Below are 57,671 nucleotides of genomic sequence, written 5' to 3' on the forward strand. Positions count from 1 at the left end.
TCCCTGCTCACCCGCCCGTGCGGCTTCTATCGCAGCGTTTAACGCGAGAAGATTCGTTTGTTCGGCAATATTTCTAATTACTTCCATTACACCGCTAATTTCTTCGCTTGCCTGCGCTAACTCGGCTATCACCTGCACAGAAGCGTCTACATCATTCGCTTGCGATTGAATATCATTAATGGTTTCAGCCAACACGCTCACGCTATTTCTTGTATCTTGATCGGCCGCGTGCGCAGCTTCACTTGAACTGCGTATTGTCGAAGACACGGTTCTTGCGTTTTCTTGCATTAACGAAATAGCATTGTCTATTGAGTCAGATTCCTGACTAAGCTGAGAGACAGACTCTTGTGAACGCATGGCGGTAATATTGAGAGCTTCAGACTTAGCCAGCATATGGTCAGTGGCCACATCGACACTTTGTAGCGTGTCTTGCAGTTGACTTAAAAGGCCATTAAATGCGCGGGCCATGATGCCAAATTCATCACTCCGGGAGGCTTGGAAACGAAAGGTTAAATCCCCTTCGCCTGAAGAAAGGTTATTCACTACACCAATAAACTCATCTAGAGGCCGTCCGACAATATATTTCACTAAAAGCCAAATGGTAATAAGCACACCAGCACTGGCTAGTACTATCTTAAAAACCACGCTAAGAACGGCATTTCTTACCATTGCAGATTTTTCCGCGGTAGAAGCGGCGAGAATGATGTCATAGCCCCATGGAGAAAAAGGAACTTCTGTCACCATCCAGTTGTCATTGCTCGCTAGCGCGTTAGCAACCTCTTTACTATCCACGTGGGATGAATGCATTCGAATATTACCCTTGGCATCGCGTAGCGCTACAAACCCCTCTTTTAATACATGACTTTGCTTTATTGCTTGCTCGAGCACCTGCAAATCGGCGGAATACCCGACGTACCAAATACCAATAACCTCACCGGCGTCATTAAACATGGGCTCATAACCGGTAAGATAGGGACTGCCAAGTATATCTACTGCACCGTAGTAAGCCTGTTGTTGGTTTATTTTCTTAATGGCTTTGCCGTTTGGCGCTAACTTTGTGCCTATGGCACGCTCGCCATTTTTTATCACGTTAGTGCTAATGCGAATATAATCGTCACCAGTCTTACTAAAAATGGTAGCCGTGCCACCCATAACCTCGGTTAAGCTATCCACTAAATCGAAAGAGTTGGCCTGAGGGGCCGAACCTAATCGCACCTGGCGCGCCTGTGTATTCTTCACGCTTACATAGTCACCTTGATTTGGCACGCCAAGCGCGTCTGCGCGCAGTTTAAGCAGCGACATACTGCTTTTTACACGCTCTAGCATTATGGCATCGGTGATCGTGAGAATATTTACCAGCCTATCTGCAGTATTGGATTTTTGTTCTTGGACCTGATCAGATATAGTTGACGACGTTGTTATGACCGTCGCCGTAGCGACTATTAACGCGAGTAAAGCAATGACAGCAGAGATAGAAAATAAAAACTTTCTTTGAATAGACATGTATGTTCTCAGTTTAACAAGGTTTAAAACTCCTCACTCCTTTGAGTAGCACTAAATCCAACGACCTAATAAAAAGCCAGTATTACAACGCAAAATTGCCTTTATTGAATTTAGGCTATTTTGACATTAAGGCAAATTATCCAATCGTTTATAATTTCATGAAAAATTGAGAATTTGACAGCCTATTAAGGTCTACAACTACTTCATGTGAACTTTCCCACCCACGATTTTAAATGCCGGCGCGCCCCGAATCATTGCGTTTCTAGCAAACTGCCCTTTGCAGGACGGGCAAATACCCTCTTTTTCGGTGTAATCCTCAACAATGCGCTCTTTGAAACATTTAACTAAGGCCCCCTTGCCGCCTTTACGATACTTAAACAACTGAAACTTACACTTAGCGCAATAAATTTGTACGGTTCTTACGGGACCTTTTGGATTGGGTTTTGCCATAGCTAATTTAGTTGCTCCATTTTTAAATTTCATCTTTTGTCGAAGTGCGACAAATTACTAATCTTGGTTATACTCTATATTGGGCAGTCCGCCCTAGTGTAACAACGACTCCTCAACACAGCATCCGTTGTCGAGTAGCGAATGAAGGTAATATCAATGAAGATAATTGCAGCCCTGTGTTTTTTGTTGTCAGCCCCACTTTATGCCGGCACCGCAGTAATTGTTAACGCTAACAATAATTCTGGAATAGACATCGATACGGTAAAGAAAATCTATTTAGGTAAGGTAAAAGCATTTCCTGACGGCAGCCGTGCTATTCCGCTTACATTTGAACAAGGCAACAACACAAGAAACGCATTCAATAATAATGTGCTGGGTAAATCTGAGTCTCAATACTCTGCATTTTGGTCAAAGCTTGTTTTTACGGGTAGGGGTACACCACCAGAGATGATAGCGACCGAAGATGAAATGCTTAACCTTGTTGCTACTAACCCAAATACCATCGGCTTTATTGACGAAAGTAAAGTGGACAGTAACGTCAAAGTAGTGGGTACATTTTAGGTAGTTTCACATTTGCAGTAAAAGCGACGCCACATTATTTATTGGCGTCGCTTCGATTCTGCTTATTCAATCGGGGTAGTTAGCGAAATGATTGATGTTGGCAAATGCCATAATCACGTCTTTAGCAAAATCTACCCTAGGATTGCCTAACGCCCCTTTCTTCCAAACAAGATAAATTTCATTTTCAGGCCCGCTTTTACCAAGCGGTATTAACTCGCCTTTCGCTATCCCTTCTTTACACAGATAGCCTGGTAACACTGAGTAACCAATACCGGCTTTTACAATGCTGCTTATTGCACGAATATCTGGGCATACAGCAGCAACCGGCGACTCGCATGGCGCGTTAAAAACCTCTGAAAAATAACGGCGAATCAGTGGAAGTTGCTCGTCGTAGGTTACCAGTTTATGCTGATTTAATAGCGCTGCGGTTATTTCTTCATCTTTGAGAAGCTTTCCTTGAACTCGATTCATAACCAGAATTAAACGCTCTTTGTCTAACATTTGGTATTCATACATTGCATCCGTCGGTTCTGATGCGGTGATAGCAAGTTCGGCAACATCATTTTCCAGCAACGCATAGGTGTTATTTTTATTGCCTGTATGAATAACTAAGTTCACCTTATCGGCTTGCAGTAGGTTAGCAAGCGCTGGCCCCGCTACCGAACTAAGGTATTCTGCCGGCCCGGCGAGATGTAACGTGCCGTGGTCGGTGGATGCTCTACTGCGTATAGACGCGACCTTTTGCTCTAACGTATCAATATGGCTGGCCACCTGAAGGGCTAAATCGTCGGCAATTGGTGTAGGCTCCACTCCCCGCGCTTTTCTCACAAACAGCTCTTTGCCAACAATATTCTCCATGGCTTGGATGTGTGATGTCACTGCCGGCTGTGACATATGCAGGCGCGATGCAGCACGTGTAATATTCCCACTTCGATATACTTCTACGAAGGTTTTAAGCTGAGTTAAATAAGACATTAATCATTACCCATCAGATTTTTGATGACTCATACTAATTTATCTGACTTCTGCATTTAAGCCAATCACTCTAAGATGCCATCAAATTCTATACACAGCGAAATTCGCTAAATAATTAAGGACAGGCAACATATGCTTAATTTTACATTTAAAAATCAAACCGAAATTTTATTCGGCAAAGGCCAGCTTAGTGAAGTGTCTTTGCGCCTGCCGGCAAAAGCAAAAGTTCTGTTTTTATACGGCGGTGGCTCTATAAAAAAGAATGGTATTTACGACAAAGTTAATACCGCACTGGAAGGTGCCGACGTTATAGAGTTTCAAGGCGTTGAGCCCAATCCTGAGTTCGAAACCCTTATGAAAGCGGTTCAGGTTGCTCGCGAAAACGACGTAAACTTTATCTTAGCGGTTGGCGGCGGTAGCGTTATTGACGGCGCTAAATTCATTGCCGCGGCGGTAAATTTTGAAGGCGATCCGTGGGACATATTGATAAAAGGCGCGGCATTTGAAAACCCATTACCAGTGGGTGCAGTATTAACACTTCCTGCAACGGGCTCAGAGAGCAACGGCAATTCGGTGGTAAACCGTAAAGAAACCTCGCAAAAACGCGCTTTTTCTTCAGAAACAGTACAACCTGTTTTTGCGGTTCTTGACCCAGAATTCACGTATTCACTGCCACCGCGCCAGGTATCGAACGGTGTGGTTGATGCCTTCGTTCACGTAATTGAGCAGTACCTTACATACCCTGTGAATGCGCCGCTTCAGGACCGTTTTGCTGAAGGTATTTTACAAACACTGGTTCAGGAAGGGCCTAAAGCGCTGGCTACGCCAGAAGATTACGATGTACGTGCAAACGTAATGTGGTCAGCCACAATGGCGCTTAACGGGCTAATTGGCAAGGGCGTACCACAAGATTGGGGCACGCACATGATTGGTCACGAACTTACTGCGCTGCATGGTCTTGATCACGCGGTAACCCTAGCAATTGTCTTGCCTTCACTGATGTTCGTGCAGCGCGACAAGAAACAAGAAAAAATCTTGCAGTTAGGTGAGCGCGTATTTGGTATTAAAGAAGATGACAAAGACAAAGCTATCGACCTAACCATAAAAGCCGTACAGGACTTCTTCGAATCTATGCAGATTAAAACTCGTCTATCAGACTACGACATTGAAAAGTCTGCCATTGATGGGCTTGTTGAAAATCTAGAGCGCAATGGTTTGACTGCCCTTGGTGAACACGGCGACATTGACCTGGTAAAAGCCCGTGAAATCCTAACACTAGCCGCCTAAATACCGAGTTAAGTTGTAGTAGCGTGTGAAACTACGCACCTCGTTAAGACAGCAAAGCCTACGAGCTTTGCTGTCTTTTTTTTTAACCTTGCATTTAGGTGTTTTTAATTGCCCTGCTGTCGCCCCCAGCCTGCTTCGATACTTGCTTTTTTGTAAGTTACGATTACAGTTGGTTAGAGCCTAGTTTACAAATAGAAGAATGCAGGTTATTAACTTATTCCCCTCCACAGTGAATATCACTGATCTACTCTCAATTCGCAGACAACGTGTTATTCAGATAAGCGTTGTAACCGGCTGTGGGCTATTTGCGTCACTACTTGCAGCGAGAGGGATAACCTTCGACATCTTTCTTGTGGGTATATTATCTTTATTACTTAGTGCAGTTCTCGCTTACAAGCGTTATGTGGCCACCAGCAGTTACCTTCTTCTAAGCGCCATGTCATCAATGTTGTTCGCGCTTTCAGCAACGGGAGCCGGCGTGTTTGATATAGCCATGCTTGGCTACCCTGGCGTAATTATTTTTGCGGCATTGTTAGGCGGCGTCGCGCTATTTGGCACAGTTCTCTCGCTGGTCCTGCTGCAATGTATCGGGCTTACTTGGCTAATTATGCACGGTGTAGTGGCCCCCCATCCTCCTGTACTCTCGTGGTCTCATCTGCTTTTCGTCATCGTTATCTTTGTTGTAACGGGCTTTAGCGTATTTGTTTTAGTTCAGGATATACGACGGCTAATGGCTTCGCTGCATCGGGAGTACACAAAAGTCGAGCAGAATAGAGCCCATATTCAACACCTTGCGCACCACGACCCACTAACCAATTTACCAAATAGGGTTATGGGGGAACGTTTGTTTAACGAAAAACTGCGCGAGAGCGAAGAAAGTGGTTTGCAGCTTGCGGTATTGTTTATCGATTTAGATAATTTTAAGCCCGTCAACGACGCATTAGGCCATGCCGCCGGAGACCGTTTTTTACAAAAAATATCTCAAACTATTACCGACAACCTGTCAGCGAACGAATGCCTTATTCGGTTTGGTGGTGACGAATTTATTGTTCTCGCGGCACAGATAAAGACGCGCTCTCAAATTGAAAATTTGTGTCAGAACTTAATTCAATGGTGTTCGTCGGAATTTGAAGTACTACAAACAAAAATCGTTGTATCGGGCTCTATAGGCGTAGCGCAAGCGCCTTACGATGGCGTCAAGTTTAAGCAGTTATGCCGAAAGGCCGATATCGCCATGTATGAGGCTAAACGCAATGGCAGAAATCGCTTTGAGTTTTACGATGTGCGTTTTGACGAAGAAAGTGATGAAAAGTTTTCGCTAATTCAACGATTGCGCCCTGCAGTTCAAGCAAATGCGTTAGCGGTGTATTACCAGCCCCTCATCGATTTAAAGACGGGTAACATATGTGCACTTGAAGCCTTGCTGCGCTGGCCTCAAGAAGATGGCTCTATGATCTTCCCCGATAGATTTATCCCGCTAGCTGAAAGCAGCGGTCTCATAGACACGCTAGGTGCATGGGTTTTAAACCAAGCCTGTATGTTTTGCGCTAAGCAACAACAAAATGGTAATAGCGAGTTATCCATTGCGGTGAATTTATCATTTGCACAGTTCAAAGACGGTAATCTGCCACAAATCGTAAAGGGTGCGTTAGAAACTTCCCAGCTAGCTCCAGAACATTTAGAGCTTGAGCTAACAGAATCTATTTTGGCCGACGACAATGGCAATGTTATTCAACAGCTTGAGCAAATAAAAAGCCTTGGCGTTACGTTCGCAATTGATGATTTTGGTACTGGGTATTCCAATCTTAATTACCTTCGTACATTCAGTGCCCAAAAATTAAAAATAGATCGTATTTTTATCAATACATTGGGCTTTGACGAAAAAGATGTGCCCTTAGTCACAGCAATAATAAGTATCGCTGAAAGTTTAGGTATGGCAACCGTGGCAGAGGGTATTGAGAATGAAGCTGCGCTAAAAAAGATTACTGAAATGGGCTGTGACATTGGTCAAGGATACTATTGGAGTAAGCCTGTACCAGCGGAACAAATTGAAAGGCTAATTGAAGCGCAATCCCCCACTAACCAGCGGTAAAAAGTTATTAGGCTACGCCGGCTAGTGATATTGGAGCGTTGCTTTTACTGCCTATTTAAAAGCCATGATAAGTTACAAACTCTTCGTTATCGGCGCGGGTAGAGCGCACGTCATTAGCAGGAAAATCAGGGTCGGGATAGCCTAAAGCAATACAAATCATAATGGCTTCATCATCTGGAATGTTAGCGCACTGGTGTACCACTTCAGACTGCATGATACCCTGACCGTTTATCACACAACCTAACCCTAAATCCCACGCTGCTAGAACAATGCCATACGCTAGTGACCCTAGGCCAAATTGGGTTATTCCAGCGGGCTCTAGAGACCTATCATATGTGAGAACCAGCGAAACGGGTGCATCAAACTGCCTGAAGCCTCGCATCATCCAATCCATACGCTTTTCTTTGTCTTCACGCGATATTCCCATCACGTCGAACAATTGAATAGCCACATCAATTTGGCGCTGACGATGAATACCTTCGTAGTCTTCCTTATAAGGAAAGTCACGAACGTGCGGCTTACCTTCAAGCGTATTTTTGGTGTTGCCTTCGCGAATTCTATCGAGGACATCGCCAGTTACCGCATGAATTTTCCATGTTTGTGTGTTGTAAGATGACGGCGCCCACTTTGCGGCGTTGATAATTGCGTCTACCGTTTCTTTTGTAACGGGCTGTTTTGTGAACCCTCGTACACTTTTTCTCGATGCTGCAAATTCCGCAAAATTCATGAACGTCCTTAAACCCTATGTTTTTCAAGCCAAATTGTTAAAATAGAGTAAACAGTAGGACTTGAGTGTTCAATAGCGTCAGCACCTTATTAAGATTGTTTGTTTTTATAGATGTATATTCAACAACTCAAATTAAGGTGGCTTTCCCTTTTTAACGCATTGAAGAATCTACAACTGTCTTCGACATTCTATTTGCTTCCCTCGATTAACGCTCTCGGACGACAGAGAAAAGTTAAACTTTCGATTAAATCGGGCTTTGGCAATTTGCGATAATCGCATTCGTAGCATACGTTTAAACTAAAAATAAGCCTTGTTGTTTACGTATGTCCCTATTTAAGAAATCAAAAACTGAACAATCCGCTCCGCGTCTAGCCCCTTGGAAAATAGCGATTATCGACGATGAAGAGGGAATACATGAAGTTACCAAGTTAACGCTGCGCAAATTTACTTTTGAAAAGCGTGGCGTAGAGTTTTTATCTGCCCACAGTGGAGAAGAAGGTTTAGCCCTCTTCAAAGCACACCCCGACATCGCGCTGGCGTTTGTAGATGTAGTGATGGAAACCGACGATGCTGGGTTAAAACTGGTAGACGCCATTCGAAACGAGCTTAATAACCATGTTAGCCGCCTTATATTACGAACTGGTCAGCCCGGCCAAGCCCCAGAAGAAGATGTTATCCGTCGGTACGATATTAATGATTACAAAGCAAAGACTGAGCTTTCTTCTTTAAAACTGAAATCCTGTGTTTACACCGCCATTCGCTCTTATCGTGATATCCAGACCATAGAGCAAGGTAAACGTGGAATGGAGGACGTGCTTAAATCCTCTTCATCTGTATTGGCCAGCCAGTCTTTGGCCCAATTTGGGACAGCGGTGCTTAAACAAACGCTGACCCTTTTAAATTTAAATAATTCAGTGCTCTACCTGTCTACCCAGCACACTGACCTCTATGGTGATACCACTATGACGGTGTTAGGGGCCAGTGGCGATTTAATTGGGCTGTGTGAGCCCGGCATCTCAAAGCAAATTCCAGAAAGCATTGCTGATGAAGTCAACCAAGTTCTGTTAAGCAAAACGCACCTTCAAACGAAAGACCGTTTTATTGGTTATTACCCTACAGGGGAAGACAGCCACAACATTTTGTATGTGAAGCTTAATGAACCGTTAGACGCCCTTCAACGCAAAACCTTGGAAATGTTTGCATCTAACGTGGCTATCATTTTTCAAAATCTCACACAAAAAGAAGATATCCAGCAAACCCAGAAAGAGCTAATCATGGTGCTTAGCGACGCCATTGAAATGCGAAGCAAAGAAACCGGCGGCCACGTTAGGCGGGTTATTTTAATGACTGAGTTTTTGTCAGAAAAACTCCACATGAGTAGAGAGTTTATTGACACCATTCGATACTCAGCGGCGCTTCACGACGTGGGTAAAATCAGTATTCCTGAAACCATTTTGCACAAGCCGGGCAAGCTTGACCCAGAAGAATGGGAGATTATGAAAACCCATGCGCAAAAAGGCTATGATTTGCTTGCCGACTCGGATCGCATTGTTGCAAAAATGGGGGCCATCATTGCCAAGACTCACCACGAACGATGGGACGGCAATGGCTATCCCGAAGGTTTATCGGGCGATGATATTCCCATTGAGGGCCGAATTATGGCCATTGTTGATGTGGTTGACGCCCTACTATCTAAGCGCTGTTACAAGCCCGCCTGGAGCGAGGAAGACGTAAAAGCTTACCTTGAGGAAAACGCAGGCAAACAGTTTGACCCACTAATTACCCATATCATGCTTGAACATTTCGACAGAATACTAGAAATACGCGCGCTAGAACCGGACGAAGATGAATGAAAGAAGCATTAGAGTTAATTTTACTACGTGTTAGCCAAAGCGAAGATATTGATAAAGGTGAATTGAATGTTGCGTCACGGCTTATTATCAACTCGGTCTGCGAAGGGTTGAAAATTACGCGAGCAGGTATTTGGCTATACGACCAACTGCAAACACTTGTTCAGTGTACCTTATTAATCGATAAAGGGAACGACCTAGATAGCGAAAGCTTGGTGCTCACCCGTAAAGATTTCCCACACTATTTCGAAGCCCTAGATTCAGGGAGAACCATAGCCGCTCACAACGCGCTAACAGATGTTGCCACGTTTGAGTTTGCTGACGTCTACCTCGGCCCTTTAAATATTAGCTCAATGCTTGATGTTCCTATTCGACACAGAGGTAAAATGATAGGAATAATTTGCTGTGAGCATCAAGGTGAAGCGCGACACTGGGAGGCTGATGAGATGGTATTTGCCGCCTCTTTGGCCGACTTATATGGCCGCGCGGTAAGCGCTAATGAACGCGCTGATTATGAAGCGCAACTACTCGAAGCGAATCAAACGTTAGAACAAAAAGTAAAAGATCGCACAGCAGAGCTCGAGGCCGCCCAAGAAAAACTTATCGAGTCAGAAAAAATGGCCGCCTTAGGTAACCTTGTAGCTGGCATCGCTCACGAAGTTAACACACCTTTAGGTATCGCACTCACCTCTGTCAGTAACTGCAAAGAAGAGCTAAAAGACATTTATCGAGACTTTGAAAATGATGAATTGACTGAACAAGGCTTTAAAGATTTTGAAGCAATATGCTCTGAAGGATTAACTCTAGCGGAAACAAGCCTGGTGCGGGCCGCGCACTTAGTTCAAGACTTTAAGCGAACCTCTGCCGATCAAACCTCGCTGGAAATTGAGGAAATTGCGCTGGATGAATATATTCCACGGGTTTGTAATCCATTAAAACCCATGCTTCGCAAGGAGCAAATCGAGCTTTCTATAGACGTCACGCCCAAATTAGTAATTACCACTTGTCCGGGCATTATTGCCCAGCTATTAACGAACTTAATATCGAACGCGCAGCGTCACGCCTTTGGTCCGTCAGTAGACAACGATATAAACAAAGTTGCTGTAAGCTGTAGCCAAAATGACAAAGGTGTTGTAATAAGCGTTCAAGACAATGGAAAAGGCATTCCTGAAGAGCTTCATACAAAAGTGTTCGAGCCGTTTTATACAACTGCACGCGATAAAGGTGGCACGGGTTTAGGCTTGAATATTTTATACAATCTTGTTCGACAGAAGTTTAACGGAGAAATTGACTTAATCTCAGCCCCAGGGGAAGGAACTACGTTGACGGTTTGTATACCTGTTGAAAGTTAGTGCTATTTTACTTTATAAACCATTTGCGTTGATTGAACCAAAACAAGAAGCGCGGCATAGTTTAAATGTCGTGCTTACGACAGACCTATGGCCACCAATACATGTAGTTGCTTTTGGGCTATATGAAACAAAGAAAACAATACCGAGAGCATTGGGTAGTTGCACTTCAAAATGCCGACGTTCCGGTTCGACTAACTGCTGGCATGATAGATCCTATTTCTGGCGCACACATGATGGCCAGATACAAAGCACTTATTCCAAACGCTGACGTGGTTGAGGTTACTGATATTGGGCATTACCCGCAGATTGAAAGTGCTGAGTTGGTTTTAGAATCAATTTTTGGATTTATTGAAGATTAGGTGCGTGGGTGTCGCTTCTTAGAGAGAGAAGTTGGTCGGTGTGAGAGGATTTGAACCTCCGACCCCTGACACCCCATGCCCACCCGCGCGATAACGCTGCGAACTCTACGCGCACCTCCCAAAGTCAATACTGGCAAGGGCTCAAGAATTTCACTTCCATTAACCTTTAAGTATTTTGGAGTGAACGAAGTGGCAACTATCCGTCAATTAAAATCAGGCAACTGGAACGTACAGATTCGTGAGCAAGGTAAGCGAATCTCTAAGACTTTTCCAACTCAACAAGAAGCAGAACGTTTCGCCTTAATGGGCTCAAATGAATTGTCTTTTCACGAGGTCTGCGACAAATATCTTGAGCACATGGGCGATTCTGTGCGTTACCGTGTGCGATGCTTGAAGAAAAACTTTAAGTCGCCTCCTACCCTAGCAGAAATCGAAGCATTTAAGCGTCAGAGACTCAAAGAAGTAAAGAGCAGTACCGCGAGATTAGACTTACAGATGCTGTCTCGCATCGTTAAGTTTGGCATTAAACACTTCGAGTTAGATTGGCCATTTCCTTTCAACGACTTCAAATATCCTCCTGAATGCCAACCACGAGACAGAGTAGTAACACAGAAAGAGTTAAAGCTATTGCTTGAAGATTTACCTCCATTAGTTGCATCTGCTGCTGAACTCTCTTACGAGACTGCTATGCGTAGAGGAGAAATTGTAAAGATACAAAAGCAACATATAGAGTTTCACCAAAACAGACTTTATGTTCCTGAAGCCAAGAATGGCTATTCACGCTACGTTCCGTTAAACGCAAAGGCAACTCAGATTTTAAAAGACAGGCTTGTGTCATGTAATAATCATCAAATCCTCTACAACGTTACAGCAGAAAGTCTCTCGAAGGCTTTTAGACGAGCATGTAAACGCCTAGAAATAACCGGACTATCGTTTCATTCAATGAGGCATTCAGCTATCACTAAGTACGCTCAAAGAGGCCTTTCGGTTAACCAATTAAAAGTTATTTCAGGGCACCGTTCAACTGAGATGCTGGAGCGATACACACACCTTGGGGTTAAGGACGTGGTTTCTCTGATGGACTGAGTAGTGAAAGTGGCAAAGTTCTATTCATTGTCACTCATTCTGGGAAATAACCACAACTAACCATTACTCACAAACGACCATTAAGTTGCTGATTTTATTACAATAAATTACCATTCAGATGAATAACTGGAGCGTGTAATGAGTAAAACAGTAGAAAAGAGAGTTTCCTTAACCCAAGGACAACTAAATAAACTCGGCAACTTAAAAATCAAGAGCGGTGACACTATTAATTCTATTGTCGGAAAAGCAATTGATGAATACCGCTTCACACCCGATGACGCAGAAGTAAGTAAACACGTCAGAGTGGTGTTGTCAGTCCTTAATAGTTTGGAGATCGAATCTCACCTGAAGGCGAAGGTTATTAAAAGCCTTATGAGTGAGTTGGCATGGATGATTTAGAGCCTCTTATTATTCTGTATGAAGAACATGAGCTTTGTAGAAAAAGCAACGTCTTGCAGTATCTCATGCGCTCCAACGGAATCGAGTACCTTAAAATAACTGTAGGAAATAATTGGGTGAGCAAAAACCAACGCAAATACAAACTACCGACAATGTTCATGGGTAAGGTGCATTTTGGCTCGCTACAACAATTTAAGGACTTTTTGAATCGTTAGCTACTGCAAACCCTCTTTACGAGACTTTAACAGCGATTATAACTTTTACAAAATAAACGAGAAGCTTAATTGTACCACCTAAGAGTACTACCTTATCAAGATGTCTTGCCCTCAAGATTGAGCATTGTAAACTGAACAGAATACTTAGACAGGAAGCCTGATGACAACAAGAGTACTTGTAGATAACTGTATTTTCAGTGATGCGAACATGCTTCAAGGAGCAAAGCTAACTACATATAAGGATAGAGAACAAACCGAAGTCTCTTCGTTTATCGTGGGTTATATAAGAAAACCTCCTTTACCGGAAAAACAAGCTCGACGTCAAAATGAAATTGATTGGTTTCCTACTATTGCTCAGCTCTCTGAATATGAACATATAAAGCTTTTTACTTATGATGAGCTTAATTTTGAGAGTTGGTTCAGGTCTGTAGATTCAAAGATTGGTAACGTTTTCAGCGAGAGTAGTGTGACGTTTGTAGAACCCGCAATATCAAGAAGCCACTTTCGCCAAGGAGATTTGCTGGAGCAAATTCGTTCTGAAAATAAAGTAGATTTTTTCGAAAGCCTCCTAAAGTGGACGCCAGACCTTTTTCAGTCAACTGAGTTTGAAAGTTATTTACCGAAATTGACTCTAGATTCCATTAAAAATATAGACCGCTTTAAAAAAATAGCTGAAGCCCTGACTGCTGAACAATTGCAAGATGCTTTTCATCTATGGACAGCTGAAGTGAATGATATTCCCTACTTTCTAACCATTGACTTCAAGTTTATTAATGCAATTCGTAATAAAGCCAAATCAAAGAAGAAGCCATTCGATATGGTTTGTGAACCCATCACACCACAGGAATTAAGCAAGAAACTAGGCATAAAAACTCCTTATGCTTACAAGTATTCCCATGACGAATTTATCGGTTATGGCGGTGGCACTTTTAAAATTGAAGACTACGGCAAGCCTCGCCGTAAAGAAAATGGACTGCATCGGTTATTTAAATGGGTGCGGCAAAGAGTTTTCACTACAAAACTCTGAAAGGACAAATCGTCAGTGACGAAGTCCCTACTCCCCCTAGGGCGTTTCTGCACATTGCGGAAAACCGGATATACAACCTTCAAACCAGTCGTAACGTTCATTTGAACAAACACGAAGATAATGCAAGGTCGTCAAAGTCTACAAGACATGCTTACTCTCGTTTAGAGGTCACTTTGCGACAGCACTAGAACAAATTGGTAGTCCTGAAGACATCGCTACGAAACTAGCAGGACACAAGCAGTTGTCCTTGACGTATAACTTGTATAGTAAGTATAAGAACAAGGACGAACTGTGGCAGTATGTCGAGAGGATTCACGAGGCTGACTGCTTGAGATTGCTCAGTTAGAAACGTAATTACAATCAAGCTATGCACTTGACTAATTCTTTACTCACACAGAAACTACCAAGCCACTGTATCCGATGGAAGGTTTAATAACAGGATGAAATTTAGTCAGCGAATAGGTATTACCCCAGTTGAGACAGCACTTCAAACTGATGGTATGACACCAGAACTCAGAAATACGCTGTGGAATATACTCGATTTACATGTCTGGTCATCTGTCGGATTTATGCGCTCAAATAGTGGACATCCAAAAATTATGAGTTTGGGGAAGGTGCTATGGTTTGCCTACTTCAAAATGCCCATAGACAATATGCCGAACAACCCGCACGCAACTCTCGCTTATATCAGAAAGCAGTTCTTTGGCTGCCTGTGGTACCAAGTATATGACATGCTGGAGTTTTTATTCAGTGCGCTCAAGACACTAGTCTCTGAAAGGATAAATAATGAGCTGGTGAGTAATTTGAATACAGTGCTCGAAAAAGAACTTTCAGGGTTTCGAGTCATAAATTTAAAATTTGTGCAAGTCACTGATGAAGTAGAGTTGGAGTCCTTGCGGTATGCATTATCGGAGAGTCCGTTCAAAGGCGTTGAAGTTCACATGAAAAGCGCACTAGAGCATTTGTCTAGAAGAGGGAACCCTGATTATCGCAATTCTATTAAAGAATCAATTTCAGCCGTAGAGAGCATTGCAAAAGAAATTACAGATAATCCTAAAGCAACATTAGGTGCTGCCCTCAGTAAATTAGAGCGCGACCAAAAATTGCATCCAGCTTTAAAACAAGGATTTTCAAATATATACGGTTACACTAATGATGAGGGTGGAATTAGGCATGCCATGCTAGAGGAGCCCAACTTGACCGCTTCAGACGCCAAGTTCTTTCTTGTCTCCTGCGCCTCTTTCATTAACTATCTCAAGTCAAAGGTAATACAAGGTACAAACGTCGATTAAACAGTTGCCTTACTTCAGGTGTTGGCTCATCGAACATCACGAATTAAGATAAGTTTTCACTACATACAAAAATCTGAGAGGCCAAATCGACTATGATGAAGCCTCAACTCCCCCCCATAGGGTGCCTCTACGCACCACAGGAACACCGCTAAGACAATCTTCAACCCAGTCGCAACGTTCATCTTGACCAAACACGAAGACAACGCACAGGCTCTGCTGGTGGCTCAATGTCCTCACTCCGGAAATTTGCGGACTGACTACGAGACCGGAAATATCAGGTTTCGTAACCGTCCACCAAAGTAAACTTTTTTGAACTTACCTATTGACCGTTCACTTACCGTTCATTATCTTATTGGTCACTTAACCTTTAGACTTTATTGAACAGGATGGATTTAATCATGACAGGTCAACTTATCGGTTACGCACGAGTATCAACCACGGGTCAGAAGCTAGACGTACAGCTAGACGCATTGAAGGCGAAAGGCTGCGCTAAGATTTACCAAGAGAAGCGCTCAGGTAAGACAGCAGACCGCCCAGAGCTAGAGAAGATGCTTGATTACGTGCGTGAAGGTGAAGCCATTGTTGTGACCAAGTTAGACCGTTTAGGTCGTTCTGTGGCTGACCTAGCGAACATCTCGAAGTTACTCGATGATAAAGGCGTAGGTCTCATTGTGATTGACCAAGGCATCGACACGACAACGCCACACGGTAAGCTAATGTTCCACATGATTGCTGCTGTAGCTGAGTTCGAGTTGTCTCTACGTTACGAAAGACAGATGGAAGGTATTGCTAAGGCGCAAGAGAAAGGCGTTAAGTTCGGGCGTAAGAAGTCTGTAGACCGTGAGAGAGTCCACCAGCTACGAGAGGAAGGCTTGAGCATGGCTAAGATTGCTGAAGAATTAAGCTGTAGTAAGGGAGCGGTGCATAAGATAATCAATGAGTTCATTAAGCAAAATAATAAACCGAGTAAATTCGAATTATAAAGCCAAGGATTCATGTGGTCTACTACTCCTCTGTTAGACATCTTCAGCACTATCACATCGGAGTCTCACGCTTAACTGTTTGAGGCTCTGTAAAGCTTTCTCAGATCGAGTTAACTTACCCAATGCAATCGTATTAATTGTACCCAGAAAAGCTCATAGAAAGCCGTTGTCGATCTGTAATGATGCTTTGTATCCGCACTTCTCGCTTATCAGTTGTCTAGAGCTAACAACCTTAAAGCTCTTCAGATTTTTTAGATTTACCTAATATTCACTAAAGCCAATAAAATCAAGGGATACACGACTCCCTGACATAAGGGAGAAGCCATATAGAAACTGAAATAGTTTGTCTATCCGTTTCTCATACCCTGTTTTTATCAAATTAAAGCAGACAGTAGTCGACTAACACGTAGTTGCTACATTTCATTCAATTTACTTCCCTTCTTAAACTGTGCCACCTTGAAGATTCGATTCAGACGCACTCAATTGTATTTACTCACTAGCTAACCAGTAATGATAACTTGGTTGGTTATTGGTAAATGGACATTAGAGAACGACTTAGCGACAGACGAGGAGACCACCAGCAGCACTATAGGGGGNANTANGACANGGAGANCACTTATGAACCAACTTATGGTNACACCGCAAGAAANCTTCCAGTGGACACAAACCCTCAAGGGGAAGTCCAATACGCCAAATGCAAACCCAATATTCACCTTCCCACTGAGAACCCATAAGGGAGTAGATTCAAAGTTTACCGACTGGCTCACCGAACAGCTGACACAAGGGCGACAACGTATTACCAAGCCAACCATCCAAGCGGTTAAGTGTATAGCTGTCAATCTTGCCTGTGCGATGAACTTAGGCACCGATACAGGTTTCGTATACTCGCTAGGTAAGCGCCTAAAAGCTATCCCGAAGAGATTTCGTAGGGAGCCGTACAGCAGAGACACGATGAACACCTTGCTGGCGCAAGGAGAACAGCTAGGCTTGATTAAGATTGAGCGAGGATTCAAAAGCGAGAACTACACGTCTGGCATTCCGTCACTTATTCTTCCGACTGAGACCTGTATCAATCAAGCTCGCCTTCTGGAAGCAATTGAGGTAACTGACATCTCTGTTCCTATTGACCCGCTCATTCTTCGCAACAATCCTTATGATTACGTTAACTACAGCGACGAACCAAGCACTCTTCGCATGAGAAAGTCGATAATGGAACATAATGAGGTACGCACAAGTTACAACTGGGTATATACATCTGAAGACAACAGAACCATTCAACTATCGCAGTCTGACCTCTCATGCAGACGGATATTCAAAGGGCAATGGTGCATTGGTGGCAGGTTTTACTGTGATGCGCAGAACCTACCTCAAGTTGTCAGAAGCAACATTACGATTAATGGAGAGCCTTGTGTTGAACTTGACTACAAGTCGATGCACCCTCGCCTTCTGTATCATTTATCAGGCGCAGAAGCTCCGAGTGATTGCTACGACATCGAAGGAGTAACAAGAGACAAAGTTAAAAAGATAGCCTTGATTGCGACCAGTACCAGCAGCAAAAACCAAGCAGTCAGAGCGGTATCTTTCCATCTTAAAGTCAACGCTAAAAAGGCGGGTAGCCTTCTAGGGATGTTTGAAGCCAGACATAAGGCTATTTCAGACTTACTTTACCGCAATGCTTGGCAAACACTTCAAAATATCGATAGCAAGATTGCAAATGATGTTATGGATTCATTAACGCAAGAAGCTATTCCTGTGATACCTGTTCATGACAGCTTTATAGTTCCTGAGTCAAAAGCTCATCAGTTACGACAAGCTATGCACGAACAGTATGAAATAAATACGGGGATGGAGGCATCTATAGCCTGATAACACCAAAGGGAAAGGACTCCCAATAATGACTTGATTTTGTATTGAATGAGCACTTGTTATAATGTTGTCAGAAGGATTAGCAGACACGGATTACAGTTATGGGCTCGATTGAAGCTCTTCCAAGTGATTATGGACATATCATTACCTACGCTTTGATTTTCGCAGTCATATCGTTGCTAGTGTTTTCACTATTAAAATCTCGCGAGCTAAAGTCAGAGCTCAACAAAGTCAAATCTCACCTTCAAGACTCGAAGCAAAGAACGACAGAGCTGCTTGAGAAGTACCAACCGATAAGCTCTATTGAAGCTCGTGTGACGGAGCTTAACGCCGAGTCAGAAGCAATCACATCAAACATCCAGACGCTTCGGGCGTCTTATGCGACTAAACGAAAGCTATTTGATGAACTTGAAAGAGAGCTGGCTGTATTTGATGAAAAAATTGAGTTGTCTACATTGGGGTACTATGAACCTCACTTCGACTTTGGAACGTCAGATAGATTCAAAGCTGAAATCACTGCTGTGCGAGAGCAGCAGAAAGATATGCTGAAAGCCAAACAAGCGGCCGTTTGCCATACTGAGTGGAAAGTTAATAACAGTGCCAGAGAAGGTCAGACGATGACAAACCGAGCACTTAAACTAACGCTGAGAGCTTTCAATAACGAATGTGATGCAGCAGTATCAAACGTAAGATGGAATAATATCCGCAGAATGGAAGAGCGCTTATCTAAAGCGAGAGATGCAATAGACAAGCTCAATAAGTCTAACAACATCCAAATCACAGAACCCTATTTCCAACTCAAGTTGCAAGAGCTCAGGCTAACTTATGAATATGCTGAGAAGCTCAGACAAGAGAAGGAAGAACGAGCAGAAGCGAAGCGCCAACTCAGAGAAGAACAACAGCTAATAAAGGAACAAGAGGCAGCGGCAAGAGAACAGCATAAATACGAAGAGCTTGTTGCTAAGGCCAATGCTAAAGCCAATAAAGCTACTGGTGACGAGCTGGAGCGCTTAAAGTCTGAACTTGAAGAACTTGAGGCACAACTAAACGAGGCCAGAGCAAAATCAGAACGGGCTCTATCGATGGCACAACAAACCAAATCTGGTTACGTCTATATCATCAGTAACATCGGTTCATTTGGTGATGGGGTATTCAAAATTGGGATGACCAGAAGGCTGGAGCCCCTAGACCGTGTGCGTGAGCTTGGGGATGCCAGTGTACCATTCACATTTGACGTCCATGCTCTTATTTACTCCGAGGATGCGCCTGCACTTGAAGCTGAACTGCATCGTCATTTCAATGAACATCGACTCAACTTAGTCAACAACCGTAAGGAATTTTTCAGAGTAGATTTAGCTGAACTGAAGGGCAAGCTTGAGGAGTTAAAGCCTGATGTAGATTTTCTGACTGATGCTGAAGCTCAGGACTATCATCAAAGTCTATTAATCACTCAAGACAAAATCAAAGAAGACAACACTGTCAACCGAAAGCTACCTGAAGAAATTTGAAGGAACTCCCGAAGTCAGCAATCGGGCAACTTCACGATTACTTGATACTCTGAACGTATTTAGCAAGTGTGAACAAGATTGTGAACGTTCACAAATTTGACTATCATTGAGCCGAAAGTGAAGTTTGTGTGCAGTCTTGAAGATTGATTTTAAGAAATGCTGTAGAGTACGCCAGATAAGGCTTTAGGGTGTCGCTTCGAAGAGAGAAGTTGGTCGGTGTGAGAGGATTTGAACCTCCGACCCCTGACACCCCATGACAGTGCGCTACCAGGCTGCGCTACACACCGACCGAAAGAGCGAGTAAGTCTACTCAATTTTACTCACAATGCAACGAGAATTAGCAATTAGACGGTTCAAGCGCTCAATTGCTAACCACCTTGTTAAATATCCCCGTAAAACACAGCGTTACAAATGCCGCTAATAGGTGCTAAGCCAATGTCACGTAGCACACTGCGGTAACAACCAAGGCCACCAACACGTTCAGCATCACACCTTCTCTCGCCATGGTTTTTATATCGAACTTTTCGGTTGAATAAGCAATGGCGTTTGGCGCTGTGGCTACGGGTAGCATAAACGCACAGCTTGCGCTTATGGCTGCGGGTATCATTAGCAATTTCGGGTCAACCCCAACCGCCATTCCTGCTGCAGCTAAAATAGGCATAAGCAATGTGGATGTTGCCGTGTTAGACGTGATTTCCGTTAAAAACGTAACGAACAAGCAAATACCAAGCACTATTAAGATAACAGGTAACGTAGCTAGCCCCGTTAGCCAAGACCCCATTAGAACGCTTAGCCCCGATGCCATAAACGCCTTAGCAATACAAATACCGCCAGCAAACAGTAACAACATGCCCCACGGTATATCGTTAGCTGTTTTCCAATCCAGTAACTTGTCGTTATTACCCTTGGCATCAACGTGGCCATTGTCGTTACCACTATTGGTAAAAAACATAGCCGCAACGCCCGCTACGGCAATAGTGCTATCGCTAATTGTGCTTACGCCTATCCACGCTGTCCAAAAGGGCCTGAAGATCCACGCCAGCACTACAGTTCCGAATATCGCCAGCACTCGCTTTTCTGCCCTACTCCACGTGCTTGGCACTGGCAAATCTATATGACCAACTTCTTTGATTCCCCTTGCCAGCCACAACGCCATAATGGGAACGCCAAGAATCACAATAGGTACGCCTGTTTTCATCCAATCGATAAAGCTGTACTCAATGCCTTGCGTTTCCTCATATACACTCATGAAAATAATATTAGGCGGTGTACCGATAGGTGTTCCCACACCCCCAAGGCTTGCCGAATAAGCTATACCAAGAATAAGCGCCACACCAAAGCGTGGGTTATCTACCGCATTGATAATGGCGATAGCCATGGGCAACATCATTAAAACGGTGGCGGTATTACTGATCCACATACTCAGTACGGCAGTGGTTAGCATAAACCCCAGGACCAGCTTTAACGGGCTTCCGCTGCCGGTTAACCGCAGCATATAAATTGCGAAACGCTTATGGAGGTTAGCGCGCTCTAACCCTTTAGACAGCATAAATGCAGCCATTAAAAGAATAATAACGTGGCTGCCAAGCGAAGACGCAGCCTCGCTGTGAGAAAGCACACCAAACAAGGGGAATAACGCGAAGGGTAATAACGATGTGGCCGGAATGGGTAGCGCCTCTGTAACCCAAAGAATGGCGACAAATAGGGTAATGGCTGCGGTAAAGATGATCTCGTTTGGCTGGCCGGCCGTCCACAAGCCAAGGCCGCTAATTACAGACACAATTAGCGCAATCAAGATAATGGTGTTCTTGCGCGTGGGTGTGCGTTGTGTTTTTTCTGACGTAGGTTGAGGGTTTGAGTGCATTGCGCTTCCCTTTACTGATAGCTTTCTTATAAGTGCTAGGGATTGTTGACTTTTTACTGTAACGCAAAGGTCAACAGGCCCTTATTATTTGCTCTTATAATATCTATCAGTAATTCGAGTAACGCACTAGGCTTTTTTTAAAAACGGCGCTTTTATTGTGCAAGTGAGCCTATTTACTTTGGTCATCCGAAGAAATTCGGCTAGCTACAGCACCGGCTTGGCCCTTGTATTTAGCATCAACCCTTGCGTTGTAAGGCTTCTCAGCGGGCGCTGATAACACCTCAAAGCTAAGCGCGCCAATTTTCATTTTTGGTCGAAGCGCTAGGGGCAGTTTACCGCTGTTGTAAAACTCAAGCACGATATTACCCGACCAACCCGGGTCAATACGATGAGCCGTGACGTGCACCATTAGGCCTAAGCGCGCAAGCGATGAACGCCCGTCTAGCCATCCTACGATGTTATCTGGCAAGGTTACCGACTCGTGCGTAATTGCCAGCGCAAGTTCTCCAGGATGCAAGAAAAAGGCTTTACCTTCTTCTAGTTCAATTTCGTCGCTCATTACGTGGTCGAGGGCTTCTTGAACCTGCGCTTTAGGGCCGCTTAAATCAATAAACGGCGCTTGGTGATCTTCAAACACGCGAAATTTATTGCCTAAACGGATATCTACCGTTACACCACTAATCTGATCGTAGTCTGGTGTTGGGTCAATTTTGATTTTTCCATCTTGAAGATGTTGATAGATATCGCGGTCGCACAAGCGCATGGTGTATTCCTCATTTCAGTAGGCCGCTATTATGCGTATGTCACCGCATGCATTCAACTGCTCAAAGGCTTGTTTTCTCTGCTTTTGCGCAATTTTTTAAAAGGTTTTACCAAATTTAAGCTAAAGCCGTGAGAACGTACATCACGTTAGCAACTCGCTAGGCTTTGCCTACTATACCAATGGGGTCGCCTTTTATGTGTTTTTCAGCCCCTTCGCGGGGCTTAACGGTTAAGGCTAATTGCATAGAGAGTGCGCGTGCCGCCTCGCGATAGCTCTCGCTTAAGGGGCTGTCTGGAGAGGTTATCAAAAGCGGCGTGCCGGCATCGCCGTGTTCACGAATGTGGATATCAAGCGGCAATTGACCTAAGAGGGGCAATCCGTGACGTTCTGCCAATGCCTCTCCACCATCTTTAGCAAACACGTAATCTTTGGTGCCGCAAGCCCTGCACTGGTAATAACTCATGTTTTCGATAAGCCCTAACACCGGCACGTTAACCTTCTCAAACATGCTTATACCTTTTTGGGCATCGGCCAGCGCTAAATCTTGCGGTGTTGTTACCACCACAGAAGCCGTTAGCGGCACCTGTTGGGCCATGGTCAGCTGGATATCGCCAGTGCCTGGTGGCATGTCAACAATTAAGTAATCCAGCACAGGCCACAATGTTTCATCTAATAACTGTTTAAGTGCCCTACTTGCCATTGGTCCTCGCCACACCGCCGCGTCTTCCTGCGGTACTAGGTAGCCTATCGAGTTAGCCAACAGCCCATGTGCCGATAGCGGCTGCATGTGCTTATTATCTTCGCTTTCAGGGTGCGCCTCTGGGTTGCCAAGCATAATAGGAATAGACGGGCCGTAAATATCAGCATCTAGAATGCCCACTTTCGCACCTTCCTGCATAAGCGCAAACGCAAGATTAATACTGGTTGTAGACTTCCCTACCCCACCCTTGCCGGAGGCAACCGCTATAATGTTTTTAATATTGGTAACCGGCGCAACTTCAGTTTCCCCACTAGCAACCTTGTGTTTAAACGTGAGCTTGCTTGCATCAAACTTACCTTCAAGCTGCTCAAGCACGGTTTGTTTAAGCGCGTCTAGCTGCGTAGCAATGCAAAACGGTAGAGTAACGGTAATGCCCGCGCTTTCATTGTCGGGGTGAGTGAATGCACACCACGGCAAGGTATCTTCTACGTCTACGCTAAAATACGTGGCCAAAATAGCAGCAACTTTTTGTGTTGCGGGCTTTGCTTTACGAGAAAAGAACATAAAATGCCTTACTAGTAGTAGAATTGTGTGAATTACGTAATGCAAAAAACGCGGTTTTCCGCTAGTATTTGCAGCCATTTTGAAACGCAAAGAATCAATAACGTCATTATGTCAGAAAAACGCCGAATTCTGGTAACCAGTGCGTTGCCATACGCAAATGGCTCTATTCACTTAGGTCATTTGCTAGAACACATTCAAACCGACATCTGGACTCGTTTTCAGCGCCTTCGCGGAAACGAATGTTACAGTGTTTGCGCCGACGATGCACACGGTACGCCGGTTATGCTTAAAGCCCAAGAGCTTGGCATTACGCCAGAAGAAATGGTGGCTAGAACCCGTGCTGAACACCATCAAGACCTTGTTGATTTTCATGTTAACTACGACAATTACTATGTAACTCATTCGCCAGAAAACAAGGCGTTCTGTGAAGAAATTTACACTCGTTTGGATAACGCAGGTTACATCAGCAAGCGAACTATTAACCAATTGTTCGACCCTGAAAAAGAAATGTTCTTACCGGATCGTTTCGTTAAGGGCACATGCCCAAGTTGTGGCGCAGAAGACCAAAACGGCGACAGCTGTGACGTATGTGGCGCAACGTATAGCCCGACTGAAGTTAAGAACCCGCGAAGCGTTGTTTCTGGCGCTACACCGGTACTACGTGAGTCTGAGCACTTCTTCTTTGACCTGCCAAAGTTTGAGGGCATGTTAAAAGAGTGGATCCGCTCAGGTGCCCTTCAAGAAGAAATGGCAAACAAGCTACAAGAATGGTTCACCGAAGGTCTTCAGCAGTGGGACATTAGCCGTGATGCGCCTTACTTCGGCTTTGAAATTCCAGGTGCGCCGAACAAGTTCTTCTACGTGTGGGTAGATGCGCCTGTTGGCTACATGGCTAGTTTCAAAAACTTCTGCGACCAGAACAACCTAGAGTTTGATGATTTCTGGAAGGCCGACTCAGAAGCTGAGCTTTACCACTTTATCGGTAAAGACATTACTTATTTCCACTGCCTTTTCTGGCCTGCCATGCTAGAAGGAGCGGGATACCGTAAGCCCACTGGCGTAAACATTCACGGTTTCGTAACCGTAAACGGTGCGAAAATGTCAAAGTCGCGCGGTACCTTTATTAAAGGCCGCACCTACTTAGACCACTTAAACCCAGAATACTTGCGCTACTACTTTGCCTCTAAGCTGGGTGACGGTGTTACCGACATCGACCTTAACTTTACTGACTTCGCACAAAAAGTGAATTCAGACCTGGTAGGTAAAGTGGTTAACATTGCAAGCCGCTGTGCAAGCTTTATCACCAAGCGTTTCGACGGAAAACTGTCTGACAACGTGATTGAGCCAGAACTTATTGCTGAGTTCCAAAACGCATCAGAAAGCATTGCTGCCCTTTTTGAAAAGCGTAAGTATCACCAAGCTGTGCGCGAAATTATGGCTCTTGCCGACAAAGCGAACCAGTTCATTGATAACAATGCGCCTTGGGTTACCATTAAAGACGAGACTAAGCAGCAGTTCACACACGATGTGTGCTCGCTAGGTATCAACATGTTCCGTCTGTTGGTTATTTACTTAAAGCCTGTACTGCCAGTACTGGCAGAAAAAGCAGAAGCATTCTTAAACGACAAGTTCGACTGGAATTCACTGCAAACCCTATTGAAAGGCCACGCCATCAACAAATTTAAGCCAATGATGCAACGTGTAGAAATGGAGAAAATCGACGCCATGGTTGAAGATTCAAAAGAAAGCCTAGCGCCAGCAGCACCGGCTATCGACCCAGACAGCCCGCTTGCTAAAGACCCTATCAGCGACACTATCTCGTTTGATGATTTCGCAAAGGTAGATTTACGTATTGCACGCATTGCTAACGCCGAGCACGTAGAAAAAGCAGACAAACTTTTACGTTTAGAGCTGGATTTAGGCGGCGAAACTAAGCAAGTATTTGCAGGTATTAAGTCGGCCTACTCGCCTGAAGCGCTTATCGGTAAGCACACGGTAATGGTGGCTAACCTAGCGCCCCGCAAAATGCGCTTTGGGATGAGTGAAGGCATGGTATTAGCCGCGGGCCCTGGTGGCGACGAGCTATACATTCTTGAGCCACACGAAGGTGCAAAGCCGGGTATGCGTGTTAAATAACGCCCAAAAGCGCTTCGCATTAAAGCAAGGTGACATTCAACGTTATAAAGCGAAAGGATGTCACCTTTTTTATTGAGCGGTTGATGAAGCCCTCTCATTTGTGAAACCCAAAATCACGTAAATAGGTTCAAGGTGCAAACATAAAGGCTTTTAATCTGAGTAACGTCATCACGCACTATGCAACTCAATCATCACTTACACATTCTTTAAGCCACCCGCCTTTCAGTAAAATAGGCTAACGGCCTTTAGTCAACAAAAGGGCCAATTCAACGTGAGTCAATTTACGGCGATCTAACATTCTTTCTTTAACGTAATCAACGTGTTTGATTAACGAAAGAGGTATTTATGGAAGATTTCTTCGGGACTAATATCGATTTATCGGAATTAACCGAAAAAGCGATATCACTGGTGATGACTTATACCCCCAAATTGCTATTGGCTATTCTTACTTTGGTGGTGGGTCTCTGGTTAGTGAATCGTTTTGTAAACCTATTGGATCACCGATTAGGTAAAAAGGACCCCACGTTAAATAAGTTTTTATGCGGACTTATAAGCGCCGTTTTAAAAGTGATGTTGTTGATTTCTGTTGCCTCTATGATAGGTATTGAAACCACCTCATTTATCGCCGTAGTGGGTGCAGCAGGTTTGGCAATCGGTCTTGCATTACAAGGCAGCCTGGCTAATTTTGCTGGCGGTGTGCTAATACTGATCTTTAAACCCTTCAGAGTGGGTGACACCATTGAAGCAGAAGGTTATCTCGGGTCGGTTGCCGAGATACAAATTCTTTATACGGTACTTAACACTTTCGACAATAGGCGTGTTGTTATCCCCAACGGTAATCTGTCTAATGCCACGTTGACTAACGTTAGCGTATACGATAAACGCCGCTGCGACATGACATTTGGTATTGGCTACGATGATGATATCGACAAAGCAAAGAAAATTTTGCAACGTCTGTTTGAAGAGGATGAACGCTCATTGACCGAACCTGCACCTAGGATCTGTGTAGGGGGATTAGGTGATAACTCGGTCGACCTGATGTTTAGACCTTGGGTCGGCACAGATGATTTGTGGCCTTACTACTGGGATATGCAGGAAAAAGTTAAAAAAGCCTTCGATGAAGAAGGTATTAGCATCCCTTATCCGCAGCGAGATGTACATCTGTATAACGCAAGTAACGATTAACCCCCCAAAAGGGAGATAGCTTTCTAAGCTATCTCCAATTTTTCTTTTAAAGTTGGCTTATTAACTCGAAAGTCTGGCGACATCGACTATCGCAGCGCAGCACATATCGAAAATAGTTAGCCACTTGTCATCACCACATGCCTAATAGCAAAATGCGTTGCACGTGTATGACGTATACTTTAACGCAGCGAACGGTTCACGGCTGAAGTTCTTGCACTTGCCCCTACTGCAGAAAAGCGCGGTTTTAAATTACGTTTAGGCTTTATAGCAGTCATAGGGATGACCCGTTTTTTAGCCAATATAACGTATACGGCGCTGCACCAAGGCAAATAAGACGCTAAATAGTGCTGAAGCTTAGCGGCCCCTTTCCACCGTTGCTGAAAAAATAGCGTAGAGAACAGCACCTGGCGCTGCTCAACAATTTCAAACCCAAGTAGTTGTAGCCAATCTTTCATGCGGTAGGACGTGAAAAAGCGTGCATCGTGTAAAATATTTCCACGCTTAACGGGCAAAAACTTGGCAATTCCGGCAAGGCTTAAAGGGTTAAAGCCGCTAATAATGACGTAACCGTTTTGTGTAATAACGCGGTCTACTTCTCTTAATATTTCATGGGGATCTTGGGCAAAATCTAGCTCGTTAGCCAATAAAAAGCCGTCAATACTGTTTTCAGCAAAGGGTAAGGAATGCGACTGCCCTACGACCATATTTCCTTTGTTGATTGTCGACTCGCTGCTTTTTTCATGTAACTGTGAAGGTGAAACTTTATTGTCGGCGATATCTTCAGATGCGTTATTGGCGTCTAATTGGCGGCCAAACTGGTTATCAAATGGCACTTGGTTAATATGATGTCTTATAGGGCTAGTGTCTAAATTAATCTCGGCACTTAAAGAGCCTAGCTTAGCAAAGTGATATCCAAATATGTGCTCGGCATAATCGTCGCACACCGTTTTAACAGCATCGCGTATGTGCTCGCCCGCGGGGAAGTCTTTCCAACTTGTTGGGTAGCGGGGAGGTTTGGCTCTAAACGCCGATTTCATTATCACTGCGCGCTCTTTGGTTGCTCTGCTGTCCACAAGCCCCTATAGTAACGCATAATTCTACCTACACAAGCAGGTACAAATATGACGGCAGAAACATTTCCTTCAGGCATCACCATTCACCCCATTCCCGCTTTTACCGATAACTATATTTGGTGTATTCACGATGATACCAACGCGATTGTGGTAGACCCGGGTGACGCTGAGCCAGTATTGGCATTTATTAACGCGAAAGGCCTAACGCTGAGTGCGGTGCTCATTACCCATCACCATAGAGACCATACTGGTGGTATTGCCAAACTGGCTACCGCGGTGCCAGAGTTGCCGATTATAGGCCCACGAGGCAATCATATCCGTGGCATCACCAAGTCGGTGGCCCAAGGCGATACGGTATCACTGCCTATATTGAATCTGTCGTTCCAGGTAATGGAAGTGCCTGGACACACGCTCGATCATATCGCCTTCTTTGGCCATGGCGCGCTGTTTTGCGGCGATACACTGTTTTCGGCCGGATGCGGTCGTTTATTTGAAGGCTCGCCCGAACAAATGTATCACTCTTTAAATAAACTCAAGCGCCTTCCCGATGACACCAAAGTGTACTGCACGCACGAGTATACTCAAGCCAACGTTAACTTTGCGTTAGCCGTAGAGCCTGATAATGGCGCACTTAACCACTACGCAGATTGGGTTGCATCGATGCGTGAGCAAAACCTTCCCACGTTACCCAGTAATCTTGAAGAGCAAAAAAACATAAACCCATTTTTACGCGCCCATGAACTTTCTGTAAAAACTGCTGCCGAAGCCTATTGCGAAAATAACCTGGCCGACGATGTAGCAGTCTTTGCTGCAGTTCGCCGCTGGAAAGATGAGTTTTGATGCAATAGTAAACCGTTTATCGTAACATTGACGGTTTGCAGTGCTCCAAGAGGTTTCTTCATATATGCAGTTGAAGTTTTTCCCACTATCGCCGCTGATATTAGCGATAGGTTTAACGGGTTGTCAGTTAACCGATAATAATAACGACAGTGCGCAATTAGAAAGTAACGAGAACGCTTCATTAGAAGCGTGTAGTGAAATTCACAATACCGAAGAAGCCATTTCCGATTGCGAAATTGCAAGAGACGGCGTTATTGATGTTGTTCATCCTAATGACGACGTCTTAGAAGAAGGTGCAGAACTTACCGATACGCCAGATTTACACACGCAGGCCGTTGTCACTAATGTGTGGGAACGGGCCAGCACCAATTTTGCGCTGCCTATTCCAGATGAAAAGCGGATAAGCTCGCAAAGAAAATGGTATCTAAAGCACCCCGAATACATGGCCCGCGTAGTCAAGCGTGCCAAACCTTTTTTGTATTACATTGTTGAAGAAATTGAAAAGCGCGACATGCCTATGGAGCTTGTGCTTTTACCCATCGTAGAAAGTGCGTTCGACCCTTTTGCCTACTCTCACGGACGTGCAGCGGGAATGTGGCAGTTTATACCTGGCACAGGCAAACGCTTCGGTATGCCTCAGAACTGGTGGTACGATGGCCGCCGCGACGTGGTTGCTTCTACAAAAGGGGCGTTAGACTACCTCACATATCTAAACGATATGTTCGACGGAGACTGGCTTCATGCACTTGCCGCGTACAATAGCGGTGAAGGCAGAGTGCAAAGAGCGATTAAAGCGAATATACGGGCGGGTAAACCTACTGACTTTTGGAATTTGAACTTACCGAAAGAAACCCGTGCATACGTGCCAAAGCTGTTAGCCCTAGCCGACATTCTTAAAAACAAAGACGAATATGCCTATTCATGGCCGGAAGTGGAAAACGTAGCGGTTATTGAAGTGGTAGATATTGGTTCTCAGGTAGACCTTGCCTTTGCCGCAGACCTAGCCGGCATGTCGTTAAAAGAGCTACATGCACTCAACCCTGGCTTTAACCGTTGGGCCACATCGCCAGATGGACCACATAGGCTTGTCTTACCCTTAGTAAAAGCCGCCGCGTTTTCTCAAGCTCTGGCCAAAATCGATCAAAAAGAGCGCCTAAACTGGGTTCGCCACACGGTGAAGTCAGGCGACAGCTTGAGTAAAATTGCTAAGCAATACCACACTACGGTGAAAGTGCTAAAAAGAATTAACGAGCTGGATAGCTCTATGATTCGAGTGGGCCAAGCGATTATGGTACCCGTTGCACTGCAAGAACTCGATAGCTACACGTTATCACAGGAACAGCGCCTTGCCAGTTTGCAAAGTGGCAGTGGGTCTAAACAGAAAGTACGCCATACGGTTAAATCAGGTGATACGCTTTGGGATATCGCCCGTAAGTACAAAATAAGCACCAAACAACTTGCTAAGTGGAACGGTATGGCGCCTGGCGATATGCTTCATCCAGGTAAAACATTAGTAATATGGCAACAAGGAACGCCTCAAAACGGCGTTACCAAGAAGCTAACTTACACGGTAAGAAATGGTGACTCCTTGTCTCGTATTGCCAGCAAGTTCAATGTTAAAGTAAGCGACATAGGCAAGTGGAACTCACTAAATACCAAACGTTATTTACAGCCAGGCCAGAAGCTTAAGCTTTACGTAGATGTAACTAGGTCTAGCGCCTCAGGCTAACCCTTGTTCGACTAGCACCAAACAGGATATGGAAATGCTAAGAATTAACCGAGAAAATCTGCGAAACAGTCACGAAACGCCTTGGTTAATTTTAGACTTAGTCATGTTAGGTATACTTTTTGTGAACCTAACATGGCTTATTTTCGATGCGCTTTATGCTACAGACTTTGTATACGGTCTATTAGGTACATATTTCCCCGCCTTTCTTAACGCTTACGACCCAATTCACGCCAACTTCCTGTTGGTCGACTTAGTGTTTATTGCCATCTTCTTTACCGAGTTCTGTTTTCGTTGGGCCGTTGCTATTGTTCGTAAAGAGCACTTACGCTGGTACTTCTTTCCGTTTTTGCATTGGTACGACATCATAGGCCTTATCCCTACTGGGCCTACCCGCCTATTTCGTTTCTTGCGCATATTTTCTATTTTGCACCGCCTGCACAAATTCGAAATCATCGACTTAAATCAAACCGCGGTCTTTCGCTTTTTTGCGTTTTACTACGATGTATTTGTTGAAGAGTTAAGCGACCGAATTGTTGTAAAAGTGCTCAGCGATGCGCAAAAAGACATCTCAGCAGGTTCGCCTTTATTAGACGACATCAATGCTCAGGTGCTGGCACCACGCCGTCCTGTGATTACTCAATGGATGGCAGGTGTCATCAATCATTTAGGTCAGTCAATTCAAAGCGAAGAGCACGGCGAAGTGATTCGCGAACACGTGAGAAAAAGCGTGGGCAAAGCGGTGAGAAGTAATGCACAAGTTTCTTCCCTGCATTACCTACCTGTTATCGGCAAAACCATTGAAAATACGTTGGAAGAGTCAGTCACCGATATCGTTACCACATCGCTAGTGAACCTGTTAAGCGACTTAGACGCAGAGCGCATCGACCATTTCATTTCAGTCGGCATACACGACTATACCCCTACCGCCGATGCACTTGATAAAGAAGTACTTAACGTTGTAAACGAATGCTTAGAACTGGTGAAAGCGCACGTTGCACAGCAGCGGTGGAAGTCACATCTCACCGAAAAAGAATCGGCTATCCCCACTGGCAAGCCCGAAATTTAATTAATTTGCAAAGCGGTAGAGTCAAGGTGAACGCTAGCCAGTATTCTGTTCAGCCATTGTTCATACAAATAAGCTAATATAAAGTCCTTACGAATATAATTATAACGATTAGAGGGACTTATGATGAAAATGAAACGCTGCAGAATGTTCAGCCGCTCATTTAACCACGCAATACTAGCAAGTTGTATAACGGCATTTGCTTCAGGCTGCATGGTGATCTTGCCGACCTCTTCTATTTCCACCAACCAAGAACCTGAAAAAATAGTTGAGCGCATTGAATACAATGCAAACCGATGCTGGTCCACACTGCATCAGCCAATCCATAGCGATATAGTCGTAAACACGTACACAATACAAAACGGCTACAAACTCACGGCCAGTCGTAAAGAAGGGAGCACCCCGCAATATCCTTTTTTACACGTCACCGTTACCCACTCAACCTACGGCAGCGAGGTATCTGTTCGAGAAGGTGAGTTTAACTTGGGCACAGACTTAAATTTAAGTGATGATGTAAATCGATGGATAAATGGCGACAATAGCTGTTAAGAATAAAAGTTAGCGAAGGTACTGGGTTCGTCACCGAGAGTAAAATTAAGCTTATCGCCACGTTAAGCCAGCCTTTTTATGCAATGATGGCAGAAACCGAAGAACAAGACGAAATAGCTGTTATTTCTCGCAAAACAGCACAAGCATTAAACGTTAGATCGGGAGATACCATTTTACTTTCAAATGTTTAGCTTCGTACGTATATCCAAAAACCGCTGTTCAATGACGAAAACTCGGTGTGCGCTTTAAGCTTAACTAAAAAGAAAACCCGCAAATGCGGGCTTTCATTCTGTTAAAAAGTATTGGCTGCTAATTATGCTTTACGCCACGTAGTACCGCTTGGGCCGTCTTCTAACACTACGCCTTTTGCGTTTAACGCATCGCGTGCGGCATCTGCCGCTGCCCAATCTTTGGAGGCACGGGCATCGTTACGCTGTTTAATTAACGCTTCAATTTCAGCCGCTTCATCGTCATTGCCTTCACCGCCTTTAAGGTAAGTATCTGGGTCGCTTTGAAGCATACCCAAAATTGCGCCTAGGCCTTTAAGAACAGCAGCCAGTTTACCGGCTTCTTCAGCATTGTCTTTTTGGCGGTTAAGCTCACGTGCCACATCGAACAATACCGAAAAGGCTTCAGGTACGTTTAGGTCATCGTTCATAGCCGCTTCGAAACGCGCTAGGTAGCCACCGTAGCTAAGGTCTGTGCTCTCATTTACTACAACACCACGCAGCGCAGTATATAAACGCTCCAGCGCCGCTTTCGCTTGGGTGATATTGTCTTGAGAGTAACTTAACTGGCTACGATAATGCGCCGACATCAAAAAGAAACGCAAGGTTTCTGAATCGTGCTCTTTTAGCACATCGCGTAAAGTAAAAAAGTTACCCAACGATTTAGACATTTTTTCGTCGTTAACTTGAACCATACCCGCGTGCATCCACACGTTTACGTAAGGCGTATCATATGCGCAGCACGACTGAGCCACTTCATTTTCATGGTGCGGGAAGGTTAAATCTGAGCCACCGCCGTGAATATCAAAGTGCGCACCAAGATGCTTATGATTCATTGCAGAACATTCAATGTGCCAGCCCGGGCGGCCTTCGCCCCATGGCGATTGCCATGCAGGCTCTCCAGGCTTGGTGGTCTTCCACAGCACGAAGTCTAGCGGGTCATCTTTACCTGCCGCCACTTCAACACGGGCACCGGCTTTAAGCTGATCTAAGTCTTGTTTGCTTAGCTTGCCGTAATCTTCATACTTACTTACGTCGAATAGCACATCGCCGCTTTTAGCTTGATAAGCATAGCCTTTATCCATCAGGCGCTGAATGATTTCTATAATTTCATCCATGTGGCCGCTTACTGTCGGCTCAACATCTGGCTCTAGTAGGTTAATCGCTGCAAAGTCTTCGTGCATCATGGCGATAGTACGTGCCGTGAGTGCTTCGAAGCTTTCGCCGTTTTCATTAGCGCGAGCAATAATTTTGTCGTCTATGTCTGTGATATTACGCACGTACTTAACGTCTAAACCAAGGTGGCGCAAATAGCGTACTAACACGTCGAAACTTAGGTAAGTACGGGCATGGCCCATGTGACTTAGGTCATAAACGGTGATACCACACACATACAAACCCACTTTCCCTTCTTGAAGCGGAACAAACTTCGCTTTTTCACGGGTTCGGGTGTTGTAAAGATGTAGCATGTCTATATTTCCTATTTGTCATAATTTTTGGGCCGCAAAGTTTAGCACTGTCACCATGCAAATGGTACAAGGCTTTTGCGCTGTAGTAGTATTTTGCGCTACCGCCCTCTTTTGCGCTAAAATCGGCGCACTTTATATATGCTAACACACAGGACAAACCACAATGGTTACGTTGAAAACAAATTTCGGTGATATCACCCTAGAGCTTTTTGAAGATAAAGCGCCTAAAACCGTAGCGAACTTTCTTTCTTATGTAGAAGACGGCTTCTTTGACAACACTATTTTCCATCGTGTAATTAACAACTTCATGATTCAAGGTGGTGGTTTCACCCCTGATATGGAACAAAAAGACACCAAAGACCCTATTGAAAACGAAGCTGACAACGGCGTTGCAAACGAAGTTGGCACCATAGCGATGGCGCGTACTCAAGACCCACACTCAGCCACAGCTCAGTTTTTCATTAACGTGAACAACAACGACTTCCTAAACCATACAAGCAAGTCGATGAATGGTTGGGGCTACTGTGCATTCGGTAAAGTAACTGAAGGCATGGATGTTGTAGAGAAAATTAAAGCGGTTAAAACAGGTAATAACGGCTACCACCAAGACGTACCTGTAGAGCCAGTGATCATTGAAAAAGCAGTGGTTGCTTAATTAGCTGCTTAAACTATAGCCTTATTGATCGTATGGCTGGCATGTTTTTCAAAACATGCTTGAAATATTAAGCTAAAAGCAAGCCGCGTTTTTTTAACGCGGCTTTTTAAACTACGTTAAGAAGAATTATGTCGTTCACCTACTTCATCGCTGATTTACACCTAAGTGCCGATCGTCCAGATATCACAGAATGCTTGATGCGCTTTTTAAAAGAAGATGCAATTAATGCTGACGCACTTTATGTTCTTGGCGACCTATTCGAAGTGTGGATTGGCGACGACAATGTCACGCCCTTTAACACTGCCATTGCGTCAGCCTTTAAAGAAGTCAGTCAGCACTGCCCTATTTACTTCATTCATGGCAACCGCGATTTCGCCATACGGGAAAAGTGGCTATCGAAAGCCGGTATGACTCTCTTAAACGAACAAGAAGTTATTGATTTGTACGGCACACCTACCCTGCTCACGCACGGTGATGAGCTTTGTACTCGCGATGTTGCCTATCAAAAGTTTCGCAAAAAATCTCGCGGGTGGTGGTGGCCACGCTTAATGCTAGCCTTGCCCTTGTGGTATCGACAGCGTGTAGCAGATAACGGCCGTGCCGAAAGCAAAGAAAAGCAACAGAACCTAAAACCTGAGATTATGGATGTCACCCCTGAAGAGGTGGTGAAAGTGATGGAAAAGTGGGGCGTACAGCGCATGATCCATGGTCATACGCACAGGCCAAACATTCATAGCCTCAAAGCAAACGGAAAATCAGCGACGCGCATAGTCCTTGGCGACTGGTACGATCAAGGTAGCGTATTACGGGTTACCGCCGATGAAGTGCTTCTGGAAAAGCACAATTTCAACTGAGCATTTTCATGTAGAAAGGGCTTTAAAAGTTTAGCCTAAGCCGTTTTCTATATCGACCATGATTTGTGGCGAAAAGGCTGCAGCATACCTTTCGCTCACACTAAATAGAATAACAGATAATCTGATAATTTATTGTTACAAACTAGTCGAAAGTACATAAGTTATTCACTAGCTTAATTATTGTTCTGTGGTATAACGTAAGAAAACGAGTTAGTCATCATGGATGGTGTAAATGACAGATGTTCTTCTTTCCCCCTCAAACTTCTGGTTCAGCATTGCGCTTATAGCCGTTTTCATTGTTTTTGTGTTAGAGCTTATTGGCACGATTTTCGGTGCAAGCGTGTTAGGTGTAGGCGACGATTTTGGCGAGTTAGATAGCGAAGGTTTCCTTAACACGGCCTTTGCCAACTTTTTAAATATCAATAAAGTTCCGTTTCTAATTTATTTAATTGTATTACTGACCGTTTTTGGTCTTAGTGGCTTGCTTATAAACGGCCTGTCAGCTACGGTTTTAAGTGTTACTCCCCCTTCACTCATCTCAGTGCCACTTGCGTTTTTAGTAGGGTTATTTATTACCGCTAAAACGGTACACATTATTTCGAGTTTGCTTCCCACGATAGAATCGAGCGCAGTTAACAGCGACGAGTTTGTAGGGTCAGTAGCAGAGATTACCATCGGCAAAGCCAGTAGAGGCAACCCCGCAGAAGCAAAGTTCACTGATTGTTATTCACAACCTCATTTCGTGCTAGTAGAGCCTTTTGAAGAAGAAGAGCTTTTTTCGCAAGGAGAGCGCGTAATCTTAATTCAAAAAAATAAACACAGTTGGTTAGCAACACGCTACCTATAACCTAAAAAGAGATAAAAGTATGGATACAATTCAACCATCTAGCTTGCCGTCAATACTCTTTATTGCCGGTGCTATTGTTGTAGGGCTTATCGTTATTGGCCTTATTTTCGCTAAGCTCTACACCCGAGCAACGAAGGAAACGGCATTTGTAAGAACTGGCCTGGGCGGTGAGAAAGTTATAAAAGACGGCGGCGCGCTTGTGCTCCCTGTTGTTCACGAAATAATTCCCGTGAACATGAACACCCTTCGCATAGAAGTGGAGAAAATTCAAAAAGACGCCCTGATTACTAAAGATCGCATGCGCGTTGACGTTAAAGCCGACTTCTATCTGCGTGTAGCACCTAATGCCAACGGCATCTCAATGGCGGCGCAAACGCTAGGTACCCGTACCACCCGCGCCGAAGAAGTTAAGAAATTGATGGAGTCGAAATTCGTTGACGTACTTCGCGCCGTAGCAGCTGAAATGAGCATGACCGAAATGCATGAACAGCGTGCTGATTTTGTGCAGAAGGTTCAACAAAGTGTTGCTAACGACCTTGAAAAGAACGGTTTAGAGTTAGAGTCGGTAAGCTTAACGGGCTTCGACCAAACTGACTTGCAATTCTTTAATGAAAATAACGCGTTCGATGCCGAAGGTCGCGCACGCTTGACCAAAATCATCGAAGAAAAACGCAAAGAAACCAACGATATCCAGCAAGAAAATCGCATTTTTATTGAGCAGCGTAATTTAGCCGCAGAAAAGCAGTCTTTAGACGTTAAACGGGACGAAGAAGAAGCTCGACTCGCCCAAGAACAGGTGCTTGCTTTTAAGCGTCAGGAACAAAAAGCGGAAATTGCTAAACAGCGTGAAATGAAAGAGCGTGAAGAGCGCGAGGCAGAAATTGCTAAAAATCGCGCTATAGAAGCTGCGGAAATTGAAAAGTCGCGAGAAATTGAAACCCAAGAAATTGCCAAACGCCAAGCGCTAGAACAAGCGCGAATTCGCCAGCAACAAGAAGTAGAAGTTTCCGAGCAAGTGAAACAAATTGCCGTTGCGACCAAGTCTGAAGAAGAGTCTGCAGCGCGTGCAAAAGCCGCTGAAGCGGAAAAACAAAAAGTTGAAAAAGAAGAAGCCGTACTGACCGCGAAATCAGTAGCAGAGGCTGAACGTAAGAAGCAAATTGAAGTTATAGACGCCCGTAAAGAAGCTGAACGTGAAGCGGTAAGTATTACCGTTGAAGCACAGGCTAAAAAAGAAGCGGCAGAAAACACCGCTGAAGCGATCCTAACCGAAGCGAAAGCCACCGCTGATGCGAAAATGCTGCAAGCAGAGGCCGACGAGAAGGTACTTGCGGTTGAGGCACAAGGTAAACAGGCCCTTTACGAAGCTGAAAATACCCTAAAAGATGAGCAGATTGAGCTACAGAAGTCGCTTGCCATGCTTAAGGTATTGCCCGAACTGGTGGCGCATGCCGTTAAGCCACTTGAAAATATTGATGGTATTAAAATTCTTCAAGGGTACGGCCAGGGTAGTGGCGTTAAAGGCGACCACACCGTTGCTACTGCAGGAAGTGGCTTAGCAGAGCAAGTTACTCAAGCAGCACTTAATTACCGCGCTAATGCACCTCTTGTAGATTCAATGTTGCGCGAAGTAGGTTTAGTCGAGGCCGACAAAGGCACCTTGGAAGATTTAGTGACGGGCAATAGTGACTTACTATCGCAAGCCAGCGCAGTAAGGCCTAAGCCTGTTGTGGCAGAACCAGGGAAACTTACCCCAAAAACAGCCACTGAAGAACGCCCCACTGAATAAGCATCTGCAAACTGACTATCAGTATACAGCCCTGTTCTAAACAGGGCTTTTTGTTGGTACGCCCCCTCTCTTCGTTTATAATACCTACTGGCTTAGAGGATATTTAGTATGGCAACGCTACCTGAAGAACCAGAAAAACCGCTACGTGATGACTGTTGCGGTGGCGGCGCTTGCTGCCCTTGTATCTGGGATGTGTATTACGAAAAGCTGGATAAATGGAGAGAAGCTAAAAAAGCACAAGAAGAATCTCAACAACAGCCGTCTGACACATCTCAGCTAGATAAAGGCGAATAAAAAACACTCGCCACAACTGTTAACCAATTGTTAAGCCTGCGTTATACGTGCCCTGCCGCCTCATTTCATAAACTTTTCATTTACAAATACACATTCTACTGTTACCTTATCTTAATCGATTAAGAGTTGAGTTTTTTGTAAATCTCGCCCCATGTGGCTGAGTTTGAAAAAGCAGGTTAAGAATTAAGCTAAGCCCGTTAACAATTCACTGTGAATGAAAAAGACTGGTAGCGCTTAATTCGAGGTAATGCTCGCTCGATAGATGTAAAGAAGTACGAGCAAGCACATGCTGAATTTTGGAGAGTTATCATGTCTATACGCAATGGCGTTCAGTTAATTACATATGCGGACCGACTAGGCGACGGCAACATCGAAAGTCTAACCAATCTACTGGATGGCCCCCTTAAAGGCTTGTTTAAAGGTGTTCATATTTTACCTTTTTACTACCCTTACGACGGAGAAGATGCAGGGTTTGACCCCATCGATCACACCACAGTAGACGAACGTCTAGGCGATTGGAACAATATTAAAAAGCTTGGTGAGTCGGTAGATATTATGGCCGACCTCATTGTGAACCATATGTCAGGTCAAAGCGAAGCATTTACAGATGTGCTAAAAAAGGGACGAGAGTCTGAATACTGGCCACTATTCCTTACAAAAGAAGATGTTTTCTCTGGCAACGATCAGGCTGAAATTGACGAACAGATCGCAAAAGTCTTCCGCCCTCGCCCTACGCCATTTTTCAGCGACTACGAAGTTGGTATAGAGACAGACTCGACAGAAACGGTACCATTTTGGACAACATTTACATCGAACCAAATTGATATTGACGTTGAGTCGGAGTTAGGGAAAGAGTACCTTTCTTCTATCCTTCAGTCGTTTACCGAAAGTAACGTTGATCTAATACGTTTAGATGCAGCCGGTTACGCTATTAAACGCGCGGGTTCAAATTGCTTCATGCTTGAAGAGACATTTGAATTTATTGAAGCCCTTTCTAAGCGAGCTCGCACCATGGGCATGCAATGCCTGGTTGAAATTCACAGCCATTACCAAACGCAAATTGATATCGCGGCGCGTTGTGACAGCGTTTATGACTTCGCACTACCGCCTTTGGTGCTGCACACTCTATTCACCAAAGATGCGAGCGCACTAGCGCATTGGTTGTCTATTTCTCCTCGCAACTGCTTTACAGTACTCGATACGCACGACGGTATCGGTATTGTTGATGTGGGTGCAAGCGGCGACAAACCAGGCCTGATTAGCGCCGACGCTATCAACGCATTAGTTGAACAAATTCACGTTAATTCAAATGGCGAGTCTAAAAAGGCAACCGGCGCGGCAGCCAACAACGTTGACCTTTATCAGGTCAACTGTACCTACTATGACGCGCTAGGCAAAGACGACTTTGCTTACTTAGTAGCGAGAGCTATCCAATTCTTCAGCCCAGGTATTCCTCAAGTTTATTACGGTGGCTTACTTGCTGCGCACAACGACATGGAGCTACTAGCAAACACGAATGTGGGTCGCGATATAAACCGCCCTTATTTAACAACAGCGATGGTTGAAGACGCTATTCAAAAGCCAGTTGTTAAAGGTTTAATGCAGCTTATTACGCTTAGAAACGAAAACAAAGCGTTTGGCGGCGCTTTTGACGTTACGTATACGGATAACACTCTTGTACTGTCGTGGAGCAACGACGGTGATGCAGCATCATTAACCGTAGATTTCGCTGCAATGGACGCGACTATTAACACGGTTAGCAATGGCGAAGAAAGCACGCTTTCTATAGGCGCTTTATTAGCCTAAGCCGTGAGAGGTACATCCTCACATATACATTGAAGGCGAGCATTGGGAGGGTCTCTTTTCAATGCTCGCCTTTTTTATTTATGTGTAGGTGATTGGTATTCTTTACGGTTTATGTTCGTCATTATACGTTCTTCCCCAATCGCATAGTTGACGCAGGGTTGGCTCTAAAGTGCGACCTAATTCGGTTAGCGAATACTCCACCCGCGGCGGAACTTCGGCATACACCTTTCTATTTACCAGCCCGTCTCGCTCTAACTCTCTAAGTTGCTGTGTCAGCATTTTTTGCGTCACCCCCTGAAGCCGTCGCCTTAACTGGCTAAAGCGAAGGGTTTTATGGCAAAGATGCCAAAGGATCACCCCTTTCCACTTACCGCCAATAATTTCTAGCGACACCGCAACACCACAAATATATTGCTTCGGTTCGCTGACTGTTCCGCTCGGTTTTTCGATATTTTCATCTGTACTCAGTGAGCCGACAGTACCATTCTCTGGGGTACTGTCTACGGATTTTAAACTTGCTGTCATCTTTCCTCCGAGACTGGTGTTCTCGCTATCGTTTATGTCTAAACCTTGAAGTTATGTACGGGAAAGCCCAATAGTATCTTTTAGGGTACTACCCTACCAAAAAGTGCATACTTGCGCAAAAATAATATAGCGTCACAATGGGTAGCGTAAATTTTCGACCAACGGAGACAGGTATGACATCGTTTAACGCTTTGCTTGTAGAAAAACAGGAAGATAAATCATTTACTCGAAGTGTGACGCAGCGCTCACTAGAGGATTTACCAGAAGGCGCACTGCTTATTAAGGTGCATTACTCGTCGCTTAATTACAAAGATGCTTTGTCGGCAACGGGTAACCCTGGTGTAAGTCGAAACTTTCCGCACACTCCGGGCATCGATGCTGCGGGCGTTGTAGTCTCATGCGACGACGACCGCTTCAGCGAGGGCGACGAAGTGATCGTAACGGGTTACGATTTAGGAATGAATACCGCTGGCGGCTTCGGTGAATACATTCGAATTCCTAGCGAATGGGCAGTAGCCAAACCTGAAGGCTTATCTTTAAAAGAGTCGATGGTAATTGGTACGGCAGGCTTTACCGCTGGTCTTTCTGTACTGGGCCTAGTTGAACATGGTGTTACACCCGATAAAGGCGAAATCTTAGTAACTGGGGCCACAGGAGGCGTAGGCTCGGTGGCAGTGGCAATTTTAGCCAAGGCAGGGTATTCGGTGGTAGCTTGTACCGGGAAGAAGGAACATGAGTCTTTTCTAACTTCACTAGGGGCAATTAAAGTCATTACCCGTGACGAACTACTCGAGAACAAAGAGCGCCCTATGTTAAAAGAGCAATATGCAGGCGCAATTGATACCGTGGGCGGTGAATATCTTGCACAAGCCATAAAAGCAACCCAATATGGTGGTGCGGTAACATGTTGTGGGCTGACTGCTTCAGCCGATCTTAATGTAAGTGTATTTCCGTTTATCTTACGCGGCGTGTCTTTGCTAGGTATCGACTCAGTGCAATGCCCCATGCCGCCTAGATTAAAACTTTGGGATAAATTAGCCAGCGAATGGAAACTTGAATGTCTTGACGACTTAACTGAAGAAGTTTCGCTAGGTGACGTTAGCCAAAAAATAGATGCCATTTTAAAAGGGCAAATTTCTGGAAGGACACTTCTAAAACTGTAAAGCCCCGCAACGTGTGAGGTCATATCGAGTAGGGTGAGGCTTGCGCCTCATCCCTCTCACAGAACCGTACGTACGGGCCTCGTATACGGCTCCTGCATACTTCATATCACTTGCTAAGTGACACAATGCTAATTTGCAATCTAGTATCGTGCGCCCTATGGACATCGTTCATTTTCTAACATTGTGGTAACTTTCATTGCAGGGTTTGGCGTTCTAGCACTGAGGCAATCTACCAAATTTGACTACAATTACTTCCCATATACGGCCTGTCTCACCAGACATCACTATTCCTAGCGCACCGATTCGACTTGTCCCGCTGATCAGGCGGCTTGTGTATCAATGATAAAAAAACTCACAACTCATCAGAGTCTTAAAGTCTGCTTCCCCCCTTCGCAATCCATTTAAGCTTTTGGCTAAAATGGATCCTATCAAACACAATGCTGATAGTCGGCTTGGTTTTACCCTCCACACCATTACTGGCTTTCATCGGCCTAGCCTTACTCACTACTACGGGTTCATCTGCCACCTCACACTCGCAACATTCTTGGATCACTCCTTGAACGATACGTCCAACCATTTGATTGGATCCAATGCCAGGCTTCCCCAGTTACTGCACTGGCTCCCTGTTAGAAATTCCACCCTCAAACACAAAACAGGTCTGACTGAGTATCGGGCTTCGCGCTATTTTGCACGCTTACCCACCTGCCTTGCCGAATCAGGTTCACTTTCATTGTGTACCTCTAACTTCCTATGGCTTCCTTCGGACCCTGTCGTTGGCCAACAACGCCCTTGCCATTCGGATTATCTTCCCCTCAGTCAGGGTGATTCAGGTTTCTTTCAACCTGACGGGTTTGCCAGCTTCGCTGGGCAAACAAAAAAGGACGCCTCAAAAAGCGTCCTTCTATCATTAAAAAAACTGCAAAGGCTGAATTAAGATCTAGCCCAATAGCGAATACCACGCAGTGTTTTAATAAATTCGTCTGCCGACTTTTGTTTAAGGTCCACAAAACCTTCGTCTATCATGCTATCTAAGCCAACGGCCTTGATAAGTGGCATTGCGGCATCTGTGTAGCCGATAAACTTGTTGTGAGCAAACGCATCAGAAACAAAATCTTTTGCTTCAGGCTTGCCCGCTAACTTTTCGGCTCCCGACTGCGACATTAGTAACAGCACCGCATCGTATAATACTGATGGCCCACCATCGACCTTCTGCTGTGCATCTACTTTTTTACCCTTATCACAAGTAACGCCGCCAATTTGAGGCGCAACAACCTCGTACATAGCGCCTTCATTATCTAAAGCAGTTTTTACTTTCCCAAGCAATTCACCGTCAAGGTCATCACTCACTAAAATACCCAGCTTTCTGCCTTTAAACGTATCCGGCGCATTTTTTAAGATACTTAACGCATCAGACTCAACGAGGTCTTCTCTAGTTTCCATTGCAGCCTCTGCTGGCTCTGGCATCTCTGAGAAGCCCAGCGCTTCACCCACGGCTTTCGCAAGGTCTTTATCTACATTTAATAGATGTGATACTACTCGCTCACGAATCGACAAACGCTCTACTTTGGATAGCTCAAAAGCGAATGCGTCGCGAATATGCTCTTTCTCGGTTTCAGTTTGGCTGATATAAAACTGACGAGCTTGGCTGTAATGGTCAGCGAAAGTTTCTGAGCGATGTCTAACCTTTTCACCTGATACTTCTTCATTATGCGATTTAAATCCATGTGCTGGACACGCGCGCGGATTATTCTCATCGGCTTCCCAAGAGTTTGGCTCGTAATTAGCACGACCTTTGGGGTTATGCATTGCCATATGGCCGTCTTGCTGGAAATGACGCATCGGGCATTTAGGCGCGTTAATGGGCAAGTGCGTAAAATTAGTACTACCTAATCGTTTCAACTGAGTATCTAAATAAGAGAAATTACGCCCCTGTAGTAGTGGGTCGTTGGTAAAATCTATACCAGGTACAATGTTTTGTGTACAAAATGCAACTTGCTCTGTTTCAGCGAAGAAGTTATCTACCACCTTATTAAGCACCATTTTACCTACAATTTTAACTGGTACTTGCTCTTCGGGTATAAGCTTGGTTGCGTCTAAAACATCGAATTCAAAATTATCTGCAAACTCTTGGTCGAAGACCTGCATACCTAACTCCCATTCTGGGAAGTCGCCAGCAAGTATTGCATTCCAAAGGTCTCTTCTGTGGAAATCGGGATCTGCACCATTAATTTTCAGTGCTTCATTCCACACGACTGACTGCAAACCTTGTTTCGGTTTCCAATGAAACTTCACATATTTCATTTCACCTTTGGCATTTATAAGCTTAAAGGTGTGTACACCAAAACCTTCCATGAAGCGGAATGAACGCGGAATAGCACGGTCTGACATCGCCCACATAAGCATGTGAACAGACTCTGGGCTTAAGCTTGTGAAGTCCCAAAAGTTATCGTGCGCGGTTTGCGCTTGTGGAAAACCTCGGTCAGGCTCTTGTTTAGCTGAGTGAATTAAATCTGGGAACTTGATAGCATCTTGAATAAAGAAGACGGGAATGTTATTGCCAACTAAATCCCAATTGCCCTCTTGAGTATAGAATTTAACAGCAAAACCTCGTACATCGCGCGCTAAATCTGGAGAACCCTGGTTGCCCGCTACGGTAGAGAATCTAGTGAATACCGGGGTCTTTTTACCTTTTTCCTGAAAAATTTCAGCACAGGTGATGTCAGATAGTGACTCGTACGTTTCAAAATATCCGTGGGCCCCGTACCCTCGAGCATGCACCACGCGCTCGGGAATGCGCTCGTGATCAAAGTGAAATATTTTCTCACGCATCACGTGATCTTCTAGTGCTGAAGGCCCTCTTGCTCCAGCTTTTAGTGAATTCTGGTCATCGTGTACAGGACAACCCTGCGCGGTTGTCATTGTAGGGTAACCGTCGCCAGCCTTCTGATGTAATTCGCCGCCTTGTCCTTTATTTCCTTCATACTTGAATGATTCAGCCATGATTATTCCTTGTGGTTAAAGTTTAAACACACATCAATGTTTAATGCTATTCGCCACTGTTACAGCAAGTTAGATTCCAAGTAAAATTCACATAAATTTCAACGCGTTAAATAATAAAGAATAGATTACCGGGGCATTCTTACAAAATTAGAAGAAAGAATTACAAATAAGACAAAGCGGTCAAGGGAGCGCGATGCCGCCTAAACCGCTTTTAGTGACGCGATAAGATATAAGCCCTCTGAGAGGGCTTAGTGAGTGCCAATAGTGATTAAATGCGCCTTAAAATCCTTCTAATACCAATTTGCCTATTGCGCGCCCTTCTTCAAGTATTCTATGGGCCGCAATAAGGTTTTGTGCCGTAATCTTACCTAAGTGCTTGCCTACCGTGGTTTTTATTTTGCCTTCGTCAATTAGTGTAGCAACATGCGTTAGCAACCGACTCTGCTCAACCATATCTTCGGTTTCAAACATTGAACGGGTAAACATAAATTCCCAATGTAACGATAGACTCTTTTGTTTTAACTTTGCTACGTCCAAGCTTTCTGGGTCGTCAATTAACGCCAGTTTACCTTTCGGTTTCATCACCTCAACATACTCGTCAATGTATTGATGCGTGTTGTTTAAACTGGCTACGTGGGTCACCTCACCAATGTTGAGCGACTTAATTTGCTCGGCCAAAGGTTTACTGTGATCAACGACATAGTCTGCGCCGAGTTCTTGCACCCAGTTTTTAGAGCTTTCACGAGACGCCGTTGCTATTACCACTGCGCCGGTCAGGACTTTAAGCAGCTGCAGCATAATAGAGCCTACGCCACCGGCAGCGCCTACTACCAACACAACTTCATCGCTTTTCTCACTTTGCTGCTTCAGCGCCAAGTGATCAAATAGTAGCTCATAAGCTGTGATGGTGGTTAAAGGAAGCGCTGCCGCTTCGCTATCAGAAAGGGAACTCGGCGCCTTACCTACAATGCGCTCGTCAACCAACTGGAATTCTGCATTAGAGCCCGCCCGCGTTAGGTCTCCGGCATAATACACCTTATCACCTACCGCAAACTGGGTTACATCAGCGCCAATTTCTGCGACTTCACCTACCGCATCCCAGCCTAAAATTTTAGGATCGCCACCCTCAGGGTTTACTCGTTGACGAATTTTGTAATCTACAGGGTTTACCGCTATCGCATTTATTTTTACCAATAAGTCTCTACCCGACGCGCTGGGCTTGTCTACGTCTAAATCTATTAGTGCATTAGGTTCGTTAATGTCTAGTGAGTGGGTATAACCAATAGCTTTCATCATTCGTTTCTCCTTTTGAGTAATATTCTCATCATACTCTTGATTAAATTTCGATAAACAGCACAATATAAGAAACATTATCAAATGGTTTTTGAAAATCATGTTGCTCGATGACTTGAACGTTGTGATAAAAGTAGCCGAATTTAGAAACATTACCGCTGCAGCTACCCACCTAAATATGCGTACGGCTACGGCGAGTGCAGCTGTTAAACGGGTAGAACAAGCGGTTGGTGCTGAGTTGTTTGTACGCACCACCCGATCACTTAGGCTTTCTTCTGCTGGTGAGCGCTTCTTGCCAACGTGTGAACAAGCCATGTCGATGCTAAAAAACGCCAAACAAAACTTAAAAGGTGAAACTGGCGTTATTGAGGGCGAATTACGGCTAGGTTTATCCTCTGACTTAGGCCGTAACGTCATTGCACCATGGCTTGATGATTTCATGAATGAGCATGAGAAAATAAGCGTAAAACTCAATTTGAACGACAGTAATATCGACTTCTATCGCGACCCAATTGACTTAGCTTTACGTTATGGCTCGCCTGATGATGCAAGCGTTTACGGGTTTAAGATATGTGATGTACCACGCTTACTTGTTGCTTCGCCCTCTTATATCAGCACCTATGGTGCCCCTGAACAATTTGAAGATTTACAAGCTCACAATGGGCTGTTTTATCAACTGCACGATAAAGTGTATAACGAATGGGAATTCGTGCACGAGGGTAAACCGTTAAAGATAAAAATGCAGGGCAACAGAACGGCGAACGACGGTGAAATGGTTAGAAGGTGGGCTGTCGCAGGTAAAGGGGTAGCTGTTAAATCAAGCTTAGACGCCTGTGATGACATTCTAAATGGACGTCTTATTACGTTATTGTCAGACTACCAACCGAAACCCACGCAACTTTGGCTAATTTGCCCGAGCCGCCAGTCTATTACACCAGCGGTTAGGCTGTTAAGAGACATGTTAAAAACGCGCTGCGCTGAATGTTTAGCGCAGCTAGCTCATTTCTGAGCCTCCAATTTTTATTGCATCGCTTTTATGGTGGCTCAGAAAAAAGAATGGCTCACTGATTTCGACTATCGCTTGTATTCAGCAGGTTCACCTTTGCTCGGCGTGCTTGCTTTAATGAATTCACGTAAATCTTGGTTAGACTGTTTTAAGTCATCGCGACGCAGGTACATCATGTGCCCACTGCGATACCCTTTAAAGCTTAAACGGTCTTTTAAGGTCCCACTTTGATCTAGCTGCCACATGGTGTATTTAGCATCGAAGTAATTCGTTGCACCATCGTAATAACCTGCTTGAATCATTACATTTAAATAGGGATTTTGCGCCATCGCCAATCGCAAATTCTGCCCCGTTTGGTTGTTACTTCTATCCCACGGATGCACGTTTCCGAACATGTTGTATTTCATGTCGGTTTTGTAATTTAACTCTTCACGCAAATAGTAATTAATAGCAGGTGTGAAGGAATGCAGCCATGACGTTAGCTCTGCCCAGTAATCAGGGCGGTCACCGCTTTGCTTCGCGTCTATACCCAAATAACGGCTATCCAATCTGCCTAAGGTCTTCCCTTCATCTCGTAATAAATCTTTCCAGAAAAAAGCGGTGCTTACATCTAGGTTATTTTGAGCAATAGACGCCTCACTTAAACCAGAATAGCGCGCCATTTGATTTAGCACCTCATGCTTTTCTTTATCGCCGATAAACCCACCTTTAGCCAGCGCCGGAATAAGCGTGTTGATAGTGAAATCTTCGACTTCGGGTAAGAGTTCAGTTAAGTCTTTATTTTGTAGTTCTGGGTCTAGCTTATTGTGATACCACGCGGCAGCCGCAAAATAAGGTAGTCGGTTGGCGGCTTTTACTGGACCGTTACGCTCAATACCTATATCGGTTGGCGATACCAACACGACACCGTTTAGATACATCCACTGTCGGTTTTGAAGCTCTAATGCAAGACCCGAAACCCGAGTTGTACCGTAGCTTTCACCGATAAGGTATTTCGGGGAGCGCCAGCGATTGTTGCGTGTTACAAAGGTATTCACCCAATCTGCTAAATAGCTAATATCTGCACTTACCCCAAAGAACATTTTTTGTTGCTCATCTTGCGATGGCATTGAACCGTCTGCTTTAGGAAGCACACGGCTATAACCCGTGTTTACCGGGTTAACAAATACAATATCAGCCACGTCTAAAATCGAATATGGGTTGGTTTGAATGCCATAAGGCTGAACCGGGTAGCCTTCATCATCGATATTGAGAATACGCGGGCCGGTATACGCGACATGCATCCACACAGAGGCGGAACCCGGGCCACCGTTAAATGAAATGATAAGCGGGCGCTCGGTATTCTCTTTTACGTCCGTTCGCTGATAGTAAGTATAGAACAAGGTCGCAACCGCTTCGTCTTTTGTGTTCCAAACCGGTTGCGTACCTGTGGTAGCGCTGTATTTCACGCGCTTACCCGAAATTTTTGTTTCATGCTCAGTTACCACGCTACTGTCTATTTCAACTGAACGAGCATGCGTTACGGGGCCTTCATCTTTCGCGGTAGCAACACCAGTTAAACTCGCGAAAACGAAAAGAGTAGCAGTAAACCATGAAACGGCTTTGCCTGACTTGGCACCTTTATGGTGTGATGCAGATAGCGTTGAGGGATATATTTTCATCATTATTTTTTATCTGTCTTTTATCGTGTACTTTTAGTTAAGTAATCGTTGATGTATACCTCAGTTTGCAAGCTTTGAGGTATCATCTGCTGATAACACTATATAGCGGTTAATAATACAGCTTTGTAATCAACGATAAATCGCCGAATTTCGTCGATACTCTTCGTAATCTAGCTTACCTACTTAAATTGAGGCGCAGATTTATTTTCTGGCCCCTCATTTTCAATATGCGCAATGAGCTCTGGAAAAAATGCTAAAAACAGCTGCTCTATCTCTTCTTGATGCTCACTGATATCGTCAACGCTTTTATGAAATGTATTGGCAAAGCGAATGCGTTTAGCCACTACGGAGATAGCTTTCGCAATCCCATCTTCTCTCGCGTAATCCTCAAACCAATCGTGAGTGATCATGTGCCCTATGCTTAACTGCATAGTTCTTGGCATACTAGGTAGGCGCTTTTCTAATAATGCAAAACTTTGCTCCCGAAAATCATCAAAACCTTGTGGTGTAAATGTAGCCCAGTGTTTGATAAGTAAATGATCGAAATAGATATCCAGCGCTACAGGCGCAAAGCGCCTGCGACTTTTATGAAATAATGTTTTCGCCGCTAGTACGGTTTCGTGCCTATCGGTAAATCTATCAACTTCGTAGTGATTTTTAAGGCCTAGCCGTACTGCATTTCCAAACGTGTTGATATCAACGCCCCTTCTAAAATCTCCCAACAAGTTACCAAAATGAGAGTCGGCAGTGGGGCGAGCAAGAAAGAGATGGGCAAGATAATTCATTTTGTAATTTAAAGGCCTCGATTTTAAGTTGTAAGGGCTTGTGGGTATCAAGTAAAATTAGCATTCATTTAGACGCCTTGAACATAGGTTTGCCGAAACGAATCACGGCAGTATGCCAAATTCATAAGTATCTGAAAATCTGTAGCACTTTAAACCGAGCTCCCACATGTCTGTAATTTCTCCTTCTGAAGTAACGTCTCTTCTTTCACCCGTCAATGCGTTTTTACATTGCGAGACCCCGCAGTCGTGGATAAATGAAGCACAAAAAGAAGAAAACTTACGGGTTATTCTTACTGATCACTTAATTTGTGAGCTTAAAGCGGCACAATCGGCCATGTACCTGTTACGCCGCTATGTGGCCGACGAGGAAACCAGTAAAGTACTACTGGGGTGGCTTAAGCCTTATGAAGATTTCACGTATCGCCATGAAGGCGATTGGCAATCCCTAAACACTAAGCACCTTTCAAAAAGTGTGTTCAATGTAGAAGGCCTCGACCCGTTCAAAAAAGACATGCTCGATAAAATGGTAATGCTGATAAAAGAAGAGCTACATCATTTTTATCAAGTGCTAGAAATTATGCACGAGCTAGGTTTCGAATATAAATCGGTGACATCTAGCCGTTATGCCAACGGCTTACTCCGTCACGTACGCACTTACGAACCAGAAAAACTTGTCGACAAGCTCATTTGTGGTGCCTATATCGAAGCGCGCTCATGCGAGCGTTTTGCCAAGCTAGCCCCGCATGTTTCCGAAGACTTAGGTAAGTTTTATGTGTCACTGCTGCGCTCAGAGGCACGCCATTTCGAAGATTATTTAACCTTAGCCAGTCAGATATCTAAAACCGACATCAGCGAGCGCATTAACCACTTTGGCAGCGTAGAAAAATCATTGATTGAAAGCGACGATAATGAACTGCGCTTCCATTCAGGTGCACCAGACTTTACTTAACAGGCTTGCCTCGTTCATAAATCAACCAATTTATATTGACGGCTTTGCGTTTCTGCTGCACACTCGATTTGTAAATGTATTGTTAATGGCAGTTTTTTAGCGCTTTGCGCTGTGTCCGTGAGTATTCGAATTTACGGCTTATTCGTGTGTTTCACTGCCTCACAACAATATTCTTAAAATAACGTTGGTGAACAAGGCAGGACTTTATGATTTTGAATCATTTAATTGGTATTTACACTCATCCCAGAGAAGAGTGGCAAACCATTGATACCAAGCACGAAACCTATTTCTACGCGCTTACCCATATTGCTTTTATAGCGCTCATTCCTTCACTCGTTGCTTACTATTCAAGTGCTCACACCGGTTGGAGCATTGGAGCTGGCGACGTAATAAGACTAAGCGAAAATACCGCTATTATGATGGGTATAGGCATGTACTTCGGCTTAATTGGCGGTGTAGTCGCCCTAGCCGTCCTCATTCATGAGTTAGCGAAAGCATTTGACGCTACGCCAACTTATACCCAATCTTTAGAGCTTGCCGCGTATACCGCAACGCCACTTTTCATGGTGGGTTTTGCCGGTCTTTACCCCGAGCTATGGGTTGTGATGACAGCATTATTAGTAGGCATCAGCTATTCGGTGTACCTACTGTATTCAGGCGTTCCCATTTTGATGCACATGCCAGAGGACAAAGGGTTTATTTATTCAAGCTCGGTGGTAACTTGTGGTTTAGTGCTGCTTGTTATTCTTATGACAGGGTCAGTTCTGCTGTGGGGCGTAACTGGCGGGCCAGTATTTGTTCACTAATACCTGTAAAAAAGCCGCTTCTTAAAGCGGCTTTTCTTTATTAGGCATATCAACTGTAATTAGTCTGCTGCGTCAATGTTGTGTACATCAAGATTACTTAGCTCAGCCTGAACAACAGGCGCATTTCGCGACTGCTCCCCGCGCGACATGTCGATGCGCTCAAGGTACTCTTGGTCAATGTCGGCAGTGATGTAGTTGCCATCAAAAACAGACGTTTCAAAGCGTTGTATTGATTCATTTTCTTCACGAACTGCTTCAACCAAGTCAGAAATGTCTTGGAAAATGAGCCCATCCGCCTGAATAAGCTCGGCAATTTGATCGATTTCACGGCCGTAGGCAATAAGTTCGTTAGCCGAAGGCATATCGATACCGTATACGTTCGGGAAGCGAATTTCTGGTGCAGCTGATGCGAAGTACACTTTCTTCGCGCCAGATTCTCTGGCCATTTCAATAATTTGCCCTGATGTTGTGCCACGAACGATAGAGTCATCGACAAGTAATACGCTTTTGCCTTTAAATTCAGATGAAATGGCGTTCAGCTTACGGCGTACTGATTTCTTACGCATGGTTTGGCCAGGCATAATAAATGTACGCCCTATATAGCGGTTTTTAACAAAGCCTTGGCGATACGGCAGCTCTAGTGTATTCGCAATTTGAAGCGCGACGTCCATGGATGTTTCAGGAATAGGAATAACCACGTCGATATCGAGGTCAGCCCACTCACGTTTTATTTTCTCACCAAGTTTACGACCCATGTTTACACGTGACGCATAAACTGAGATACCGTCAATAAAGCTATCTGGACGTGCAAAGTAAACAAACTCAAAGATACAAGGTGAAGTGACTGGGTTTTCAGCACACTGTCTGGTGTGTAGCTGACCTTCTTCGGTAATAAATACCGCTTCACCCGGCATAACGTCACGTACAAACTGAAAGCCTACCGCATCAAGTGCAACGCTTTCAGAGGCGACCATCCATTCTTCACCCAGTTCGCTCATACGCTTGCCCAGCGCTAATGGGCGAATACCGTGCGGGTCGCGAAACGCCACAATACCTTGACCAATAATGGCAGCCACTACGGCATAGGCACCACGTATTTTCTTATGAACTTTAGTTACCACTTCAAATATGTGTTCAGCACTTACGCTTAAACCCGCTACCTGCTGAAGCTCATGAGCAAGAATGTTTAGTAGAAGCTCTGAATCTGAGGTGGTATTGATATGGCGACGAGCAATGCGGAAAACTTCTTCTTGAAGCTCATGGGCGTTAGTAAGGTTACCGTTATGCGCAAAGGCAATACCAAACGGCGAGTTCACATAAAACGGCTGGGCTTCAGCTGAACTTGATGTACCGGCAGTTGGGTAGCGTACATGACCAATTCCCATATTGCCCGATAGCCTTTTCATATGACGCGTATGAAAAACATCCCGAACCAAGCCATTTGCCTTACGCAAATTAAACATATTTTGGTCGATAGTCATTATGCCTGCGGCATCCTGTCCACGGTGCTGAATAACCGTTAGACCGTCGTACAGTGACTGAGCTACGGGCGTTTTACCAACTATTCCGACTATACCACACATGTGCGTTACCTATTTCAAGCGGGATTTAAAAACTGGAGGAGTCTTTCACATAACTGAAAACCACTCAATAATGACACCAAACTCTGGGATGAGTACCGACGCTTGCCACCACGCTGCAGTGGCTGCACTAGTAAAGGTATCCATGAAAAAGAGCAATGCGCTAACAATAAGCACGCCACGCAATGCGCCAAAAACTATACCTAGGGCTCTGTCTGTACCAGACAGCCCGGTGGCCAGTACCAGCTGGCTAATTACATAATTGATCATACCGCCCAAAATGAGCGTTGCGACAAATAGCGCGGCAATGGCAGCGCCATTTTTTAGATACGGATCGTCAATGGCCGTGAAGTAAACGGCGAGGTCAGCGTAGAAATTGCTTGAAATAAAGAGTGCAGCAAACCATACCACTAATGAGATGGCTTCTTTAACAAACCCTCTAATAAGGCTTATTAAGGTAGATACCGCAATGATACCCAGTATGGAAAAGTCTACCCAGTTCATCGTCTCTTTATTGCGTTGATGTTGCTTTCAGTTGTGAAGCAACGAGCCTTTGGCGAGATGGCGCGCATTCTAACAGAAGATAGAAATATTACTAGTCTGTAATGCTAATCGTCACACTAAAGCTAAGGAGCTACTCCACTTTAAACGTGGTGACTTTACCTTTAAGGCTCGTGAGTTCTTTTAAATGTGGCAACGCTGATTCAAGCTTCTTTTTATCTAGGTCAGGGCCAACAAAAACCTTGTTAAGTGGCCCCGAGTTTGTTTGGATTTTACGGCTAAACGCGCGATAGCCTGCTTTTTCCAGCTTAGCTAGTAGCGCCTTAACATTTTTTTCGTGGCGGAAACTTCCAAGTTGAATTACCCAACCCGCATCGTCGTCGGCCGTAGCACTTTTCGTATCGACAACGGTTTGACTAGCAAGCTTATCTTCTTCAATAACTTTCGTTTGTGGCGATTTCGCTACGTTTGCCTTCGAGCTTTCAGACAACTGAGCCTGTGCGGGCTCATCGTCAATTGCCTTTTCGTCTTCTAGTTTTACAGCAGGAACCGCCGCTTTTGCCACCCGCTCAGAAGGAAAAGGTTCAGGATCTACAATTGGTTTCTTGGGAGGGTTAGCAGGGACAGAGGCGAAAGGCTCTCTGTTAGTTTGCTTTTTGCCATCAAGAAAGTCTGGTAAAAAAATGACCGCTAAAGCAACGACGATAATCGTTCCTACCAGTCTATTCTTTAATGCCGATGTCACTGTGCTCTCCTGCTTGAATACACGTATTTTTACTCTACAAAGACCGTGTTAGTTTTGCTCAGCAAGCACGTCTGCTACGGTAACAAAAGAACCAAAAACGAGAATAAGTTCACCGGTTTGATAATCTGCAAGCGCGCGTTGATATGCCGAGGTCACGGTTTGAAACGTCTCTATATTCTCTATGGTTGTGCCGGCATTAACAAGTGCATTTTCAAGTACTTCTGCCTCACACCCTCTCGGGCCACTTGTGGATGCTACATACCAATCAGCATTCAGCGCTGCTAAAGGGGCCAATGTTTCCGCTATAGACTTATCTTTAAGCATGCCTACCACAATACGCATCTTGCTTACATCGTATCGGTTTAGCCAGTTTTGCATCTCAGCCGTTGCTTGTGGATTATGCGCTACATCTACAACCACTAATGGCGACTCGCTAATGGTTTCCTGTCGTCCTGGCATAGTGGTGTTTTTAATAATATCTCGAACCACTTGCTCTTCAGGCAGTAACTCTAGCAATTCTAATGCGGCAAGCGCAGTGCTTGCGTTTTGAAGTGGGATCTTTGGATAAGGTAACGATGCATAGCTGCTGTTTTTTCCTTTCCAGCTCCACTCGCTATAATCACTTGCTACTACAGTAACGAAGTCTTGTGTTGCCCAGCGTACATTCGCCTGTAGCTCGTTTACCACATCGTAAAGCGAAGATGGCGGGAATAAATCGCCCACCACCGCATTACCGTTTTTACGCATAATGCCTGCTTTTTCTCGGGCAATCTTTTCACGGGTATTGCCTAGCCAATCTTGATGGTCAAGGTCGATAGTAGTGATGATGGCCAAATCTGGGTGGATAATGTTGGTCGCATCGAGTCGCCCGCCAAGCCCTACTTCTAGAATAACCACATCCACTTCCCACGACTGCATCATTTTCATTGCCGCTAAGGTGCCGAATTCAAAATAGGTTAAGGTGATGGGGTCGCCTTCCGTTTCCTTTCGCGACTTTTCAACAAACTCGAAAGCTTTAACGAACTCATTCGCTGGCGGTAACTCACCATTATAACGAACCCGTTCTCGATAATCGGTTAAATGGGGCGAACTGTATACCGCAACACTTTTTCCTTGCGACAGCATAGCTTGCTCGAGCAAACGACACGTGGTGCCTTTACCGTTAGTACCAGCTACCGTAATAACAAGCGATTGCGATAAAGAAAGCGCCATAGACTGCGCTACAGCTTTAACTCTGTCTAGCCCCATATCAATGGCACTAGGATGAATAGATTCGAGGTAGGATAACCACTGGCCCAGGCTTTTTTGCGTATTTGAAGACAATGTGCCCTCGTTTGCGTTTGGCGCCGAGCCAGCTTTTAGATTGTTTTCGTTATTCACTAATTCTTATAATGCAACTTAACCAACAGGCTGTGTAATCTATCACGCATATCTCTGCGGTCAACAATCATATCAATTGCGCCCTTCTCAACAAGGAATTCACTGCGCTGGAAACCTTCAGGCAGTTTTTCTCTTACCGTTTGTTCAATTACGCGAGGGCCAGCAAAACCAATAAGCGCTTTTGGCTCTGCCACGTTGATATCACCAAGCATAGCTAAGCTTGCAGAAACACCACCCATTGTAGGGTCTGTTAAAACTGAGATGTAAGGCAGACCTTTTTTACTCATTTTGGCCAAGGCTGCTGAAGTTTTTGCCATTTGCATTAGTGACATGAGGGCTTCTTGCATACGCGCGCCACCACTTGCACTAAAACAAATAAGCGGCATGTCGTTTTCTAAACACGCATTTACTGCGGCAACAAAACGCGCACCGACAACCGAGGCCATTGACCCACCCATAAAGGCGAACTCGAAGCAGGCAACTACAACTGGCATGCCTTTAAGCTTACCCTGCATGACCACTAGTGCGTCTTTCTCGTTAGTGGATTTTTGCGCAGCTACTATACGGTCTTTGTAGCGCTTTGAGTCTTTAAATTTGAGTACGTCTTGAGGTTCGTGCTCGGCACCGAGTTCTACGCGATCGCCGTCGTCTAGGAACGCATCAATGCGGCGGCGTGCTGTAATTCGCATGTGGTGATCACACTTAGGGCAAACTTCCTGAAGTTTTTCCAGTTCGCTTTTATACAGCACAGCTTGGCACGAACCACATTTTGTCCAAATACCCTCAGGTACATTACCTTTGTGCGATGTTTGCGTGCGAGGAAGAATTTTTTGAATCCAGCTCATGGAAATTGAATCCTTTGTTTTTGTTTGCCGACCGTGACGATTAATATTTGTTCATACTTGTGGTCAACAACACATTAAATTTTTAAGTTTCATACTGTATTACAAAGAAAAAATGCGTAACACAATAGAACAGCTACCTAATATAGCGCGCTATTAGACCACAATACAACGAAATGGAAAAAACAAAACTGGTCTTAGAAGTTAGCAGTCGACATAAGTAATGCTAACCGCTGTTAGCTTTTACTTAAATTATCACTTGCGAGATTCATAGAATGCTGGTTTCACCGAGCACCGTGACATTTAACTTTTGGAAACTGATTAACCCCTGAATGACGTTCTAGCGATAGTTGCCTTTGTCCGCTTTCGACAAAATGCTTCAGTGCGCTATCTATTTTATTTTTGAGAGAGTTTGAATCAGAACGAATAACAAACACTAAATGAGCCCGACTAACAACGTTAGGTGACTGATAGAATTCCGAAGAGCAAAACGTCTTGTTAAACATAACAGCACGCGCATTATGCTCATTCATTATCGCAAAGTCACAGCGCCCTTTCGACATCATCATAGCCATTGTAAATTGGCTACTTGAGTCAACCCTCTGAATATTGACTTCTTTTCTCTCAAAGTACTGCTGTAAAACGGGATAAGTAAAGCCGTATCTAGTACAAATACTAGAAGATAAGTTTTCCTCAGGTACAAATGGCCCTTCAAAATTTGAAGTTGAGTAGATATAGCTGTCATGCTTTATCAACTCTTCGCTAAACAGAAAGTCGTTCGGTTTACTTATCCAACTTTCAGAAGATAAAAACAAATCTATCGATGATGACTTTAATAAATCTTCGCTTCTAGCACGATTCGAGTCTAAATAAACGATACGAAACTGATTCGCTAGCTCATCCGAGTTAAAAAAATCGACGACTATGCCTTCATAGCGTTTTGAATTCTCATCATAATATAAATAAGGGGCAGCGCCTGGTGTGTTAACCGCGAAGCGTACGCTAGAGATTTTATCTTTTATATCGGCACCACACTCTAATGCCGTTAAACACAGTAATAAACCAAAAATTCTTGATAATAATTGAAACGTGGTCACACGACTTCCTTGTATACGTCGACGGTGCTATGTGCAATCTGGCANGAAACAGCGGCCCNAAAGGCCCTTTAGGCAGGTTATGCTCTTCAGGGTAAGTTACGTCTACCAGGTACAAACCGTTTGGCTTCGCCGTGGCTGCAGATTTGCTTCTATCTTTTAAACTTAACAGGTGAGCAATCCAGTTTACATCTTGCTCCCCTGCCCCAATTTCAACAAGCGCGCCAGTGATATTGCGAACCATGTGATGCAGGAAAGCATTGGCACGGATATCTATAATCACATAGCGACCTTGGCGGTACACGCCTACATTGGTAACGTTGCGAAACGGCGTTTTACTTTGGCATAGCGCGGCGCGAAACGACGTAAAATCCTGCTCACCCAATAGTGCTTGAGCAGCAA

The 57,671-nt window shown here is 44.5% G+C and carries 48 protein-coding genes, 1 tRNA gene and 2 pseudogenes (2 of these 51 running past the window's edge); 28 read left to right on the plus strand and 23 right to left on the minus strand.

The features are described 5' to 3' along the window. Together MADE_RS11765 and MADE_RS11770 are read right to left on the minus strand one after the other, a co-directional pair. A protein-coding gene (locus MADE_RS11765) for a methyl-accepting chemotaxis protein (RefSeq protein WP_012518815.1) crosses the window boundary here: on the minus strand, positions 1–1,503 show its 5' portion. Its footprint begins 417 nt before the window's first position; the window shows 1,503 of its 1,920 coding nt (coding positions 1–1,503); its start codon is at positions 1,501–1,503; its stop codon lies off the left edge, out of view. A gap of 198 nt (positions 1,504–1,701) precedes the next feature. After that, positions 1,702–1,953: a hypothetical protein gene (locus MADE_RS11770; RefSeq protein ID WP_012518816.1), complete on the minus strand. Its 252-nt coding sequence runs from the start codon at positions 1,951–1,953 to the stop codon at positions 1,702–1,704. Between the two features lie 156 nt (positions 1,954–2,109). On the opposite strand from MADE_RS11770, the gene MADE_RS11775 reads away from it, so the two are divergent. Further along, entirely contained in the window at positions 2,110–2,514 is a 405-nt protein-coding gene (locus MADE_RS11775) for a type 2 periplasmic-binding domain-containing protein (RefSeq protein ID WP_012518817.1), read from the plus strand. A 66-nt stretch (positions 2,515–2,580) separates the two neighbouring features. Here the strand turns inward: MADE_RS11775 and MADE_RS11780 are convergent, their stop codons facing one another. Continuing rightward, a complete protein-coding gene (locus tag MADE_RS11780) occupies positions 2,581–3,489 on the minus strand; it encodes a LysR family transcriptional regulator (RefSeq protein ID WP_012518818.1) in 909 nt (302 codons plus the stop codon). A gap of 132 nt (positions 3,490–3,621) precedes the next feature. Here MADE_RS11780 and MADE_RS11785 point away from each other — a divergent pair, with 132 nt between their 5' ends. Both MADE_RS11785 and MADE_RS11790 read left to right on the plus strand, forming a co-directional pair. Beyond that, positions 3,622–4,776 (plus strand): iron-containing alcohol dehydrogenase, encoded by a 1,155-nt coding sequence (locus MADE_RS11785; protein ID WP_012518819.1) that lies wholly within the window; start codon positions 3,622–3,624, stop codon positions 4,774–4,776. A gap of 199 nt (positions 4,777–4,975) precedes the next feature. Beyond that, positions 4,976–6,868 (plus strand): putative bifunctional diguanylate cyclase/phosphodiesterase, encoded by a 1,893-nt coding sequence (locus MADE_RS11790; RefSeq protein ID WP_012518820.1) that lies wholly within the window; start codon positions 4,976–4,978, stop codon positions 6,866–6,868. A gap of 55 nt (positions 6,869–6,923) precedes the next feature. Here the strand turns inward: MADE_RS11790 and MADE_RS11795 are convergent, their stop codons facing one another. Then, positions 6,924–7,595: a nitroreductase gene (locus MADE_RS11795; RefSeq protein ID WP_012518821.1), complete on the minus strand. Its 672-nt coding sequence runs from the start codon at positions 7,593–7,595 to the stop codon at positions 6,924–6,926. Between the two features lie 323 nt (positions 7,596–7,918). Between MADE_RS11795 and MADE_RS11800 the strand changes: the two genes are divergently transcribed. The 9 genes from MADE_RS11800 (at position 7,919) to MADE_RS11850 (ending at position 19,532) form a co-directional block, all read left to right on the plus strand. Continuing rightward, a complete protein-coding gene (locus tag MADE_RS11800; protein ID WP_012518822.1) occupies positions 7,919–9,448 on the plus strand; it encodes a DUF3369 domain-containing protein in 1,530 nt (509 codons plus the stop codon). After that, positions 9,445–10,797 carry a GAF domain-containing sensor histidine kinase gene (locus MADE_RS11805; RefSeq protein ID WP_012518823.1) on the plus strand — a complete coding sequence of 451 codons (1,353 nt, stop codon included), beginning with the start codon at positions 9,445–9,447 and terminating at the stop codon, positions 10,795–10,797. Before MADE_RS11800 ends, MADE_RS11805 begins: the two co-directional genes overlap by 4 nt. 122 nt (positions 10,798–10,919) lie before the next feature. Then, on the plus strand, positions 10,920–11,156 hold the full coding sequence (locus MADE_RS11810) for an alpha/beta fold hydrolase (RefSeq protein WP_012518824.1): 237 nt from the start codon (positions 10,920–10,922) through the stop codon (positions 11,154–11,156). Positions 11,157–11,345: 189 nt separating this feature from the next. Beyond that, positions 11,346–12,242, plus strand: coding sequence for a tyrosine-type recombinase/integrase (locus MADE_RS11815; RefSeq protein WP_012518825.1), 897 nt, complete (start codon positions 11,346–11,348; stop codon positions 12,240–12,242). A gap of 138 nt (positions 12,243–12,380) precedes the next feature. Continuing rightward, positions 12,381–12,641, plus strand: coding sequence for a hypothetical protein (locus MADE_RS11820; RefSeq protein ID WP_012518826.1), 261 nt, complete (start codon positions 12,381–12,383; stop codon positions 12,639–12,641). 375 nt (positions 12,642–13,016) lie between these two features. Continuing rightward, positions 13,017–13,883: a hypothetical protein gene (locus MADE_RS11830; protein WP_012518828.1), complete on the plus strand. Its 867-nt coding sequence runs from the start codon at positions 13,017–13,019 to the stop codon at positions 13,881–13,883. A gap of 440 nt (positions 13,884–14,323) precedes the next feature. Then, entirely contained in the window at positions 14,324–15,175 is an 852-nt protein-coding gene (locus MADE_RS11835; RefSeq protein ID WP_012518829.1) for an AbiJ-NTD4 domain-containing protein, read from the plus strand. Positions 15,176–15,573: 398 nt separating this feature from the next. Then, on the plus strand, positions 15,574–16,158 hold the full coding sequence (locus MADE_RS11840; RefSeq protein ID WP_012518830.1) for a recombinase family protein: 585 nt from the start codon (positions 15,574–15,576) through the stop codon (positions 16,156–16,158). Positions 16,159–18,125: 1,967 nt separating this feature from the next. Then, the gene (locus MADE_RS11850) at positions 18,126–19,532 is read left to right on the plus strand and encodes an SNIPE associated domain-containing protein (protein WP_023559752.1); all 1,407 of its coding nucleotides are present in this window, start codon (positions 18,126–18,128) and stop codon (positions 19,530–19,532) included. A 210-nt stretch (positions 19,533–19,742) separates the two neighbouring features. On the opposite strand, the gene MADE_RS11855 is transcribed toward MADE_RS11850, so the two are convergent. The 4 genes from MADE_RS11855 to apbC all read right to left on the minus strand — a co-directional run bounded on the left by MADE_RS11855 (position 19,743) and on the right by apbC (position 23,423). Continuing rightward, positions 19,743–19,819: transfer RNA gene (locus tag MADE_RS11855), tRNA-Pro, on the minus strand. 140 nt (positions 19,820–19,959) lie between these two features. After that, positions 19,960–21,396: an SLC13 family permease gene (locus MADE_RS11860; RefSeq protein WP_012518478.1), complete on the minus strand. Its 1,437-nt coding sequence runs from the start codon at positions 21,394–21,396 to the stop codon at positions 19,960–19,962. Between the two features lie 169 nt (positions 21,397–21,565). After that, a complete protein-coding gene (gene dcd, locus MADE_RS11865) occupies positions 21,566–22,159 on the minus strand; it encodes a dCTP deaminase (RefSeq protein WP_012518477.1) in 594 nt (197 codons plus the stop codon). A 157-nt stretch (positions 22,160–22,316) separates the two neighbouring features. Further along, entirely contained in the window at positions 22,317–23,423 is a 1,107-nt protein-coding gene (apbC, locus tag MADE_RS11870; protein WP_012518476.1) for an iron-sulfur cluster carrier protein ApbC, read from the minus strand. 108 nt (positions 23,424–23,531) lie between these two features. Between apbC and metG the strand changes: the two genes are divergently transcribed. Together metG and MADE_RS11880 are read left to right on the plus strand one after the other, a co-directional pair. Next, complete coding sequence (gene metG, locus MADE_RS11875; RefSeq protein ID WP_012518475.1) at positions 23,532–25,559, plus strand: methionine--tRNA ligase; 2,028 nt, start codon at positions 23,532–23,534, stop codon at positions 25,557–25,559. Between the two features lie 345 nt (positions 25,560–25,904). Further along, entirely contained in the window at positions 25,905–26,744 is an 840-nt protein-coding gene (locus tag MADE_RS11880) for a mechanosensitive ion channel family protein (RefSeq protein WP_012518474.1), read from the plus strand. A 179-nt stretch (positions 26,745–26,923) separates the two neighbouring features. Here MADE_RS11880 and MADE_RS11885 read toward each other — a convergent pair whose 3' ends face one another. Then, the gene (locus tag MADE_RS11885) at positions 26,924–27,781 is read right to left on the minus strand and encodes a methyltransferase domain-containing protein (protein ID WP_023559754.1); all 858 of its coding nucleotides are present in this window, start codon (positions 27,779–27,781) and stop codon (positions 26,924–26,926) included. A gap of 84 nt (positions 27,782–27,865) precedes the next feature. On the opposite strand from MADE_RS11885, the gene gloB reads away from it, so the two are divergent. From gloB to MADE_RS11910, 4 genes are all read left to right on the plus strand, one after another. After that, positions 27,866–28,657: a hydroxyacylglutathione hydrolase gene (gene gloB / locus MADE_RS11890; RefSeq protein ID WP_012518472.1), complete on the plus strand. Its 792-nt coding sequence runs from the start codon at positions 27,866–27,868 to the stop codon at positions 28,655–28,657. Positions 28,658–28,721: 64 nt separating this feature from the next. Next, positions 28,722–30,386, plus strand: a complete 1,665-nt coding sequence (locus tag MADE_RS11895) for a lytic transglycosylase (protein WP_012518471.1) — start codon at positions 28,722–28,724, stop codon at positions 30,384–30,386. Between the two features lie 34 nt (positions 30,387–30,420). Continuing rightward, on the plus strand, positions 30,421–31,452 hold the full coding sequence (locus tag MADE_RS11900) for a hypothetical protein (RefSeq protein WP_012518470.1): 1,032 nt from the start codon (positions 30,421–30,423) through the stop codon (positions 31,450–31,452). Between the two features lie 120 nt (positions 31,453–31,572). Continuing rightward, positions 31,573–31,998, plus strand: coding sequence for a halomucin (locus tag MADE_RS11910; protein WP_231129113.1), 426 nt, complete (start codon positions 31,573–31,575; stop codon positions 31,996–31,998). A 313-nt stretch (positions 31,999–32,311) separates the two neighbouring features. Here the strand turns inward: MADE_RS11910 and cysS are convergent, their stop codons facing one another. Further along, on the minus strand, positions 32,312–33,694 hold the full coding sequence (cysS, locus tag MADE_RS11920) for a cysteine--tRNA ligase (RefSeq protein WP_012518466.1): 1,383 nt from the start codon (positions 33,692–33,694) through the stop codon (positions 32,312–32,314). Between the two features lie 163 nt (positions 33,695–33,857). Here cysS and MADE_RS11925 point away from each other — a divergent pair, with 163 nt between their 5' ends. The 6 genes from MADE_RS11925 to gtfA all read left to right on the plus strand — a co-directional run bounded on the left by MADE_RS11925 (position 33,858) and on the right by gtfA (position 39,939). Continuing rightward, entirely contained in the window at positions 33,858–34,349 is a 492-nt protein-coding gene (locus tag MADE_RS11925) for a peptidylprolyl isomerase (protein ID WP_012518465.1), read from the plus strand. A 128-nt stretch (positions 34,350–34,477) separates the two neighbouring features. Continuing rightward, entirely contained in the window at positions 34,478–35,203 is a 726-nt protein-coding gene (gene lpxH / locus MADE_RS11930) for a UDP-2,3-diacylglucosamine diphosphatase (protein ID WP_012518464.1), read from the plus strand. A gap of 232 nt (positions 35,204–35,435) precedes the next feature. Continuing rightward, positions 35,436–36,050 carry an OB-fold-containig protein gene (locus tag MADE_RS11935; protein ID WP_012518463.1) on the plus strand — a complete coding sequence of 205 codons (615 nt, stop codon included), beginning with the start codon at positions 35,436–35,438 and terminating at the stop codon, positions 36,048–36,050. Positions 36,051–36,069: 19 nt separating this feature from the next. Further along, complete coding sequence (locus MADE_RS11940) at positions 36,070–37,839, plus strand: flotillin family protein (RefSeq protein WP_012518462.1); 1,770 nt, start codon at positions 36,070–36,072, stop codon at positions 37,837–37,839. A gap of 108 nt (positions 37,840–37,947) precedes the next feature. Next, positions 37,948–38,133 carry an oxidoreductase-like domain-containing protein gene (locus MADE_RS11945; protein ID WP_012518461.1) on the plus strand — a complete coding sequence of 62 codons (186 nt, stop codon included), beginning with the start codon at positions 37,948–37,950 and terminating at the stop codon, positions 38,131–38,133. A 309-nt stretch (positions 38,134–38,442) separates the two neighbouring features. Next, positions 38,443–39,939: a sucrose phosphorylase gene (gene gtfA, locus MADE_RS11950; protein ID WP_012518460.1), complete on the plus strand. Its 1,497-nt coding sequence runs from the start codon at positions 38,443–38,445 to the stop codon at positions 39,937–39,939. A 102-nt stretch (positions 39,940–40,041) separates the two neighbouring features. Here gtfA and MADE_RS11955 read toward each other — a convergent pair whose 3' ends face one another. Continuing rightward, positions 40,042–40,464, minus strand: a complete 423-nt coding sequence (locus MADE_RS11955) for a winged helix-turn-helix transcriptional regulator (RefSeq protein WP_012518459.1) — start codon at positions 40,462–40,464, stop codon at positions 40,042–40,044. Between the two features lie 173 nt (positions 40,465–40,637). Between MADE_RS11955 and MADE_RS11960 the strand changes: the two genes are divergently transcribed. Continuing rightward, entirely contained in the window at positions 40,638–41,627 is a 990-nt protein-coding gene (locus tag MADE_RS11960; RefSeq protein WP_012518458.1) for a YhdH/YhfP family quinone oxidoreductase, read from the plus strand. A 370-nt stretch (positions 41,628–41,997) separates the two neighbouring features. On the opposite strand, the gene MADE_RS11965 is transcribed toward MADE_RS11960, so the two are convergent. The 3 genes from MADE_RS11965 to MADE_RS11975 all read right to left on the minus strand — a co-directional run bounded on the left by MADE_RS11965 (position 41,998) and on the right by MADE_RS11975 (position 45,920). Continuing rightward, positions 41,998–42,204 carry a hypothetical protein gene (locus MADE_RS11965; protein ID WP_012517740.1) on the minus strand — a complete coding sequence of 69 codons (207 nt, stop codon included), beginning with the start codon at positions 42,202–42,204 and terminating at the stop codon, positions 41,998–42,000. A gap of 353 nt (positions 42,205–42,557) precedes the next feature. Beyond that, positions 42,558–44,627 carry a catalase gene (locus MADE_RS11970; protein ID WP_012518457.1) on the minus strand — a complete coding sequence of 690 codons (2,070 nt, stop codon included), beginning with the start codon at positions 44,625–44,627 and terminating at the stop codon, positions 42,558–42,560. 279 nt (positions 44,628–44,906) lie between these two features. Next, on the minus strand, positions 44,907–45,920 hold the full coding sequence (locus MADE_RS11975; protein ID WP_024016498.1) for a zinc-binding alcohol dehydrogenase family protein: 1,014 nt from the start codon (positions 45,918–45,920) through the stop codon (positions 44,907–44,909). A gap of 100 nt (positions 45,921–46,020) precedes the next feature. On the opposite strand from MADE_RS11975, the gene MADE_RS11980 reads away from it, so the two are divergent. Further along, a complete protein-coding gene (locus MADE_RS11980) occupies positions 46,021–46,929 on the plus strand; it encodes a LysR family transcriptional regulator (protein ID WP_012518455.1) in 909 nt (302 codons plus the stop codon). A 65-nt stretch (positions 46,930–46,994) separates the two neighbouring features. Here MADE_RS11980 and MADE_RS11985 read toward each other — a convergent pair whose 3' ends face one another. Beyond that, positions 46,995–48,590 (minus strand): S10 family peptidase, encoded by a 1,596-nt coding sequence (locus tag MADE_RS11985; RefSeq protein WP_012518454.1) that lies wholly within the window; start codon positions 48,588–48,590, stop codon positions 46,995–46,997. Positions 48,591–48,766: 176 nt separating this feature from the next. Next, positions 48,767–49,372 carry an acyl carrier protein phosphodiesterase gene (locus MADE_RS11990; protein ID WP_012518453.1) on the minus strand — a complete coding sequence of 202 codons (606 nt, stop codon included), beginning with the start codon at positions 49,370–49,372 and terminating at the stop codon, positions 48,767–48,769. Positions 49,373–49,538: 166 nt separating this feature from the next. Here MADE_RS11990 and miaE point away from each other — a divergent pair, with 166 nt between their 5' ends. After that, positions 49,539–50,321, plus strand: a complete 783-nt coding sequence (gene miaE, locus MADE_RS11995) for a tRNA isopentenyl-2-thiomethyl-A-37 hydroxylase MiaE (RefSeq protein ID WP_012518452.1) — start codon at positions 49,539–49,541, stop codon at positions 50,319–50,321. 206 nt (positions 50,322–50,527) lie between these two features. Continuing rightward, entirely contained in the window at positions 50,528–51,127 is a 600-nt protein-coding gene (locus MADE_RS12000; protein ID WP_012518451.1) for a Yip1 family protein, read from the plus strand. A gap of 59 nt (positions 51,128–51,186) precedes the next feature. On the opposite strand, the gene purF is transcribed toward MADE_RS12000, so the two are convergent. The 7 genes and pseudogenes from purF to truA all read right to left on the minus strand — a co-directional run. After that, the gene (gene purF, locus MADE_RS12005) at positions 51,187–52,710 is read right to left on the minus strand and encodes an amidophosphoribosyltransferase (protein WP_012518450.1); all 1,524 of its coding nucleotides are present in this window, start codon (positions 52,708–52,710) and stop codon (positions 51,187–51,189) included. A 25-nt stretch (positions 52,711–52,735) separates the two neighbouring features. Then, positions 52,736–53,211, minus strand: a pseudogene (locus tag MADE_RS12010) (CvpA family protein). 130 nt (positions 53,212–53,341) lie between these two features. Next, positions 53,342–53,953, minus strand: a complete 612-nt coding sequence (locus MADE_RS12015; RefSeq protein WP_012518831.1) for an SPOR domain-containing protein — start codon at positions 53,951–53,953, stop codon at positions 53,342–53,344. Between the two features lie 48 nt (positions 53,954–54,001). Further along, positions 54,002–55,333, minus strand: a complete 1,332-nt coding sequence (gene folC / locus MADE_RS12020; protein ID WP_012518832.1) for a bifunctional tetrahydrofolate synthase/dihydrofolate synthase — start codon at positions 55,331–55,333, stop codon at positions 54,002–54,004. Beyond that, positions 55,333–56,178 (minus strand): acetyl-CoA carboxylase, carboxyltransferase subunit beta, encoded by an 846-nt coding sequence (accD, locus tag MADE_RS12025; protein ID WP_012518833.1) that lies wholly within the window; start codon positions 56,176–56,178, stop codon positions 55,333–55,335. Before accD ends, folC begins: the two co-directional genes overlap by 1 nt. A gap of 281 nt (positions 56,179–56,459) precedes the next feature. Further along, positions 56,460–57,272 carry a substrate-binding periplasmic protein gene (locus tag MADE_RS12030; RefSeq protein WP_012518834.1) on the minus strand — a complete coding sequence of 271 codons (813 nt, stop codon included), beginning with the start codon at positions 57,270–57,272 and terminating at the stop codon, positions 56,460–56,462. 46 nt (positions 57,273–57,318) lie between these two features. After that, positions 57,319–57,671 (minus strand): annotated as a pseudogene (gene truA, locus MADE_RS12035) (tRNA pseudouridine(38-40) synthase TruA); its annotated part runs 424 nt beyond the window's last position; the annotation flags it as partial.

The organism is Alteromonas mediterranea DE (genome assembly GCF_000020585.3).
Taxonomy (GTDB): Bacteria; Pseudomonadota; Gammaproteobacteria; order Enterobacterales; family Alteromonadaceae; genus Alteromonas; species Alteromonas mediterranea.

Excerpts from the sequence above, each read along its gene's own strand:
- MADE_RS11790 (WP_012518820.1), top strand. The coding sequence starts at position 4,976 with ATGCAGGTTATTAACTTATTCCCCTCCACAGTGAATATCACTGATCTA.
- MADE_RS11830 (WP_012518828.1), top strand. The coding sequence starts at position 13,017 with ATGACAACAAGAGTACTTGTAGATAACTGTATTTTCAGTGATGCGAAC.
- MADE_RS11900 (WP_012518470.1), top strand. The coding sequence starts at position 30,421 with ATGCTAAGAATTAACCGAGAAAATCTGCGAAACAGTCACGAAACGCCT.
- MADE_RS11880 (WP_012518474.1), top strand. The coding sequence starts at position 25,905 with ATGGAAGATTTCTTCGGGACTAATATCGATTTATCGGAATTAACCGAA.
- MADE_RS11795 (WP_012518821.1), bottom strand. The coding sequence starts at position 7,595 with ATGAATTTTGCGGAATTTGCAGCATCGAGAAAAAGTGTACGAGGGTTC.
- MADE_RS11940 (WP_012518462.1), top strand. The coding sequence starts at position 36,070 with ATGGATACAATTCAACCATCTAGCTTGCCGTCAATACTCTTTATTGCC.
- MADE_RS11975 (WP_024016498.1), bottom strand. The coding sequence starts at position 45,920 with ATGAAAGCTATTGGTTATACCCACTCACTAGACATTAACGAACCTAAT.
- MADE_RS11935 (WP_012518463.1), top strand. The coding sequence starts at position 35,436 with ATGACAGATGTTCTTCTTTCCCCCTCAAACTTCTGGTTCAGCATTGCG.
- miaE (WP_012518452.1), top strand. The coding sequence starts at position 49,539 with ATGTCTGTAATTTCTCCTTCTGAAGTAACGTCTCTTCTTTCACCCGTC.
- MADE_RS11885 (WP_023559754.1), bottom strand. The coding sequence starts at position 27,781 with ATGAAATCGGCGTTTAGAGCCAAACCTCCCCGCTACCCAACAAGTTGG.
- MADE_RS11835 (WP_012518829.1), top strand. The coding sequence starts at position 14,324 with ATGAAATTTAGTCAGCGAATAGGTATTACCCCAGTTGAGACAGCACTT.
- MADE_RS11985 (WP_012518454.1), bottom strand. The coding sequence starts at position 48,590 with ATGATGAAAATATATCCCTCAACGCTATCTGCATCACACCATAAAGGT.
- MADE_RS11770 (WP_012518816.1), bottom strand. The coding sequence starts at position 1,953 with ATGGCAAAACCCAATCCAAAAGGTCCCGTAAGAACCGTACAAATTTAT.
- MADE_RS11910 (WP_231129113.1), top strand. The coding sequence starts at position 31,573 with ATGATGAAAATGAAACGCTGCAGAATGTTCAGCCGCTCATTTAACCAC.
- MADE_RS11805 (WP_012518823.1), top strand. The coding sequence starts at position 9,445 with ATGAAAGAAGCATTAGAGTTAATTTTACTACGTGTTAGCCAAAGCGAA.
- lpxH (WP_012518464.1), top strand. The coding sequence starts at position 34,478 with ATGTCGTTCACCTACTTCATCGCTGATTTACACCTAAGTGCCGATCGT.
- MADE_RS11820 (WP_012518826.1), top strand. The coding sequence starts at position 12,381 with ATGAGTAAAACAGTAGAAAAGAGAGTTTCCTTAACCCAAGGACAACTA.
- MADE_RS11970 (WP_012518457.1), bottom strand. The coding sequence starts at position 44,627 with ATGGCTGAATCATTCAAGTATGAAGGAAATAAAGGACAAGGCGGCGAA.
- cysS (WP_012518466.1), bottom strand. The coding sequence starts at position 33,694 with ATGCTACATCTTTACAACACCCGAACCCGTGAAAAAGCGAAGTTTGTT.
- gloB (WP_012518472.1), top strand. The coding sequence starts at position 27,866 with ATGACGGCAGAAACATTTCCTTCAGGCATCACCATTCACCCCATTCCC.
- purF (WP_012518450.1), bottom strand. The coding sequence starts at position 52,710 with ATGTGTGGTATAGTCGGAATAGTTGGTAAAACGCCCGTAGCTCAGTCA.
- MADE_RS12000 (WP_012518451.1), top strand. The coding sequence starts at position 50,528 with ATGATTTTGAATCATTTAATTGGTATTTACACTCATCCCAGAGAAGAG.
- MADE_RS11860 (WP_012518478.1), bottom strand. The coding sequence starts at position 21,396 with ATGCACTCAAACCCTCAACCTACGTCAGAAAAAACACAACGCACACCC.
- MADE_RS11960 (WP_012518458.1), top strand. The coding sequence starts at position 40,638 with ATGACATCGTTTAACGCTTTGCTTGTAGAAAAACAGGAAGATAAATCA.
- MADE_RS11800 (WP_012518822.1), top strand. The coding sequence starts at position 7,919 with ATGTCCCTATTTAAGAAATCAAAAACTGAACAATCCGCTCCGCGTCTA.
- MADE_RS11955 (WP_012518459.1), bottom strand. The coding sequence starts at position 40,464 with ATGACAGCAAGTTTAAAATCCGTAGACAGTACCCCAGAGAATGGTACT.
- dcd (WP_012518477.1), bottom strand. The coding sequence starts at position 22,159 with ATGCGCTTGTGCGACCGCGATATCTATCAACATCTTCAAGATGGAAAA.
- MADE_RS11945 (WP_012518461.1), top strand. The coding sequence starts at position 37,948 with ATGGCAACGCTACCTGAAGAACCAGAAAAACCGCTACGTGATGACTGT.
- MADE_RS11965 (WP_012517740.1), bottom strand. The coding sequence starts at position 42,204 with ATGGTTGGACGTATCGTTCAAGGAGTGATCCAAGAATGTTGCGAGTGT.
- MADE_RS11785 (WP_012518819.1), top strand. The coding sequence starts at position 3,622 with ATGCTTAATTTTACATTTAAAAATCAAACCGAAATTTTATTCGGCAAA.
- MADE_RS11980 (WP_012518455.1), top strand. The coding sequence starts at position 46,021 with ATGTTGCTCGATGACTTGAACGTTGTGATAAAAGTAGCCGAATTTAGA.
- MADE_RS11810 (WP_012518824.1), top strand. The coding sequence starts at position 10,920 with ATGAAACAAAGAAAACAATACCGAGAGCATTGGGTAGTTGCACTTCAA.
- MADE_RS11850 (WP_023559752.1), top strand. The coding sequence starts at position 18,126 with ATGGGCTCGATTGAAGCTCTTCCAAGTGATTATGGACATATCATTACC.
- MADE_RS11840 (WP_012518830.1), top strand. The coding sequence starts at position 15,574 with ATGACAGGTCAACTTATCGGTTACGCACGAGTATCAACCACGGGTCAG.
- MADE_RS11895 (WP_012518471.1), top strand. The coding sequence starts at position 28,722 with ATGCAGTTGAAGTTTTTCCCACTATCGCCGCTGATATTAGCGATAGGT.
- MADE_RS11990 (WP_012518453.1), bottom strand. The coding sequence starts at position 49,372 with ATGAATTATCTTGCCCATCTCTTTCTTGCTCGCCCCACTGCCGACTCT.
- accD (WP_012518833.1), bottom strand. The coding sequence starts at position 56,178 with ATGAGCTGGATTCAAAAAATTCTTCCTCGCACGCAAACATCGCACAAA.
- MADE_RS11780 (WP_012518818.1), bottom strand. The coding sequence starts at position 3,489 with ATGTCTTATTTAACTCAGCTTAAAACCTTCGTAGAAGTATATCGAAGT.
- MADE_RS11775 (WP_012518817.1), top strand. The coding sequence starts at position 2,110 with ATGAAGATAATTGCAGCCCTGTGTTTTTTGTTGTCAGCCCCACTTTAT.
- apbC (WP_012518476.1), bottom strand. The coding sequence starts at position 23,423 with ATGTTCTTTTCTCGTAAAGCAAAGCCCGCAACACAAAAAGTTGCTGCT.
- gtfA (WP_012518460.1), top strand. The coding sequence starts at position 38,443 with ATGTCTATACGCAATGGCGTTCAGTTAATTACATATGCGGACCGACTA.
- metG (WP_012518475.1), top strand. The coding sequence starts at position 23,532 with ATGTCAGAAAAACGCCGAATTCTGGTAACCAGTGCGTTGCCATACGCA.
- MADE_RS11925 (WP_012518465.1), top strand. The coding sequence starts at position 33,858 with ATGGTTACGTTGAAAACAAATTTCGGTGATATCACCCTAGAGCTTTTT.